The organism is Pseudomonas fluorescens, from assembly GCF_902497855.1.
In the GTDB taxonomy this organism is placed as follows: Bacteria; Pseudomonadota; Gammaproteobacteria; order Pseudomonadales; family Pseudomonadaceae; genus Aquipseudomonas; species Aquipseudomonas fluorescens_BI.
Map to the genome: position 1 here is coordinate 343,546 of NZ_CABVHU010000004.1, position 49,424 is coordinate 392,969.

The following is a 49,424-nucleotide window of genomic DNA, read 5'->3' on the forward strand; positions in this document are numbered from 1 at the left end:
ACCTGAGTGCCGAGCGGCTGGCCCTGGAACAGATTCATCGCGGGCACTGGCTGCTGGCCGAGTGGCTGCACGCACCGACCCAACGCCTGGATATAGAGCTGCGGTTACTGTCCAGTGAAGACAAGCCCTTGGAACACTTCCAACCCGTGCATGTGCATCTGGCTACCCAGGACGTGACGGGACGGGTGGCTTTGCTCGAAGGCACCAGCCTTGTCCCCGGTGAGCGGACGCTCGCGCAACTGCTGCTCAACAACCCGGTGCAGGCCGTGAAGGGCGACCCGTTGATTCTTCGCGACCAGAGCGCCCAACGCACGCTTGGCGGTGGCCGGGTGCTCGACCCGTTCGCACCGAGCCGACACCGCCGCAGTCCCGAGCGCCTGGCGCAGTTGCAGGCACTGGCCGGCAGCCATAGCCTGGAACAGGTGCTGCCAGTGTTGCTGGCCAATAGCGACACAGGCCTAGATCCCCGATGTCTGGAGCGTCAGTTCAACCGCCCGCGTGATAGCTGGGTGTTGCCGGGCGATGTGCGCCTGATCGACACGCGCCAGGGCTCATTGCTGTTCAGCTCGGCCCGCTGGGAGGCCCTGAAAATACCGGTGCTGGAACACCTCGCACGCTTTCATCGACTCGAACCGGATCAAATGGGCCCGGACCGGGATCGCTTGCGCCGATTCACCGGTACGGCACTGGATCGTCCGATCTTCATCAGCCTGCTTGAGGAGTTGCTGGCCAGCGGGGCGATGGCGGCCAGTGGTCCGTGGCTGCATCTGCCCGATCATCAGGTGCGCTTGAGCGAAGACGACGAAGCCCTGTGGCAACAATTGCAGCCGGTGTTCGAGCAGGCCGGCTTCGATCCGCCGTGGGTGCGCGACCTTGGTCATGACCCGGCCGCGGTACGTTTGCTGCTGCGCAAGATGGCGCGGCTGGGGTTGCTGCACCAGGTCGTCCGTGATCTGTTCTACACCGATGCGATGCTGCGTCGATTGGCGGCTATGCTGGTGCAACTGGCGGCCCAGAACCCGCTGATCCAGGTTACGGCGTTTCGGGACAAGGTGGGCCTGGGGCGAAAACGTAGCATCCAGATTCTCGAATACTTCGACCGCATCGGCCTCACCCGACGGTTCGGCGACAAGCGTCATATCCGACTCGACAATGCACTGGCTCATCCGAACGAGCCCTGAGTTCAGGAAGGCAATCGCGCCCGGTGGCGCGGCCGGGCTTCAAACCCGGTTGGGGACGGCATCCGTTCCCGGGCAGGTTCGACTCCCGCTGCCTTCCGCCATTTTCAAATCCCCCAGGCACCCCAGCCCCCTGTAGGAGCTGGCTTGCCAGCGAAGGCGGCGGCACATTCAACATCGCAGTGACAGACCGACCGCCTTCGCGGGCAAGCCCGCACAGGAATCGCTGCCGTACACAAATATTACGTCCAACACAGACCTCTGTAGGAGCTGGCTTGCCAGCGAAGACGGCGGCTCATTCAACATCGCCGTGACTGATCGACCGCTTTCGCGAGCAAGCTTGCTCCTACAGAGCCTGTCATTGCTTCACATAACGCCCGGGTGCCGGTTCCTGCGGCGGGTACTGCGCGTTACCCATGTGCTGCACCGAAGGCTGGCGTTTCCCGGCCTGGTCGGCCAGCCAGGCGAACCAATCGTTCCACCAACTACCTGGCTTCTGTTGGGCATTGTCGAACCAGTTCTGAGGGTCCTGGGTGACCTGGTCGTTGGTCCAGTAGTGGCGTTTTTCCTTGGCCGGTGGATTGATCACGCCCGCGATATGTCCCGAGGCACCCAGCACGAAACGCTTGGTTCCCGACAGCAGTTCGGTGCTGGCGTAAGCGCTCCTCCATGGCACGATGTGGTCGTCATGGGTGGCGAGGATATAGGCCGGGGCGTCGATCGCGCGCAGATCCAGCTTGACCCCGCAGCAATCCAGCTCACCGGATTTCAGGTCGTTCTGCAGATAGGTATGGCGCAGGTACCAGCAGTACATCGGCCCTGGCAGGTTGGTGCTGTCGTTGTTCCAGAACAGCAGATCCAGCGGGATCGGTTTCTGCCCCTTCAGGTATTTGTCGACGTTGTAGTTCCACCACAGGTCGTTGGGGCGTAGCAGCGAGAAGGTATTGCCCATGTCCTCGCCCTTGAACAGGCCGATGGGGCCCTTCACGCCGCCAATGGTGCGCTCGCGTTGGGCTACCAGTTGTTCGTCGACGAAGATATCGATCGCACCGGTATCGCGGTAATCGAGGAACGTGGTCAGCAGGCTGACGCTGGAGATTTCCTTGTCGCCGCGGGCCGCCAATACGGCCAGCGCCGAACTCAGCAGCGTGCCACCGATGCAGAAACCCATGCAATTGGGCCGTGGCTCGCCGCTGATCTCGCGGGTCACCTGCAGGCCTTTGATAATGGCGGTTTCGATCAGGTCATCCCAGGTGGTGCCGGCGAGCGACTCGTCGAAGTTGCGCCAGGACATCAGAAACACCGGGTGGCCTTGCTGCAACAGATGGCGAACCATCGAGTTGTCGGGGCGCAGGTCGAGGATGTAGTACTTGTTGATCGATGGCGGAACGATAAACATCGGGCGCCGGTACTGGGTTTCGCCTTGCGGATAGTACTGGATGAGCTGGAAGAGCTCGTTCTCGAAGACCACTTCGCCAGGGGTGTTGGCCAGGTCGACCCCCACTTTGAAGGCGCCGGCGTCGCACTGGCGCATCTTGCCTTCCTGCAGGTCGCTGGCCAGGTGCATCAGGCCGGTGACGAGGCTGCTGCCTTGGGTCTCGACCACCCGTTGCAGTGCATCGGGGTTGCTGGCCAGGAAGTTGCTCGGCGCACCGGCGGCGATCGCTTGCTCCACCAGATACAGCAGACGCTGGCGTGGTTTCTTCTCATTGATCGGCAGCAGATCGAGCAGCTTCATCAGAAAGCCGGAATTGAGCAGGTAAAACGCCGCGAGGGAACCGAACAACGGCTGGCTCCAGTTACCGCTGGCAAACCGTCGGTCGTCGAAGGTAAAGGCCTGGCCGGTCAACAGACGCTGGCCGAGTTGAGCCCATTGCTGCTGATAATCCGATTGAAGGCTGTCCAGGGTACTGCGTGGCAGATCGAACCAGGCGTCGCAGTCCTGCCCGGTGAACCACGGATTGGTGGCGACCCACAGGCGTAATTGTTGCACTGCAAAGGAAGCAACGAACGGGACCTGGCCTGACCAGAAGGTGTTGAACGTATGTGCGTTATTGTCCATGAATTCCTTGCCCACATGTTAAAAGGCAGAAAAAACCGCGGCGCCGGAATTCGGCGCCGCGTCTGCAGTCAAGCAAGCCGATCGGTAAACCTAGCGCTCGATCGCCAGGCTCACGCCCTGACCGCCACCGATGCACAAGGTGGCCAGGCCTTTTTTGCCGTCGCGACGAATCAGCTCATGCACCAGCGACACCAGGATTCGCGCGCCTGATGCACCGATCGGATGACCGAGGGCAATCGCGCCACCGTTGACGTTGACTTTGTTCATGTCCCAGCCCAGTTCCTTGCCGACGGCCAGTGACTGCGCGGCGAACGCTTCGTTGGCTTCGATCAGGTCCAGGTCGTCCAGGCTCCAGCCGGCCTTGGTCAGGGCCAGGCGGGTGGCAGGCACCGGGCCGATGCCCATGATCGACGGGTCGACACCGGCACTGGCATAGGCCTTGATGCGCGCCAATACCGGCAAGCCCAGGGCCTGGGCCTTGGCGGCGCTGGCCAGCATCAGCACGGCGGCGCCATCGTTGAGGGTCGACGCGTTGCCGGCGGTAACGGTGCCGGTTTTCTGGAACGCCGGCTTGAGGTTGCCCAACGCCTGGAGCGTGCTGCCCGGGCGCGGTTGTTCATCGGTGTCGAAGACCAGCGGATCGCCCTTGCGCTGGGGAATCAGGATCGGGGTGATTTCAGCCTTGAAATAACCGCCTTCGATGGCTGCAGAAGCTTTCTGCTGCGAGGCCGCGGCAAAGGCGTCCTGGTCTTCGCGACTGAGCTCATACTTGCTGGCCAGGTTCTCGGCGGTGATGCCCATGTGGTAGTCGTTGAACGCATCCCACAAGCCATCCTGGATCACGCTGTCCTGCAGTTGCGCATGACCCATGCGCAGGCCGGTGCGTGCCTTGGGCAGCACATAGGGGGCCAGGCTCATGTTTTCCTGGCCGCCGGCGATCACCAGTTCGGCGTCGCCGCAACGGATGGCCTGGACCGCGAGCTGGACTGCCTTGAGGCCAGAGCCGCAGACTTTGTTCAGGGTCAGGGCAGGGACGGTATGGGGCAGGCCGGCCTTGATCGCCGATTGGCGTGCCGGGTTCTGCCCGGAGCCTGCGGTCAGCACTTGGCCGAGGATCACTTCATCGACCTGCGCAGCATCGATGCCGGTCTGTTCGAGCAGGCGACGAATCACTGCTGCGCCCAGTTCGGTGGCGGGAATGGCGGACAGGGAACCTTGAAAACTGCCAATGGCGGTACGCGTAGCGGCAACGATTACGACTTCGTTCATGCAAAACCTCATCAGAATTGTGTCAAGCGGGAGCAGGGCGTCCATGCCCTGATAGGCTTATTGCATGTTCATGCCGCCATTGACCGAGAAGTCGGCGCCGGTGCTGTAGCCCGATTCATCCGATGCCAGCCAGGCGACGATCGAGGCGATTTCTTCGGGTTGGCCGAGGCGACCGACCGGGGTGGCCGCGATCATGGTGTCGAGAATGTCCTGGCGGATGGCCGCGGTCATGCTGGTCTGGATATAGCCAGGGGAGACGGTGTTGACGGTCACGCCCTTGCCTGAAACTTCACGGGCCAGGGCCATGGTGAAGCCGTGGATGCCGGCTTTGGCCGCGCTGTAGTTGGTCTGGCCGAACTGGCCACGTTGACCGTTGATCGAGGAGATGTTGATGATCCGGCCCCAGCCCTTGGACAACATGCCTTCAATCACCTGTTTGGTGGTATTGAACATGCCGTTGAGGTTGGTGTTGATGACGGCGTTCCAGTCTTCCGGAGTGATTTTGCGGAAGGAGGCGTCACGGGTGATGCCGGCGTTGTTGACCAGTACATCCACCGGACCGAATTGTTCACGGGCCATCTCGAAAGCCTTGCGGGTGGACTCCCAATCGGTGATGTCGCCGTAGATGAATTCGAACTGATAACCCGCCGCCAGCTGGCTCGCTGCCCATTCATTCTTGCGGGCGGAATCCGAGCTGCAGCCCACGATGACTTTGAAGCCTTCCTTGTGCAGGCGCTGGCAAATTGCCGTGCCTATCCCACCCATACCGCCAGTAACCAACGCAATACGACCAAGCGATTTCATACAGTATTTCCTTTCTATATTTTGCGTTGCAGGATGGGGGGTGATTGTTCGGTATTGGCGAGGTATGCGGAAGTGTTGGGAGGTGACTGTCTGGTGTCCAACGGCGCCATGCAGGTTTTTTATATCCACTGACAAAAGATGAGCAGTACCTATACTGAGATCAATTCTGCAAATTGAACCGCCGGTTAGTATTTTGTTTTAATGCAGATCAGTATGGCTCCGGACAGGACGTTCGGTTCCACAGGTCAATGAGGACGCCATGTATAGAATGAGTTCCGGTTACGCCAACGTGCTGGTCAATACGCTGTCAGCGGAAGGACTGGATGTCGCCCACCTTTGTCAGGAGGCTGGACTGGACTTGAACATCGCGCACACGCCAGGAGCGTTGTGCGAGCGAAGGGCGATCTATCGGCTTTGGCAACTGGCGGCACAGGCCAGCGGCGATCCCGACATTGGTTTGAAAGCCTATGGCCATTTTCATCCCGGCAGTTTTCAGATTGTCGGCTACACCATGATGTCGAGCCTGAACCTGAAAAGGGCGCTTGAACGCCTGGTGCGATTCAGCCCGTTGATCGGCACCGGGTTCAGCCTGTTTTTTGTCCCGGAGCAGGCGCATTACCGAATGGCCTCGCTCGATCATCAACAGCCCGGCTCGGTCAAGCCTCGGCAATATGCCGATGCCGGGCTGGCTTCCCTGCTGGGCTTCTGCCGCTGGCTGGGCGACGGCACGCTGCCGCAGCCCCTGAGTGTGGAATTCAGCTATCCCGAACCGCGAGACACGTCCGAGCATCAAAGGCTGTTTGGCTGCGACCTGCACTTTGGTTCGGCCTACGACAGCATTCTGTTTGACGGCCAGGAACTGTTGCATCCGTTGAGCATGGCCAACGAGGCGCTGGCGGTACTGCATGACAGTTTTGCCGAGGCGCAGCTGGATTCGCTCTGTGGCTTCTCCATTGTCGGCAAAATCCGCGCGCTGCTCACCGAGCGTTTGAGTCACGGCCAGGGGCAATGCGACATGGAGTCGATCGCCGCTGCGTTGAACCTCAGCAAGCGCACCCTGCAACGCGCCCTGGAAAGGGAAGGGACCCAGTTCAAGGACGTGCAGAACGCCGTGCGCCGGCAACTGGCCGATTTCTACCTGCGCCATTCTCACTTCAACATGAAGCATGTGGCGTATCTCCTTGGTTTTCATGACCACAGCAGCTTCAACAAAGCCTGCAGCCGCTGGTTCGGCAAGACACCCGGTCAGTACCGGACCGAATCGGTCGGGAGCGAAGAGACCGCGTCGATGTGACGCGGCTCTCGTCGGTGATCAAGGCTGTTTGGTCGGAGGTTTTTTCGTCCCTTTTTTGCCCTTGGGGTTGGGGCTCGCCGGGCTCACCTTTTTGGCGACGGGCTTGGGAAGCACTGCCGGGGCTTTTGGCTCGGTCGGCTTGGTCGCTGCAACCGGGACCTCCTGTTTGATCGGCTCAGGTGTTGCCACCGGGTCTTTTGGCTTGACTGGTTGCGACGTGACCACCGGTGCTTTTAGCTCGGCCGGCTGAGGTGTTACCCCTGCAGCTTTTTGCTTGACTGGCTCAGGCGTTGTCACGGGAGCTTGTTGCTTGACTGGCTCAGGCGTTGCCACAGGCGCTTGTTGCTTGACTGGCTCAGGCGTTGCCGCGGGAGCTTGTTGCTTGACTGGCGCAGGTGCTGTCACGGGCGCTTGCTGCTTGACTGGCGCAGGTGCTGCCACGGGCGCTTGCTGCTTGACTGGCTCAGGTGTTGCCACAGGTGCTTGTTGCTTGACTGGCTCAGGTGTTGCCACAGGTGCTTGTTGCTTGATCGGCTCAGGGGTTGCCACCGGTATTGCCTGCTCGACGGCTTCGGCTTTGCCTGGCGCCTGGGTCGCGCTGGAACCTGGCAACGGGACATCGAGCAGTGTGTGCAGCTCACGCCAGAACGGGTGTTCAGCGCCGTTGACGGTCAGCAGTTCCGGCAGCAGATTGGCCGCTGCTGCCAGCACTTGCCGGCGTTCTTCGGCCTCGGGCAGCATCAAGGGCAGGCTTTGCACGCTTTCCTGCGGATAGGTGACGACCAGCAGTCTCTGCAGGCTCAAGGTTTCGCGCAGGTCAATCGTCCCGGCGCCGCGATCCGGCAGCGGCGCCTGCAATTGCCGGATCAGTTTCTCGACGCTTTGCCGGCCGGGCTCGTTGCTGTCGCGGCCCAACAGAAACAGGATGCGGATCAAGGCTTCCATCAGGCCGCCCAGGGGCAGGGCATCCTGCAGGCGTTCGATCACGAGCTTGTCGTGCTGCTCGGCATGTGCCTGCAGATTGCGTCCGGCGACATTACCGGTGAGGCTGTTCAATACGCCATAGATACCGTAGAAACACAGCTCCTGGGTGGCATCGCGCAGATCGCGGTAACTGTCCAGGGCATCCTGGATCTGGTTGGAGAACAACGCCTGCCAGGCCAGAAGCGGGTTGTCCGGGGAGGCAGGGTGGCGAACCTTGCTCACCAGGGAGGCACTGGCGGACAGCCACCACAAGGCCGGGTTCGCGCTGCTCCACATCACTTGTTGCTGATGGAAGGGGTGCGAGCGGCGAATAAGTTCGGCACTCGGTTCGTTGATCCACTGCCGCAGCCACGGGCGTATAAAACCGTCGTAAAGGCTGTTGTTGAGGGCGGAAGCGCGTTCGACGAGGGCGAATTCGCGATCGTCGTCACGGCGTGCCGGCTCGTCGCCATGAATGTCGGCGATCCGCCGCGGTTCGAAACGCACGGCATAGCGAGTTGCCGAGTTTTCTGGCAAGTCTTCGATCAACATTTCATACAGTCCGGCCGGCAAGGCGTTGATGATGTCGACCGCGCCGAGCAGTTCCCGGTGCTCGCGCCGGGCCACTTCACCGGAAACGAAGATGCCCAGGTGCCCGATGCTGGCATGGCGCAGGTAAACGATGGTGCGCCCGGCACGTTGCAGGGCGAGATCGCTGGGGTAGACATCGGTGATCCAGTCCAGCGCCTGTTGCGGCGGCGTGATGTTGTCGCCATAGGAGCAGAACACCACCACCGGCACTTCGATGCGCTTGAGATCCAGCCCGCTGCTCTTGCGCCCCAGGCCGCCGGACAAGCGATTGCCGATGAACAGGTCATCGACAATCATCTCGATTTCTTCGCCGTTGAGCAGCGTCGGGCTGCCCCACCAGCGCTCGAAGTCCAGGAAACGCTCGACCTCGCTGTCGACTTCGCTGAACAGGTGGTAGTACTTGCCCCACCAGCTGTGCGCCGGGTCGAGGCTTTCGAAATTGCTCACCAGCCAGGTGCCGTCGAAACGGTCATTGCCCAGGTCGCTGCCCAGGCGCGCCATCCAGCCGCCACCCAGCAAGCCGCCGGTGTAGCGCATCGGATTTTTTCCATTGACGCCGGCCCAGTAGGACAACGGCGCGCCATTGACGATGATCAGCCCCGGCAACTCCGGCCGGGAGGCTGCCAACCCCATCAAGGCCCAGCCCGCCTGGCAGTTGCCGATCACTACCGGTTTGCTGCTGGCGGGATGCCGGGCGCTGACGGCTTCGATGAACCGGGCCTGGGCGGCGGTAATGTCCGCGAGGGTTTGCCCGGGTCTTGGCGAGTGGCTGAAGGCGATGAAGTAGGTGGGATGACCGGCCCGCAGACTTTCGCCGATGACCGAATCCTGTTTGAAACCGCCGATGCCCGAGCCATGACCGCCCCGTGGATCGATGATGATCACTGGCGGTTTATTGGCGTCGATCGCTTTGCCGGAGCCGCCGAACACCTGCAACAGCGAGTAATTGACCGGGCGGGGCAGGTCTGCACCGTCGACCAGGGTTTCATGATCGAATTTGAGCAGCAGCGGATACCCGGCCCGCTCGTGCGCCAGGGTGTTGTCGCCGCGCTGACGCAAGGTGTCCCAGAACAGCACGCTGCGTTGGCCCAGATCAGTGAAATATTCCTGCCATTCCTTCGCGGTAGGCTGTCTCAGTTGCCCGAGACTTGAGGGTGCGAAGGTTTTTGCCTGGCGTTTCTGTACGGCGTCAAGCACATTGCGGGTATTGAGGCGTTGCAGGTGGTTCAGGTGCTCGAACAACCCTGGGGCTGGTGCAAGTCCTTCATCTTGCAGCGCAATATTTTGTTCCTGGCCCATCGTGACCTCCTGACGCCTTATAGGGGGAGCGGCACATCCAGGCCTTCAATTAACAAGACTGGGTGGGCCGTTGATGGTCAGGAGTTTAGCGCTATTAATGGCACGGCTGACAAGAATTATTTTGCAGCGCACAAAAATTTCGGTTGCCAAAATTTTTTGTGCACTGCAATATCAAGGCTAACGCGATGACTGGCAGGATCGCTATCGCGTCCTCTGGCCTATTAGGGCCTTTCAGTATCAGGAGATTCAAGCATGTCTTTTTTCAACTCGGAAAAACTGCAAGCCACTCAGAAAGCCAACCTCGACCTGATCCAGCAAATCACGGGCAAAGTCTTCGCCAGCGTTGAACAGCTCAGCCAGTTGCAGTTCAAGGCCCTGCGCGAGTCTACCGAAGAGCAGTTCGAAGGTGTTCGCAAGCTGCTGGCAGTACGCGGTCCACAAGATTTCGCCGAGCTGCAGGCTTCTTTCACCCAGCCGAGCAAGCAGACCGAACGCCTGGCCGAGTTCAATCGCCAGGTTCAGGCGCTGATCGTGGACACTCAGTCGGACATCGCCAAGCTGGCCTCCAGCCAGGTAGAAGCCGGCACCCAGCAAGTGCAAGAGTTCGTTGAAGCGATCAGCAAGAACGCACCTGCCGGCTCCGAGCCAGTAGTGGCCGCGTTCAAGTCGGGCCTGGCGAACGCCGGCTCCGCGTTTGCAAATGCACAGCAAGCCGCGAAAACGGCTTCCGAAAACGCACAGCAAGCTGCAAAGCAGGCTTCCGATACGTTCACCGAAGCAACTGCCGCAGCCACCAAAGCAGCTCCGGAAACAAACGCCAAGACCGGTAACAAGTAAGTCTTAGCAAGCCGGCTGTACCGATGGCGATGGGTTTACTCCCCATCGCCATTTTTTTCGGCTGGAACAAACTGATCGGCAGGGCTCAGGCCGACAGCAACCGCTTGATCCACTCGAGCAGTACGCCGGGCAACAGTTCAGGTTGGGGCAGCAAGGCATATTGCCGCGATCCGAATACCGCCGGCAGGTAACTCGCGGCCTGACGGTCGATGGTCAGACAGAACGGATAAATGCCTTGCAGCCTGGCTTCGGTCACGGCCTGGCGCATGTCTTCCACACCATAGCGGCCTTCATACAGGTCGACATCGTTGGGCTTGCCATCGGAAAGCAGCAAGAGCAGCCGGTGGGTCGCCGCCTGTCGCATCAACAATGTACTGGCGTGGCGAATGGCCGCACCTGCCCGGGTATAGCGCTCCGGTTCCAGTGCGGCAATGCGCCGACCCACGGCAGCGCTGTAGCGCTCGTCGAAAGCCTTGAGGGTGCGGATCGCCACCCGCTGCGACCCTTCGCCGGAAAACGCCAGCACGCTATAGGGTTCGCCCAGGCTCTCCAGCGCCAGGCAGACCAGCAGCAACGCCTCGCGCTCGACATCGATGATCCGGCGATGGCGCGACAGCCAGCTGTCGGTGGAACCGCTGACGTCAATCAGCAACATGATCGCCATGTCGCGCCGACTGCGTCGCTGGGACTGATACAGCGCCTGGGGCATGCTCAAGCCGGCGCGGGCCTCGGCACAACCGTCGATGTAGGCTTCCAGGTCGATGTCATCGCCATCCATTTGTTTGCGCAGCCTGATGCGTTGAGCGCGCAGCTTTTCAAAATGCCGGCGGATGGCATCGAGCATCGACCGGTGGCTTTCAAGGGTTTGGTCTACCCACTGCTGCGGACCTTCATTGGCGGGGCACACCTGCAAGGTTGTACCCGGATCACGGTAGACCTGAGTGCGATAGTCCCACTCGGGGTAGCTGATTGCGTTTTCGGCAAGCGCAGGTGCTACCTGTCGAACGCGGGTTTGAGGTGCATCGTCGCTCAGCAACACTTCTTTGGGACGGCCAGCAGCGACCACCAGTCGGGCTTCGTCGAGTTCGGACAATGCGTCGGCAAAATCATCTGCCGGGATGTCCGTATCCCGGTCGACCGGGCGTTGCATCCCCATGGGATCTTCGGCTTTTTCCAGGGGCTCGGCGGATTGCACCATCCACGGGCCTTGTTCCTGATCGTTGTCTTCGTCGGCCAGGGCCTCGCGCACCTTTGGCTGGCGTTCGAGACGGGCGCTGCGTGGTTGCGTGTCAGTGATGTCGATGGCGCCGGGCAGCGTCGGCACCTCTTGTCGGGCCGACGGCACGCGCAGGTCGCCGGTCCAGGCATCGAGCAGCAACAGATGCGCGCAATGCCGGTGAGGTACGTCGGCGCACAAGAGGCGTGCCGCGAGGGTTTGTGCCTGTCGCAGCGAATCGGTGGTGGAGGCGGGTATTGCCAGCCCCTCCACGGATTCGCCGCATTCAGTGGCCAGTATTCGACGAAGCAGGTTTTCCAGGGGCCGTCGATGCTCGGCAAAAGCCTGCAACGGCGGGCGCATGGCCAGCGCTTGCTGGCGCAACCCCCGGATCGGTGCCGCCAGCCCCGGCAGCAATCGCACCAGATCCCGGTCGGCAGCCCAGGCTTCGAGCAGCAGATAGACGCTGCGTTGCATCGGATCGGCAAGGTCCGGCAGATGGGCGGCACTGCCCCTCTGCGCGCGCATCGCCTGTTGCAAGGCCTGGGTCCTGAAACGTTGCGTGGTGAGCAGTCCATCGTCGCAGCCCGAAGACTCCGGCAACCAGATAGACGCACCGTCGGTCGCCGGCACGGCGCGATTGCGACAAGGGTTCTCACCCCGCTGAAAAAGTTTTTTCAGCAGCGTGGGGGGCGAGGGCGGATGTGCGACGCGCAGCGAATAGTGAGTGCCAAACAGAGCCTGGATCAGCAAATCAAGATGTTGCGCGACATCCGCCAGGGTGACGACTTGTGCGCGGGAGGAGGGGGTTTGGTGACGGCGCCACAGCGCCTGGGCGTACACCGTTGCATGGCGTGCGACATCGGTGATGAGGTCCTCGGCTTCGGCCATCTAGATAAAGGTCAGGTCAACCAGGTCGCGCATGGCCGCCACCAGCACCGCGTCGTCGGACAGCGGTGAGATCAGCGCGGCACGGCAGGCGGCCTGAGCGGCAATGCCGCTGGTGATCAAGCGGGCAGTGGCGATCAGCAGGCGCGTGCTGGGAACTTCCGCCAGGCCCCGGTCTTGCAAGGCGCGCAGCCGATGGGCGAGGGTGACCAAGGCATGGGCGGTGGCGTAGTCGGTTGTGCCCTCATGGATAACGATGGCGATCTCGCGCTCGGCCGGCGGGAAGTCGAAATCCAGCGCCACGAAGCGCTGGCGTGTACTGGGCTTGAGATCCTTGAGTATCCGCTGGTAACCCGGGTTGTAAGACACCACCAGTTGAAAATGGGGCGAGGCTTCGAGGATCTCGCCGATCTTGTCCAGTGGCAGGATGCGCCGGTGGTCGGTCAGCGGGTGCAATACGACCACCGTATCCTGCCGCGCTTCGACCACTTCGTCGAGGTAGCAGATCGCGCCTTCGCGTACCGCTCGTGTCAGCGGGCCTTCCGCCCAATGGGTGCCTTGATGACCGATCAGGAAGCGCCCGACCAGGTCGCTGGCACTCAGGTCGTCATGGCAGGAAATGGTGATCAACGGGCGTTTCAGTCGCCAGGCCATGTGCTCGACAAAACGGGTCTTGCCACACCCGGTGGGTCCTTTGAGCATGATCGCCAGTTGCCGGGCATGGCATTGCTCGAAGATCGCCACCTCGTCGCCGCAGGGTTGGTAATAAGGTTCGGTATGCGGCAATGCGGATTCTGCGACCGGCAGGTTCTGCTGCATCAGCGAACGATCCATCACAACGCTGCGCCTGATGCTCGAGGCGCCTCCAGCACCGGATCGGCTTCATCGACATTGAATTGCGGCGCATGGCGGAAAAAATCGAAGATAAACAGTCCTACACCCAGGCTGAACATCGACGCCGTCGCCACCAGCATCAGGAAATGCACCTGGATTTTCAGCTGCACATCCAGGTAGCCCATGCCGAGAATGCGTTCCAGGTACACCTGGGCGATGCCCGCGGTGGCAAATGACAGGGTCATGCCGAACATGCCGCCCAACTGCAACCAGAATGCCCAATAACCAATGCTGCTTTCCTCGACGGGACGACGGGTCATGCCCGGTAGCGCATATGTGATCATTGCCAGGACGATCATGACGTAGGCCCCATAGAAGGCGGCATGGCCATGCATGGCGGTGATCAGGGTGCCGTGGGTCCATTTGTTGACGTCGGGAAAGGTGTGGGCCAGCCCCAGCAGACCGGCACCGAACATCGTGAACACCGCACTGCCCAGGGTCCAGTGCAAGGCCAGTTTGTTGGGGTGGGAGAGACCGGAGCGGCGCATCGCGTTGTAGGCATAGATCGCCATGCCGACCAGCGCCATGGGTTCGAGCGCACTGAAAAAGCCGCCCAGTGGCAGCCAGTAATGGGGCACGCCGATCCAGTAATAATGGTGTGCAGTGCCGAGGATGCCGGCAATGAACACCAGGCCGACAATCACATACAGCCACTTCTCCATGACCTCACGATCAGCGCCGGAAAGCCTGATCAGCAGATAGGCGAGAAAGCCGCCCTGGATCATCTCCCAGACGCCTTCGACCCACAGGTGGATCGTCCACCAGCGGTAGTAGATCGACACCACGTAGTTTTCATAATGCAGCAACGCCGGCAGGTAAAGCACGGCGGCGCTGGCCAGGCCCAGCAGCAGCACGCCTTCGGTGGCGGTGAAGCGTCCGGCTTTCCTGATGGTCATGCCGATGTTGTAGAGAAACATCAGCATGCAGATCACGATAACGATCTTGTGCGGCAGCGGCTGCTCGAGCAGTTTGTTCCCGGTGCCGTATCCGAACAGGTAGCCCAGGACAGCGGTCACGCCCATGGCCGTCCACAACCCGAGCTGGATGTAGGCCAGTCGGGTGCTGTGCAACTCGCCACGGGATTCGTCCGGCACCATCCAGTAGGTCGCCCCCATGAACCCGGTCAGCACCCAGACGATCAACAGATTGGTGTGAATGGCCTTGGTGACATCGAATGGCAACAGGTCCAGCAACGGGTCGGGACCGAGGTATTTGGCCGCCGAGAGCAGGCCGAAGACCAGTTGCAGGCCAAACAGCACCATGGCCACGGCGAAGTACCAGTAGGCGACGGATTGAGATCTGTAGCGCATGGTCATCCCCTTGGGTTACTGGAACGACGCCAGGTAGGCGACCAGTTGATCGACCTGTTCGGGCGTTAGCGATTTGGCGAAGGTGTCCGGCATGAAGGACATGCCGCTGGCGGAATACATGTCGCCTGGATGCAGGTAGGCGCTCGGTGCGACGATCGATTCGCGGATAAAGCTTTCGACGTCCTTGGCCTTGCCCTTGTAGTCAGGCGAGGCGATGACCTGCCTGGCCCGACCCGCCAATCCGGCCAGTGTCGGCCCGGCGAGATTGACCCCCGGTGCGATCGAATGGCAAGCGCTGCACACCGGTGTGGCGGTGGTTCGAAACAGTGCCTCGCCCAGGGCGATCGGGTCGTCCTTGTCGGACACCGGGCGTGCGGCGGGTGGCTGGTTGCCGCCGCCGGTGACGTTCTGCTGCGCCACGGTGAGGTCCATGCCGGGAATCGAGGTACCGGTCACCAGAATCGGCCGCGGCGGCCAGCCTTGATTGTCGACCTTGCTCACCCAGTCCATAAAGGCGATCAGGGCGGCGATTTCTTCATCGGAGAGGTTCAGGTTCGGCATCAATCGCCGGTGGCGTTGCTCGTCATAAAACTTTGAGGGATCTTTGAGAAACGCCGTGAGATAAGGGGCGCCGCGCAGCTGGGTGATTTTTGTCAGGTCCGGGGCGTAATACGCGCCTTCACCAAACAAGGTGTGGCAATTGATGCAGTTGTATTCATGCCAGACATCCTTGCCGCGCGTGACCTGGGGCGTGATCTGCTGGGCGTTGGTCAGAGTCGGGAATTGTCGATGGCTATCGACTGTCATTCCCAGGAATACCACCGTGGCGATGGCAGTCGATATCAGCGCGAACGAGCGTGTCTGACGTTTGTTCATTGCGATCTCTCTATACGCCGATGCCGGTCCAATAGGTGATGCCGATGATTGCGGCATAGACGACCGCGCTGGCCATCAGCACGAGCACTGCATAGCTGACAAGCTTCAAGACTTTTTGCACGACTGCCTCCCAAGGTGAAAGTGCAGTGGAAAGTGGCGTTCCAGTCGCTTTGCGTACTTGAGAATCAACGCGCGCGAAAGAGCGTCAGCCCTCTGTGCCGGGGATGCCGGATATCTGCATTCGAACAGCGACGGACAGGCTGTATAAATTGATGACCTCACCAGGCCTTGCGTTCGAAGTGCCGTGGTTCGGTTGGGGAGGCAGGATGACTGTGAGCCTAGTCGACGTCGCGCTACTGTCAATGACCAGGCCGTGCTTCACTCATCGTCTTTCTTTGGCGGCTTGGCACCAAACAGGCCGAACATGTTCTGGGTGTTGAGATACAGCGCCTTCGACTGATCGACATACTGGCGCATCAGGTCCTGCATCACCGGCGCCTGTTGGTGCATGAACGCGGTCCAGGCTTCTGACGATTGCGCGCCGGTCTGGGACTGCACGTCGATCACGGTCTGAATGCTCTTGTCCAGGTAGCTGCCAAGCACGCCCTGATAAGGACCGTAGAACTGGATGATCCCCATCAGCATTTCGCTGGAGAAGATCGGCTCGCCGCCGCTTTCAGCTTCCAGAATCACTTGCAGCAGAATGCTGCGAGTCAAGTCCTCGCCGCTCTTGGCATCGACCACCTGGAACGGAACCTTATCGACGACCAGCTGGCGGATGTCGGCCAGGGTCAGGTGACTGCTGGTGTGGGTGTCATACAGTCGGCGATTGGGGTATTTCTTGATCAGGCGGGTGGTGGTATCGGTCATGCGGGCGTCTCGCGGCGGGCCTGTTAAGCGAGCATCTTACTCTACTATGACAACTGCCGCGGGTTGGTGTCGGGGAGGGGAACCCGGGGCCGACATCTTTGTTGCCTTCTAAGACGCCTTCGCCGGCAAGCCGGCTCCTACAGTTGACCGAGTTGTTCAGGCAGACACGGTCAACTGTAGGAGCTGGCTTGCCAGCGAAGAGGCCCGCCTTAACACCGCAAATCCATCAGCAAAAAAGGGACTGCGCCACCCAGCGAGTCCCCTCATGCAGCCCGAATCTGCCTACCAGATCGGCAAGCTATAACTGACAATCAACCGATTTTCATCCAGATCACTGCCAAAGTTGCTCGAGCGCACCGTGGCATTACGCCATTTTACCCCGACATTCTTCAACGGCCCGCTCTGCACCACATAGCCGATATCGGTATCGCGCTCCCATTCCTTGCCTTCCGGGCGGTTGTTGCCCAGGTCGATATCGGAACCTGTGAGGTAGCGGGTCATGAAGGTCAGGCCCGGAATGCCAAGGGCCGCGAAGTTGTAATCGTAGCGGGCCTGCCAGGATTGTTCGTCCTTGCTGGCGAAGTCGCCGATCTGTACGAAGTTGACCAGGAACGCATCGGCACCGTTGATATAGGCGTAGCCGGTGTCGCCGCTCATGCCTTGATAGCCCAGGCCGAACGCATGCCCGCCGAGGCTGTAGGTGAACATCGCGCCAATCGCGTTGTTGTCGACATTGCTGCCGCCATCGTCCGTGGAGCGGGCGTAACGCAGGTCAGTCTTGAGCGACTGGCCGCTGGTGACTGGCAGCACGTAGGTCAAATTCACCAGGTGCTGGCTGTAGAGATTGTCGAGGTGGCCGTAGCTGTAGCCGGTGGCCAGGTTGCCGGTCCATTTGTAGTTGACGCTGGCGAAATCGAAGCGGTCGCTGGTCGCATGCCGGGTAATGATGCCCTTGGCCCCGGTGCGGGTGATGCCCATGTCCTCGTAGTCCGAGGAGTCACGCTGGTTGACCTGGGTCAGGCGCCCGGCGTCCAGGGTCAGGCCTTCGAATTCCATCGAGGTCAGCTGACCGCCTTCGAAGGTCTGTGGCAACAGCCGCGAATCGTTGGCCAGCACCGTGGGCAGCTTGGGCAACAGGGTGCCGAGTTTCAGCGTGCTCTTGGAGGCGCGCAGTTTGGCGGTCAGGCCCAATTCGCCGTACTCGTCCTGTGCGCCCTTGCTGGTGTCGCTATGGCGCTTGAGCAGGCCGGAGCCGGCGCGATCGGGGCTGGAGTCGAGTTTGACGCCGAGCAGGCCGATCGCATCGAAACCAACGCCGATCAAGCCTTCGGTGAAGCCTGACTCATAGCGCAGCAGAAAGCCCTGGGCCCATTCCTCTTGCTTGGATTGCGCAGCGTTGTCCTGGCGATAATCACGGTTGAAGTAGAAGTTGCGCAGCTCGAGGCTGGCCTTGCTGTCCTTGATAAAGTCAGCAGCGGCGGGGGCCGAGAGGCTGATGACGCCACCGGCCAGCAGCAGTCGGGTCGTGAGAGTGCGGGTGTTACGGTCCATGGTGAAGCCCCTTTGTTTTTATTATGCAAAGACAGGTCCCGCAGCCCCCGCCAGACGGGCGAGGGCTTACTGATAAAAAACGCAGGCGCCGAAAGAGAGGAGCGTGGCGCCGCGTCGGTTCAATCGTTAAAACTGTTCGGCAGCAAGGCCATAGAGGGAGGCACTGCCGGCGCGAATGGATTGCTCCAGGCTCAAGATGCGCGGCAGCATGCGATGGATATAGAAGTCGGCGGTGGCGATCTTCGCGCCGTAAAACGCCTCGTCTTCGCCGCGTTTCTGCCCGGCGACCTGAGCCATGCGCGCCCACAGCCAGGCGTAGGCGACATAGCCGAACAGGTGCAGGTACTCCACCGAAGCGGCGCCGATTTCGTTGCGGTTGGTCGCGGCCCGGTCCTGCAGCCAGTCGCTCAGGTCTTCCAGGCACTGAACGGCATCGAACAATTGAGCGCCATAGGGCGCGTCGGGCTGCTGGGCGAAACGAAGGATTTGGCCGGTGAACTGGCGCAGGGCGAAACCGTTGTCGGCCAGCACTTTGCGGCCGAGCAGGTCCAGTGCCTGGATGCCGTTGGTGCCTTCGTAGATCTGCGCGATGCGTACGTCGCGGACCAGTTGTTCCTGGCCCCATTCGCGGATGTAGCCATGGCCGCCGAACACCTGTTGGCCGTTGATGCAGCTTTCCAGGCCAGTGTCGGTGAAGAACGCCTTGGCCACCGGCGTCAGCAGCGCAACCAGGGTTTGCGCGGTGTCGCGCTCCTGGGCGTCATTGGAAAATTTCGCCAGGTCCAGTTGCTGTCCGACATAGCTGGCAAACGCACGGCCGCCTTCGGTCATGGCTTTCATGCTTAGCAGCATGCGGCGGACATCGGGGTGGACGATGATCGGGTCGGCCGCTTTATCCGGGGCGATGGCCCCGGTTGGTGCGCGGCTCTGCACCCGCTCACGGGCGTAAGCCACGGCGCTCTGGTAGGACGCTTCGGCGCAACCGATGCCCTGGATGCCAATGGACAGGCGTTCGTAGTTCATCATGGTGAACATCGCGGCCAGGCCTTTGTTGGCCTCGCCGACCAGCCAGCCGCTGGCGCCGTCGAAGTTCATCACGCAGGTGGCCGAGGCCTTGATGCCCATCTTGTGTTCGATCGAGCCGCAACTCACGGCGTTGGGATTGCCGAGGGAACCGTCGGCATTGACCAGCACTTTGGGCACCACGAACAGCGAGATGCCTTTCGGGCCCGCCGGCGCGTCGGGTAGTTTGGCCAGCACCAGGTGCACGATGTTTTCGGTCAGGTCCTGGTCGCCGCCGGTGATGAAGATCTTGCTGCCGGTGATGTTGAAGCTGCCATCGGCCATGGGTTCGGCCCGGGTGCGGATCAGCCCCAGGTCGGTGCCGGCGTGGGCTTCGGTCAGGCACATGGACCCGGCCCAACGGCCTTCATACATCGGCGGCAGGTACAGGCGCTTCAGTTGCTCGCTGGCATGGGCGTCCAGCGCCAGGCAGGCGCCGGAACTCAAGGCCGAATACAGGGCGAAGCTGGAGTTGGCGCCGTAGAGCATTTCCTCGAATTGCACGGCGAGCATCTTGGGCATGCCCATGCCGCCGAAATCGGCGTTGCCGGACAGGCCGACCCAGCCGCCTTCGATGTAAGTGGCGTACGCCTGTTTGAAGCCGATTGGCGTACTGACCTGACCGTCTTGCCACTGGGCGCCTTCCTCGTCGCCGCTGCGATTCAAGGGGGCAATCAGGTGCGAGGTGACTTTGGCGGCCTCCTCGAGAATCGCGTCGGCGGTGGCGGCGTCGACACTGTCGGCCAGGGCCGGCAGGCGCGCCCACAGGGCCGGGGCGTCGAACACTTCATGCAGCACAAAGCGCATGTCGCGCAGCGGGGCGTTGAATTCGGGCATAACGTGAACCTCAATGGAACGGTTGGGCACGGCGCCGCTGTGGCGGGCCGTGCCTTGTCTATCAGTGGCTGGAAGCGCTGGCGGCACCGAGGCCGGTCTGGGCGCGCACGAACTGGTCGGCGTAGGCGTCACGCTCCTTGTCGGCGCGTACGCTGCGGTCAAGCCGGGAGACGACCACGATCACCAGGAACGCCAGCGGCATCGAGAACAGCGCCGGGTGGTCGTAAGGGAAGATCGCGTGAGCATTGCCGAGCACGGTGACCCAGACGGCTGGCGACAGGATCACCAGCACCAGCGCGCAGATCAGGCCGGAAAAACCGCCGATGATCGCGCCCTTGGTGGTCAGGCCTTTCCAGTACATGGCCATGATCAGCACCGGGAAGTTGGTCGAGGCGGCGATGCCGAAGGTCAGGCCCACCAGGAACGCGACGTTCATCTTCTCGAACAGGATGCCCAACAGGATCGCGATGATGCCCAGGCCGACAGTGGCCATGCGGGTCACACGCATTTCCTGCTTCTCGCTGGCCTTGCCTTTCTTGAACACGGTGGCGTAGAGGTCATGGGAAATCGCCGAAGCACCGGCCAGGGCCAGCCCGGAGACCACCGCGAGGATGGTGGCGAAGGCCACGGCCGCGAGGAAACCGAAGAACAGGTTGCCGCCCACCGCTTTGGCCAGGTGCATGGCGACCATGTTGCCGCCGCCTATCAGGGCGCCGCCGACTTCACCGTTGACGTAGTACTGCGGGTCGGTGCCGATGATCACCATCGCGGCAAAACCCAGGGTGCACACCACCAGGAAGAAGAAGCCGATGAAGCCGGTAGCGTAGAACACCGACTTGCGGGCTTCCTTGGCGTTGGGCACGGTGAAGAAGCGCATCAGGATATGCGGCAGGCCGGCGATGCCGAACACCAGGCCCAGGGACATCGACGCAGTGTTGATCGGGTCGGCGAGCATCGAGCCGGGGCCCATGATGTTCCAGCCGCTGGCGTGAGCTTCGACAGCCTTGGTAGCCAGGGCTTCGTAGCTGAAACCGAACTGCGACATCGCCATGACGGCCAGGGTCGTGCCGCCGGCGAGCAGCAGCACGGCCTTGATGATCTGCACCCAGGTGGTGGCGATCATGCCGCCGAAGATCACGTACACCAGCATCAACGCACCGACGATCACGACGGCTACCGGGTAGTCGAGGCCGAACAGCAACTTGATCAACTGGCCGGCACCGACCATCTGCACGATCAGGTAGCAGCACACCACCGTCAGCGAGCCGAAGGCGGCGAAGATCCGCACTTTGTTCTGGTCCAGGCGATAGGACACGATGTCGGCGAAGGTATAGCGCCCCAGGTTGCGCAGGCGCTCGGCCATCAGGAAGGTGATGATCGGCCAGCCGACGAAAAAGCCGATGGTATAGATGAAGCCATCGTAGCCCTTGGCGAACACCAGGCTGGACAGCCCGAGCAGCGTGGCCGCGGACATGTAGTCACCGGCAATCGCCAGACCGTTCTGGAACCCGGTGATACCGCCGCCCGCGGTGTAGAAGTCCGAAGTGGATTTGGTCTTGCTCGCCGCCCACCAGGTAATGGCCAGCGTGCCAAGGACGAACACGAAGAACATGCCGATCGCATGCAGGTTCAACGGTTGTTTTTCCACGACACCCAGGGCAGGTGCCGCGAGTGCCACGGAGGCCGGCAGCAGGCACGCTGCGGCGAGGATGAGTTTACGTAGCCGAGTCATTACTTGCTCTCCTCGAGAATGGCCGCGCCCAGGGCGTCGAAGCGGGTGTTGGCGGTGTAGACGTACCAGCCGGTCAGCAACCAGGAAAAAATGATGATCGCCGCGCCCACCGGCATGCCCAAGGTCAACATCCGATGCTCGGCGAGCGGTGCGTGCAGCCATTGCGGGGCGAACGCAACCACCACCATGAAGGCGTAGTACGTCACCAGCACCGTGGCACTGAGCGACCAGGCCAGGCGCGAACGGCTGCTCACCAGTTGCAGGAATTTCGGGTTGGTCCGGATACGTTCACAGCGTTGGGTATCGGTTGAATGGATGTCGATCATGGTGGCTCCACCTTGTTTTTGTTATCGGTGTTTTTAGGCCGGGCAGGCCGAATTCGGCCTGCACGAGCCCGAGGCGGCAGGTAAAAACACCTGCCGCCTGACGGGTACAACGTTGAGTCGGGTTAGAGCGCCTTGGCCCTGTCGCGCAGGACGTACTTCTGGATCTTGCCGGTGGACGTCTTCGGCAACAGGGTGAAGATCACCGTACGCGGGACCTTGAAACCGGCCAGGTGTTCGCGGCAGAAACCGATGATGTCGGCCTCGCGCACGTCCTGGTGATCGGCCTTCAAGGTGATGAAGGCGCAAGGGGTTTCCCCCCATTTTTCATCGGGACGGGCCACGACGGCCGCTTCCATCACGCCCGGGTGGCGATAGAGCACGCCTTCGAGTTCGATGGTGGAAATGTTCTCGCCGCCGGAAATGATGATGTCCTTGAGCCGGTCCTTGATCTCGACATAACCGTCGGGATGACAGACCGCCAGGTCGCCGGTGTGGAACCAGCCGCCTTCAAACGCTTCGGCGGTGGCGGTCGGGTTTTTCAGGTAACCCTTCATCACGGTATTGCCGCGCATGAAGATCTCACCGATGGTCTGCCCGTCCCGCGGGGTCGGTTCCAGGGTCTTCGAGTCCGCGACCATCACGCCTTCGAGCGTCGGGTAGCGCACGCCCTGGCGGGATTTGACCTGCGCCCGTTCGTCCAGCGGCAGTTTGTCCCATTCGGCATGCCAGGCGCAGAGGGTCACTGGGCCATAGGTTTCGGTCAGGCCATACACATGGGTGACCTTGATGCCCATTTCTTCCACGGCACCGATCACCTTGGCCGGCGGTGCGGCGCCGGCGACCATGGCGTTGACCGGGTGATCGATGGCCGCCTTCGCCGACTCCGGCATGTTGACCAGGGCATTGAGCACGATCGGCGCAGCACAGAGGTGAGTGACCTGGTGCTCACGGATCAGCGTGAGGATTTTCTGCGGATCGACCCGGCGCAGGAACACATGCACACCGGCCAGCGCGGTGATGGTCCAGGGGTAGCACCAGCCGTTGCAGTGAAACATCGGCAGGGTCCAGAGGTACACCGGATGGTTGCCCATGGCCCAGGTCATCTGGTTGCCCAGGGCGTTCAGGTACGCACCGCGATGGTGGTACACCACGCCCTTGGGATTACCGGTGGTGCCGGAGGTGTAGTTCAGCGAAATGGCTTGCCATTCGTTCACCGGCCAGTGCCAGTCGAACGCCGGGTCGCCCTCGGCCAGCAGCGCTTCATAGTCCAGGTCGCTGACGGCCTCGCCTTCACCGTACTCGGGATCATTGACGTCGATGACCAGCGGCGGGTGATCCAGCATGCCGATCGCGGCGTGAATCACGCTATGGAACTCGCGGTCGGTGATCAGCACCTTGGCCTCGCCATGCTGCAGCATGAAGGCAATGGCTTCGGCATCCAGGCGCACGTTCAGCGGGTTGAGCACCGCGCCGATCATCGGCACGCCGAAGTGCACTTCCAGCATCTCGGGAATGTTCGGCAGCATCACTGCCACCGTGTCGTTCTTGCCGATGCCGCGCCCGGCCAGCGCCGAGGCCAGGCGCCGGCAGCGGGTGTAGGTCTGGGCCCAGGTGCGACGGATCGAACCGTGGATCACGGCAGGGTAGTTGGGGTAAACGCTGGCGGTGCGCTCGATGAAGCTGAGCGGAGACAGGGCAATGTGATTGACAGCCGCAGGGCCTAGCCCTTGTTCATAGATCGACATGTACGGGTACTCGGTGGCTGATTGTTAGCTCTATGGTGGTCCTGCAGCGGTCCCGCTGAGGTCACCTTTTATGTCCGGTGTGCTTTATATAACATTCCTCCATAGATATGGAAGTACAACCTATAGCGTATAGTAAATATACTATACCTGATTCTTGGGGTTCTAAATGAATGCGGCCTAACCCCTCAAGGTCGGTATATCCTTGGCTTCCCTGACGAAGGACCCGTGATGACCCTGACCCCCGTTCGATTGCACAGCTGGTTGCGCCTGCAGCGTGAAGGTGTGTCCCTGGCCGCCCGGGCCGATGCCTTGTGCCGTGCGTTGCAGGAGTGCCCCGAGGTGCGCCGGGCGGTTTATCTGAGCTGGCAAGCCAAATCGCGGATCTACAGTCACGAAGGTGCCGCCCAGCATTTTCCACCGGGCCTGGGTGACCCTTCGCAAGCCAGCGATCAACGGCTGTTCGAGCGCCTGGTCGAGGCGGGGCGGCTGGATCTGGCGCAAGTGCGGCAACTCGATTGCTGGATGGCCGGCCGGCTGCGTCGGGCCGCCATCAGCCACGGCCAGGTATTTGACCTGGCCTTGCAGCCGGATCAGCCGGGGTTGTTGCTGGTGGAGGTGTGCGAGGGCGTGAGCCTTGACTGGCTGGGTTGGGTCCAGGATTTGCTGACGACCTTGCTCAGCAGCGTCAGCGGCATGCTGCGCGGCTCGCCGCTGTTGGGCCACGATCCGCAACCGAGTCTGTTGCTCGATGCCCGGGGTCGGCCGCTGGAGTTCAATGCGGCGCTGCTGGCGCTGCTCGCGGAAAAGCCGCTGACCGAGCTGCCGGGCTTCCTGCCGGTGAATCATCGGGTGCTGGTGCGCGCCTGTCTCGACCAGCAACGCGCCATCGAAGGGGTCGAGGCCCAGTTCGAAGCGCAGATCCTGATCTGGACCTTTATCCCCGATCCCCAGGACAACCGCGTACTCGCCCGTTGCCGCGACGCCACTGCGCAAGTGCTGGCCGAGCGCGAAGCGACCAAGGCGCGCCGGCTGTACCGGCTGATCATCGAGAACACCACTGACCTGATTTCCCGGCACACCCCGGACGGGCGCTTTCTCGATGCATCGCCGGCGTCCTGGACCTTGCTCGGCTACTGGCCCGAAGAGTTGCGCGGGCAAATGGCCCAGGGCCTGTTCCATGGCCAGGACCTGGCCAGCCTGGTGCAGCGCGCGCGCGATGCCCTGGAGCAGGACGGTTACCACACCATGACCTATCGCATCCGCCATCGGGACGGGCACTACCTGTGGTTCGAAACCGCCAGCCGGGCGATCCGGGAAACCTACACCGGTGCGGTGGTCGAAGTGGTCAGCGTCTCCCGGGACATCACCGCCCGGGTGCAGGCCGAGGAGAACAAGCGACGCCTGGCCGAAGTGGTCGAGGTCAACACCGATCCGGTGCTGTTCATCGACCCCGAGGGGCAAGTCACTTATCTCAACCCGGCGGCCCGGCGTATCCTCGGGGTCGACGAGCAACAGCCGATGCCGACCCTGGCGCAGTTGTTCGCCAGCAGCGACCTGGCCCGCCTGCAACGCGACGGCTGGAGCGGCGCCGAGCGCAACGGGGTGTGGAGCACCGATGCCCGCTTGCAACCTCCGGGCGGCGGCACGTCGGTGCCGGTCTCGCTGGTACTGCTGGCGCACCGTTCCGCCGGCGGCGAGCGCTATTACTCATTGGTGGCGCGGGACATGACCGAGCGCGAACTGCGCGAAGTGCAACAGCGCCGCCATCAGGACGAACTGGCACACACCGCGCGGCTGGTGACCCTGGGGGAACTGGCCTCGGGCATCGCCCACGAAATCAATCAGCCGCTGGCGGCCGTGGTCAATTATGCCAACGCCAGCCAGCGCTATTTGCAGACGCTGGACTCCAACCCCCAGGCCGCCGCCAGAGTCGCCCAAGGCCTGGAACGCATCACCCACCACGCGACCCATGCCTCGGAAGTCATCCGGCGTCTGCGGGCCTTCCTGCGCAAGGGGCAGCGGCGCATGCAGGCCCTGAATTTCACCGACGTCGCCCGCGAGGCCGTACGCTTGTGCGCCTGGGAAGCGAATAATTGCCAAGTGACAATCGAGGATCGACTGCCGGATAATCTGCCGCCGGTTTACGCCGACCGGGTACTGCTGGAGCAGGTCTTGCTCAATCTGCTGCGCAATGCGATCGACGCCAACCGCGAACAGCATCCGGGGCAGCCTTCGCTGATCGTGATGGCGGCCGGGCAGGGCAGTGGCGCAACGGTGGAAATCAGCGTGCAGGACCAGGGCCCCGGCGTCAGCGAGCCGGAGCTCGAGCAGATCTTTACCCCGTTCTATACCAGCAAGCCCGATGGCCTGGGGCTTGGGCTGTCCATGAGTCGCAGCATCATCGAAGGTTTCGGTGGCGAGTTGCAGGCCCGCCGCCAGCCGGTCGGGCTGCTGATGTGTTGCCGCTTGCCGCTGGCCGGTCCGACAAAACAACAACAGGAATAATGCAATGGCAGGTGCGACTGAGCACGTGGTGTATGTGGTCGACGACGATCAAGGCATGCTCGATTCAACGGTCTGGCTTCTGGAATCGGTGGGGCTCAAGGCGTTGCCGTTTACCAGTGGCGCGGCGTTTCTCAATGCCTGTGATGCGGGTCTCGATGCCTGCGTGCTGCTCGACGTGCGCATGCCCGGCATGGGTGGCCTGAACGTGCAGGAAGAAATGCGCGCACGGGAGCTGAACCTGCCGATCATCTTCGTCAGCGGTCACGCCGATGTGCCGATCGTGGTTCGAGCGTTCAAGGCCGGTGCCCATGACTTCATCGAGAAACCCTACAACGAGCAATTGCTGCTGGACAGCGTGCACCAGGCCCTCGGCAACTGCGCGGCCAACCGCTCGGGCAATCAGGGCCACGACGCCTTGCAGGCGCGCCTGCTCACCCTGACGCCACGGGAGCGCGACGTCTTGTTGCCGCTGGTGCAGGGCTACACCACCCGCGAAATCGCCGAGCAACTGGGGGTGAGCGCCAAAACCGTCGACCTGTATCGCTCGCGGGTGATGAAGCGCATGCAGGCCAGCACCTTGCCGGACCTGGTGGGCATGGCGATCGCCGCGCAGCTGGTCAATCCATTGAAGCTGCGTTGAGACCGCGCATTTTCCATCGAGGGTCTATGCTGGGCTAACCGATCCCCTACCTTGCAGTGATCTGCAATGAGGCATCCATGGAGCCCACGTCCATCTCCGAAAAGACGTTCACCCGCAGTATGCTCGATGTGCTGATTCGATTCGGGCTGATTCTGGTCCTGGTGCTGTTCTGCTTCGAGATATTCAGCCCGTTCCTCGATCTCATCCTGTGGTCGGTGATCCTCGCAATCACCCTTTACCCGCTGCAAGTGCGGCTCAGGGAACCGCTCGGCGATAAAGATGGGGTGATTGCCACGCTGATCGTGCTGGTTGCCATCATGATCCTCGTGGTGCCGATCTACCTGTTGGGGGTCTCGATTGCAGATTCGGTCGAACACGCCATGGCGATCGTCAAGGGGGGCGATTTCCATATTCCGCCACCCGCCGAATCAGTCGCCGGTTGGCCGTTGATCGGCGAGCCGCTATCGGCCCTTTGGCTACAGGCTTCCACCAACCTTCCCGACCTGGCCGCGAAGTACCTGCCGCAGATCAAACACGCCAGCCTGGGCCTGTTGAGCAAGCTGGCCGGCGTCGGCATGGGTTTACTGATGTTTATCTTCGCCTTGATCATCGCGGGGATCGTCATGGCCTATGGCGAGAGCGGGTACCGCAGCTCGGTGCAAATTGCATCGCGCCTCAGCGGGCCGGAAAAGGGTCGGCAAATTGCCGCACTGTGCACCTCCACGATCCGTGCGGTGGCGCTGGGGGTGGTCGGCATCGCCTTCATCCAGATGCTGCTGGTGGGCCTCGGATTTGTCTTCAAGGGTGTCCCGGGTGCCGGGCTGCTGGCGTTGGCCGTGCTGTTGCTGGGCATCATGCAACTGCCGGCGACCCTGATCACGCTGCCGGTGATTGCCTTCGTGTTCGCCACCGAAGGCGCCAGCACGGCGACGATCGTCTTCGCCATCTATGTCTTCGTCGCCGGCCTTGTCGATAACGTGCTCAAGCCATTGCTGCTGGGCCGCGGCGTCGATGTACCGATGCCGGTGATATTGATCGGCGCGCTGGGCGGCATGGTCACCAGCGGCATCATCGGGCTGTTCATCGGTCCGGTGGTGCTGGCGGTCGGGTATCAATTATTCTGGCAATGGGTGCAGGACAAGCCGCAGGCGTGAGGAGGGCAGTCACCATGAGCGAGCCGCATCAGGATCTGCTGGACGAGGTACTGCGCGCCCATGGCGGCCTCGAGCGCTGGAAGGCCTTCAGTCAGGTGCGCGCCACTATCGTGACCGGTGGCTCGCTCTGGCCCATGAAAGGCCTGACCCAGGACAGCGCACCCCGCCAGATGACCGTCTGGCTGCATGAACAGCGCGCCTCGGTGACGCCTTTCGGCGGCCCTGATCAATTGACCGCCTTCTCACCGGACCGAATTGCCATCGAAAAAACCGACGGCACGGTGATTGCCGAGCGATCCGCGCCCAGGGAATCCTTCCGCGATCATGGCGAAAACAGCCCCTGGGATCCGCTGCACCGTGCGTACTTCAACGGTTACGCGCTCTGGTCTTACCTGACCATGCCTTTCCAGTTCACCTGGCCGGGCGTGGCCATCGAAGAAATCGAACCCTGGCAAGAGGGAACCCATCACTGGCGACGCTTGCGGGTGACCTTTCCCGAGCACATCGCCACCCACTGCGCGGTGCAGGATTTCTACTTCGGCGAGGACTTCCTGCTGCGTCGCCACGACTACAAGGTGGACATCAGCGGCGGCTTGCCTGCCGCCCAATATGTAGGTGACTACGTCGAGGCAGACGGGCTGCGCATGCCCGGCAAGCGGCGCGCCTATCGACGCGGGCCCGATGGTCAGGCCGACACCGGGGCCTTGCTGGTGGCGATCGACCTCAGTGACATCGCCTACTCGTAGTGCAACGCGGAGGAATGAATCATGAACCTGCATGCCTGGGAAAAACTCTACCTCGATGACCTGAGACTGGGTCAGGTATTTGACAGCGACCCTGTGCGCGTCGAGCGCGAGGCGATGTTGGCGTTTGCCCGGGCGTTCGATCCGCAACCCTTCCATCTCGATCCTGAAGCGGCCAGCCTGAGCCTGTTCCGCGGCCTGGCGGCCAGTGGCTGGAACACCGCGGCCCTGACCATGAAAATGCTGGTGGACAGCGTGCCGCTGGCGGACGGGATCATTGGCCTGGGGATCGAACTGAGCTGGCCGACGCCGACTTATCCGGACGACGTATTGCGCCTCAAATGCACCGTGCAGGCGATCGAGCCGTCCGCGTCCAAACCGGATCGGGGCGTGGTGACGATGCTGATGGAAACCCTCAATCAGAACGACAAGGTGGTGCAGCGGGCGACGGGCAAGTTGCTGGTGTTCAATACCCCGGCGCCGGATTGAGCAGGCGCTTCACAGGTGTTGCTTGAGGTATTGGGCAAATTCCCGTGCCAGCTGCGAGGGCTCTTCCTGGGTGGGCAGCAATAGCGCGATCTGGTAGTGGATAGCCGGTGAGAATGGCTTCAGGACCAGATCGCGGGTGAAAGGCAGGCTGACCACCGGATCGACGATCCCGACCCCCAGGCCCGAGCGGACCAGCTCGCAGGCCGTCGAAAAGAATTCGGTCTCCGCCACCACGTTCCAGGTTGAACCGTACGCCGAAAAAGCCAATGCCAGCTGCTGGTAGATCGGGTCGCCCTTGAACAGCGAAACAAAGGGCACGCCGTCCAGATCCGCCGGGGTAATCACCTCCCGTTCGGCGAGGGGATGTCCGATCGGCACCATGCACTGGCATTCATAGGAAATCACCTGCATGTTCGAAGTCGGGTAGTCCAGGGGCAGCTCGGCAATGGCCATGTCGAATTGCTGGGTCGTCATCAGTTCACGCACCGACTGCGAGTTACGGGTGATGATCTTCAGCTCAAGCCCCGGACGGTCTTTCGCGAATTCGGCCATCAACCGGGGCAGCAGGCTGATCGAGATGCTGGCGTAGGCGGCGATCGCCAGATGGCCACGTTTGCCGGTTCGAATTTCCTTGGCGATGCGGTTGGTTTTCTCCACCGCCTCGAGCGCCCGTTCCGCCTCGACGAAAAACAGCCGTGCCTCGGGGGTGGGCTGCAGGCGACCGCCCTTGCGCACGAACAGCTTCAAGCCCGTCTCGTGCTCCAGGTTGGCAATGGTGCTGCTGATGGCGGGCTGGGAAATGCTCAACAGCGCCGCTGCACGGGTCATGGTGCCGTGGATCATCAAGGTTCTGAAGCACTCGAGCTGGCGGATTCGCATGGGCCACCCTATAGATTTGGCTTATACCGAGGCCACTTTATATTATTGGTTTGCGCTTTTCCCCTGTGTTTTCCTTGATTGCAGGCACCCAGCCCCTGACAAAGAGGAGAACAAGGCATGACTACAATGACGTCGATTCAACCCGGTACACGGATCCGCCTGCCGGCCCGGCGCGGTGTCGCGATCAGGCTTGAACAGGGGCAAACCCTCACGCTGATCAATACCCATGGCCAGCAGGTCGTGGACACCTGGGCGTTCAACCCGGATGACCTGCGCGAAGCCATGTCGATGGAACACAGTCGGCCTTTCTGGTTGAAGCTCAACCCGCGCCAGGGTGACAGCCTCGTCACCAACCAACGGCGCAAAATCCTCACCCTTACCGAGGACACCACCCCCGGCGTGCACGACACGCTGGTCGCCGCCTGCGACCCGACTCGCTACCGGCAACTGGGAGTGGTCGGCCATCACGACAGCTGCAACGAAAACCTGTTCCTGGCCCTGGATGCCCTTGGCCTGGCGGTTGCCGAGACACCAAGCCCCTTGAACCTGTTCATGAACGTTCCGGTGCATCAGGATGGGCGGATCGAGTTCGCGGCGCCGGTCAGTGAGGCCGGGCAGTACGTCTGCCTCAAAGCGGAAATGGACGCCATCGTCGTGCTCTCCGCCTGTCCCCAGGACATCACGGCCGTCAACGGGATGTCCCCCCAGGATGTTCACTACAGCATCAGCTGATGTTGAATAATGCCTGCAGGCCAGCACCACGTCAGACGTCCGGAGAATGCCATGCGCAAGATACCCCCGTTGAATTCCGTGCGAGCCTTCGAGGCTGTGGCACGTCACCAGAGTTTTTCCGCTGCGGCGAACGAGCTCTCCGTCACGGTCGCCGCGGTCAGCCATCAAGTCCGGCAACTGGAAGACGGATTGGGACAAAAGCTCCTGGAACGGGGCCGCACGGTGACCCTCACCGGCGCAGGCAAAGCCATCTACCCGCTGTTGCGCGACGGCTTCGACCAGATTGCCCAGGCGTTTGCCCAGCTGGGTGCGCCAAAGGCGGGTGATGCCATTCAGGTGTCCACCACGCGTGCGTTCGCCGAGCGCTGGCTGATGCCGCGCCTGGCCAGGTTCAATGCGGTCTATCCGAACATAATGGTGTCGATTCATGCCTCGGAGAAAGTCGTGGACCTGCGCGAGGAGACCGTCGACCTGGCGATTCGCTACGGTCCCAACGATGCCGACGGGCGCGGGCCAGAATTGTTCGAGGACAGGTACGTCGCGGTAGCGGCCAACAGCATCTGTCCGGCCGGGCGCACCCCGACGATCGACGACTTCCACAACCGCTCGCTGCTGGCATTCAAATGGAAGAATCAGGCGCTGCAAGCACCGTCATGGTCAACCTGGCTGGCCCGGGTCGAACACGATAGCTCGCGGGATTTGCGCACCTCCTGGTACAGCGAGGAAACCCTGGCGCTGCATGCCGTCGAGCAGGGGCTGGGGCCGTTGCTGTGCAGCAATGTGCTGATCGACGACGAGCTTCGCAGCGGACGAATGCGTCGAGTGGAAGGGCCGAGCTTGCCCGGGTTCACTTACCATCTGATCGAAGACACAAGGTCGGTTCCACGCCGCAGCCTTGCGCTGTTCAGGGACTGGTTGCTGGACGAGGCCAGGTCATTCCGGGAGAACACCCTGGATGACCTGGCCGGACAGCAGATAGCGCTTACCTCCTGACACCGGCTGCGCGCAGGCTCCTTGTCTCGAGGTTGACGCTGGCAAACAGGGCGGTCAAACCAGCGAAAACCGGGTTTGTCGGGCTTCGATCATTTGCCTGGCCAGGACCGGGACGGCATCGAAAGCGTCGGCGATCGAGGCTTCGTGGCGCGCGTCGCCAAATTCCTGGTAATCGATGGCGATGACATGGGTCTCGTTGACGCCCAGGTAGTGGGCGCAGGTCTGGATGTGGGGGTCCAGGTGGTTCATCTTTTCCCGAGCGCCGCCTGGGCCAAAGCCGAACTCGCCCCGGGAAGATAAAACGACCAGCTTCTTGCCGCTCAGGACCGGTTCCAACGGATAGTCACCCCGGCCCAGATCAAAGGTGAACGTCTTGCCGATGCGAATCACTTTGTCGAACCAGGATTTGAGCGCGGCCGGCATGCCGTAGTTGTACATCGGGGTACCGATCACGATGACGTCGGCGCGCTCGATCTCATCGATCAGTTGATCCGAGAGCCGCAGCTCCTCGCGTTTTTCGGCGGTCATGTGTTCTTCGGGGGTAAAGACCGCGGCGATCCACTCCTGGGTCACGAAGGGCGGAGGGTTGAGCCCGACGTCGCGAACAATGACGTGTGTCCGGTGATCGCGCTCAACCCAGGCCTCGACGAATGCCCGGGACAATTTACGGCTCAGGGAACGATCGGTTCGTGCGCTGGCATCGATATGAAGAAGGGTGGTCATGTGCAGATTCCTGTTAGGCCCGAGGCCCGGTTGCCTCGGTGACTGCAACAAGTTGGCCACGACCCTGGAGGGTCCGGCTATTGACATTTATTTGAGCGGCGTCAAATAAAACTCAACGAGCGAGTTTGATTTGCCGAGTCGGGTTCAATCCTCTGTGCCCCCTGTAGGAGCTGGCTTGTCGGATCGCCGCACCGCAGCGAAAGCGGCAGATCAGTCAATATATTTATGTCTGAACGATCGCTTTCGCTGGCGAGCCAGCTCCTACAGATGCTGCATGTTCGGGGTGAACTGCGCAATTAAGTAATACTTGAAGTGACAACTTTTCTAAAGAGCGGTTTAGTTATTATCAATTACCTAAACCGACCGTTCTCGCTTTAATGACTCGGGGCGATTCACGGGGTCGCCGGTCAGCGAGGAAAACAATAATGTCTATGCGTCGCAAGTCTGAAAAAAGTTTAATCAACGAGGCCAACTATGATGCCCTGGGCATTGAGCCGGTGCCCGATAGCCAACGCACTTCAACGCCGCTGGACCAGTTCTGGATCTGGGCCGGCGCGAATGTGGCGCCGATCAACTGGGTGCTGGGAGCAATCGGTATCCAATTGGGTTTGAGCCTGATTGAAACCCTGCTGGTGATCGTGGTCGGCAACCTGCTGGGCGCCGCCTTGTTCGGCGCCGTCTGCATCATGGGGCACCGTACGGGCGTGCCGCAGATGGTGCTGTCCCGGCTGGCGTTCGGCCGCCGCGGTGCCTACCTGCCGACGATCATGCAGGTGCTGATGCCCATGGGCTGGGTGGCCACCAACACCTGGATCGTCCTGGACCTTGCGGTCGCCGCCCTGGACAGAATCGGCATCAGCGGCGGCATGGAGCTCAAGTACGGCATCGCGTTGATCGTCATGCTGCTCCAGGTCGGCATCGCCGCCTGGGGCTTCAACGCCATCAAGTGCTTCGAGCGCTACACCATGCCGGTGATCCTGCTGATCATGGTGGTGATGACCGTGCTGGCGTTTACCCACGTCGATATCCAGTGGCAGGCCTCGACCACCGCCGGCCTCGGCAAGCTGTCGGCCATGAGCAGCCTGATGACGGCTATCGGCATTGGCTGGGGCATTTCCTGGCTGGTGTACGCCTCGGACTACACCCGGTTCACCCAAAGCAAACTGTCTGACGGCCAGGTGTTCCGCTCGACCTTTCTCGGCATGTTCTTGCCCACCGTCTGGCTGGCCTTTCTCGGTGCGGCGATCGCCTCGGCCGGCGCGGGCTCGGACCCTGCGCAACTGATCGTTGCGGTGTTTGGCACGATGGCGCTACCGGTGCTGCTGGTGCTGTTACATGGCCCGGTCGCCACTAACATCGTGGTCATCTATTCGGCGGCACTGGCCACATTGTCGCTGGACCTGCGAGTGCCACGCTGGATGGTGTCGACGGTCTCGGGGGTGGTGGCGCTGTTCATGCTCTATCTGTTCCTGCAATCGGGCGAGTTCGTGCACGCCTTTGAAAACCTGATGGTGTTTTTCGTGGTGTGGATCAGCCCCTGGGCCGGCATCACCCTGGTGGACTTTTTCCTGATTCGCCGTGGCCAGGTCGATCTGCAGTCGCTGTATTGCCATCACACGGACAGTGCCTGCACGGATATTAACTGGAGAGGAGTATTTGCCCTTGCAACAGGCGTACTGGCGGCATGGTTATTTCAAGTGGGCACCATTAAATCGCTACAAGGCCCCTTTGCAATGGCACTTGGCGGGATTGACTTGTCCTGGCTGGCCGGGTTTGGTGTGGGCGGTGGGATTTACTACTGCTTGCACCGTTCACGGCGAACGGAAGTTGTTCGCTCATCACTTGTAGCCAAGTAATTGTCAGCGTTGTGTAACCATTAAATGATTGAAGAGGTAAGTACCCCATGTTTCATCTTGAACAAACCAATGTACTGACGGCGTTGAATGCCGGAGCCGAAGTCGATGCGTTCCTTGGTAACGTCGTGGAGATCGCGATCGTGACCCGTGATCACCAGCGCACCATGGACGGATTGCTCAAGCTGGGGATCGGCCCATGGCGGGTCTACACCTTCAGTCCGCACAACACCGACAACCAGACTTACCATGGCGAACCCGCCGAATTCGTCCTGAAAGTCTGCTTCGCCCAGTCCGGCAACATGGTCTGGGAGTTGATGGAGCCGGTTTCCGGGCCGACGATTTTCGCCGATTTCCTTGAGCGACACGGCGAAGGCATCCAGCACGTCGCCTACGACTGCAACAACATCCCGTTCGAAGATCGCATCGCTGAACTGACCCGTCGCGGCTTCAAGTGCGTGCAGTCGGGTTCCTGGATGGGCGTGAATCATTTCGCGTTCTTCGGCACCGAGGCGGATACCACCACCGTCTTTGAAACCTATGCGTTTCCTGCCGATTGGGATTACCCGGAACCCGAGTCCTGGTATCCGCCGCGAGCCTAGTCAACGCGGCCTCGTCTCGGCGCTGATGGCGCTGAGACGCTGGACGTCTGGAACCGAGATCGGGAGTACTGCCTCATGAATACTGTACGGATGGATAATCTCAGCTGGGTCGACTACGAGCGCCAAGTGCAAGCAGGCGCCGTGGTCTTTCTGCCCATCGGAGCGACTGAACAGCACGGCCCGCATTTGCCTCTGGGTACGGATGCCTTGCTGGCCAGCGCCATCAGTGAAGATGTGGCCAGGGTCATCGACGGCGTCGTCGCCCCGGCGTTGGCCTATGGCTACAAGTCCCAGCCCAGATGCGGAGGAGGGCAGCACTTCTGCGGCACCACCAGCGTGGATGGCGCCACCCTGATCGCCATGGTCCGCGACGCCGTACGCGAATTCCATCGCCATGGCGTGAAGCGCCTGGTGCTGGTGATCGGTCATTATGAAAACCAATGGTTCGTCACCGAGGGCATCGACCTGGCCCTGCGCGATATCGGCCCGGATGCCAGACTGCAAGTCATGCGCCTCGAGCACTGGGAGTTTGTCCGATCACAGACCCTCGACAGGATCTTCCCGGACGGCTTTCCCGGCATCGCGCTGGAACATGCCGCCGTCATCGAGACCTCGATGATGCTGCACTACCATCCGCATCTGGTGGCGCTGGACCAGATCCCGGACCACGGGCCAGCGCAATTTCCGGTTTACGATATGTACCCGACGCGAACCGAATGGGTGCCGGAAAGCGGCGTGCTGTCATCGGCCCGGGGCTCCAGCGCCGACAAGGGCAAATGGCTGGTGGAGGATGTCATCGGCGGGATCGTCCAGGCGGTACGGTTTGAGTTCGGACTCGAGCCGTAGGGAGATATCGGGTATTGGCACAAGCCTGGTGGCGATGACTGCCTCCAGGCATCGGTGCAGCAATTCCATCGCCGCCGAGCGGCCGTATCGCCGAGCATCGAGACAGCCTATACTTCATTTGACTGAAAAAATAATTCATTTGAATGGAGTGCTCATGAACGCTTCGACCGCTACTCGGCGTCCGGCAGCAAAGAAGGATGAATCCAGTGAAATCGGGATCGCTGCGTTTTGGCGTTTCAGTTTCAATCGAGAACTGCTCAAGGACTCGGAGCGCTTGCAGCAGATCAAGATGGGTTTTCCAGCGTCTCTGGTCCAGGCTCTGCGCCAGACCTTCGACCTGCAGGAGCGCAGTGTTGAAACGCTGCTCAATGCCTCGATCTCTACGCTCGAAAGGCGTCGGCGTGAGCAAAAAAACCTGGATTCTGTCGCTTCCGAGCGTATTGATCGCATTGCCACGGTCTCTCATCTGGCCGAAGAGGTGTTCGAGGATAAAGCCAACGCTGCGCACTGGATGTCGATGCCGAACAAAGCGCTCGGCGGCACTGCCCCGATCATGCTCTGCGAAACCGAGATCGGTGCCAGGCAGGTTCGGCGTGTGCTTCATGCCCTGGAGTGGGGCGGCGCGGCCTGATGCGGGCCTGGCGCATCGCGAAGGCGAAACGTGCGACCGATCTTTCGGGTATGGGGGCCGCTATCGAGGGAGGGCGCTGGAATGATCAGGATGTACCCGCCGTCTACATGGGACTGACGCCGGCAATCTGCTGTCTGGAAACCTTCGTCCACGCCGGGGGTGAACCGACATTCCCGATGAAGATCACCTGCTTCGAACTGCCCGACGATCCCGCGCTGTTTTTGCAGCCGGATCCGACGACGTTGCCGGAGGGTTGGGCGAGCCTTCCCGCCGACCGCCCAAGCATGGATTTCGGTACCGCCTGGCTGAGGGCGAACACGCACTTGGGCCTGTTCGTTCCTTCTGCCGTGCTGGCTCTGGAACGCAATGTGGTGATCAACCCCCATCACCCGGCGGTGAATGAGATCAAAGTGGTCGAGGTGTACGATTTCATGTACGACCCCCGCATGTTCACTTGAGCCGCTCAAGTATCGCCTTGCCCACGTCCAACGCCGAGGCAGGGTTTTGCCCGGTCACCAGTTCGCGGTCGACGACCACGTGTGAGGTCCAGGGTGAGGTGTTGCTGCTGTAGATGCCTCCGGCTTGTTCCAGGGCGGTTTGCGGATAGAACTTCATCGCGCCGCCATTCAATAACCCCTTGGCCAGTTCTTCTTCCTGATTGCTGATGACCGTGAATGTATAGCCGGCGTAAGTCCAGCCGCGGGGCGAGGCCTTGTCACCGGTTTCCAGTCTGATCGACTTCCTTGTCCGAGAGGTGGTGGACCAGGCCTGAGCTCGGACGCCATGCGCTTCCGCTTGTTCCCAGTATGGAATTGGTTTCACAAGTTAAATGAACGTTTGCCTGCTTATTGCCGCCTTTCACCATGGAGCGCTTGTGATATTTTTTCACTAATCAATGAGTGGGAGTCAGACGTGGATAACAGAGCAGGCGAGATGCAGGTATTTGTACGGGTCGTTGACGCCGGCAGCTTTTCGCAAGCAGCGCGGCAGATGCTGATGACACCTTCAACGGTCAGCAAACTGATCGTTCGACTGGAACTGCGCCTGGGTGTTCGTCTGCTTGAGCGCTCGACACGCAAGCTGTCGCTGACTGATGAAGGACGCATCTACTACGAACGCAGTAATGCCTTGCTGACTGAACTCGACGATGTCGAAAGGGTGTTGGCCCAAGGCGCTCAGAAAGCACGCGGAACCGTACGCATCAATGCCTCGGTCGCCTTTGGCACCCTGGCGATCGAACCTAATTTGCCGGCCTTTTGGGAAGCCCACCCGAACATTCAGATCAACCTGTCCTTATGCGATGACATCGTTGACATGTAGAGTGGCCGCATCGTTGATCGCATCGTGCAAGGCAACCTGCAGGCGAACAATGGCGAGACGGTGCGGCGCATGGCGATTGCCGGCGTCGGCATTGCCCGATTGGCGGACTTTCACATTGATGAGGATCTGGCCACGGGGCGCCTGGTCGAAGTGCTTGCGCAAACCGGGCATGACTGCGAGGAAGTCCATGCGCTGTATCAGGGAGGGCAGCATGTGCCCCAGCGTATCCGGACATTCCTCGACTTTATGGTGCCGCGTTTGCAGGCTTTCATGAACCGCGGGTGAATCCGCGGCTGTCGTCAGTCCACCTAATTGGGAGGAGGGTTTCTCAGGGCAGACGCGCCAGCACCACGGCATGAATAAACAACAGAACTCCTGCAACCGAGAGGATGGCCGTACTAATCGGCATTAACCATGAGGTTGCCGTTTGATCTTTCGCTCAAACGATCCCGGTCAGGTAATACACCCCGATCACGAAAAACGCCGCCAGCACCTTGAAGATGGTCATGCCGAAAATATCCTTATAGGCCTGACGGTGGGTCAAGCCGGTGACCGCCAGCAAGGTGATGACAGCGCCGTTGTGGGGCAGGGTATCCATGCCGCCTGCGGCCATTGACGCCACGCGATGCATGACTTCCAGGGGGATGTGCGCGGCGTTGGCCGAGGCGATGAAGGTCTCGGACATGGCGGCGAGCGCAATGCTCATGCCGCCCGAGGACGACCCGGTGATACCGGCGAGCAAGTTGATGGTGATGGCCTGGTTGACCAGGGGATTGGGAATGACCTTGAGCGCCTCGACGACTGCAACGAAACCCGGCAACGCTGCGATCACCGCACCGAAGCCATATTCGGACGCGGTGTTGAGGGTCGCGAGCATCGCACCGCTGACAGCGCTACGGCTGCCTTCGGCCAGTTTGCGAGCGATGGTGCGGTAGCTGAAGATGAAGACCGTGACGATCCCGACCAGCAACGCCGCCTGCACCGACCAGATCGCAATCATCTTCGACACCTGGGTCTGGATGGGCGCCTTCAGCCCTGGCAGGTCGATCTCATAAACACTGCCATACCATTGGGGAATCCAGTGGGTGAAGGCCAGGTTCATCACACCCACCAGCAGCAAAGGTAGCAACGCTATCAGCGGGTGGGGCAGGGCGATGTCTTGCGCAGTTTCCGGTTCATTGCGCAGATCGCTGCCGTAGCCTTCACCCGTACGCAGGGCCTTGCGTCGTTGACGCTCGAGATAGAGCATGCCGCCGATCAGTATGAACAGCGAACCCAACACGCCCAGCCAGGGCGCGGCCCAGGACGTGGTGCCGAAAAACGTAGTGGGGATGATGTTCTGGATCTGCGGCGACCCGGGCATCGCATCCATCGTGAAGGTGAATGCCCCCAGCGCAATGGTCGCGGGCATCAGTCGCTTGGGAATGTCGCTTTGACGGAACATTTCCGCCGCGAACGGGTAAACCGCAAACACCACCACAAACAGCGAGACGCCGCCATAGGTGAGCAGCGCGCAGACCAGCACGATGACCAGCATGGCCTGGCTGCTGCCCAGCAGGTGAATGACCGACTTGACGATAGAGCGGGAAAAACCGGACAGCTCGATCAATTTGCCAAACACCGCTCCCAGCAAAAACACCGGAAAGTAGAGCTTGATGAAACCGACCATCTTGTCCATGAAAATATCACTGAACGCCGGGGCTACCGCGCTGGGGTCAGTGAGCAGAACGGCAGCGAGTGCAGCGAGTGGCGCGAAGATAATGACGCTGTATCCCCGGTAAGCGGCGAGCATTAACGCGAACAACGCCATCAAGGCGATGATGACACTCATGGGATGTCCTTCGAGGCTGGGCCTGCAGCGCAGAGAGGCGAATGACAGGCTGCGCAGTGGCTGTGATTTTTTGTTGTCGGGCCGCGCACCTGTCGCGGCCCTTTTTAGCCAAGCTGTTTTTACTCTGCGATACCGGCGTACGGCACATCCTTGTGACCGTAGCGACGGACCCGGATGTTGGCCTGCTCGCCGTGTCCGGAGAAGCCTTCCAGGGCGCACAGGCGTGAGCAATACTCGCCGATGAGCGCCGAGGCTTCGTCGGTCATGACCTTCTGATAGGTGCAGGTCTTGATGAACTTGCCGACCCACAGGCCGCCGGTGTATCGCGCGGCTTTCTTGGTCGGCAGGGTGTGGTTGGTGCCGATGGTCTTGTCGCCGTAGGAGACGTTGGTACGCGGGCCGAGGAACAGCGCGCCGTAGTTGCGCATGTTGTTCAGGAAGAAGTCCGGATCGTGGGTCATGACCTGCACATGCTCGAACGCCAGGTCGTTGGCGATGGTCAGCATTTCCTGTTCGTCTTCGGCCACGATCACTTCGCCAAAATTCTCCCAGGCCTGGCGGGCAATGCCGGCAGTCGGCAGGATCTGCAGCAGACGTTCGATTTCAGCCATGGTCTCGCGGGCCAGTTTTTCCGAAGTGGTCAGCAGGATCGCCGGCGAGTCCGGGCCGTGTTCGGCCTGACCGAGCAAGTCCGTGGCGCAAATTTCGCCGTCGACCGTTTCATCGGCGATCACCAGCGTTTCGGTAGGACCGGCGAACAAGTCGATACCGACCCGGCCGAACAATTGGCGCTTGGCCTCGGCGACAAACGCGTTGCCCGGGCCGACCAGCATATCGACCGGCGCAATCGACTTGGTCCCCAGGGCCATGGCTCCGATCGCCTGGATCCCGCCCAGGCAGTAGATCTCATCGGCGCCCGCCATGTGCTGCGCGGCAACAATCGCCGGCGCCGGCTTGCCATGGAACGGTGGGGCGCAGGTGATGATGCGCGGTACGCCGGCCACCTTGGCGGTGATCACCGACATATGCGCCGAAGCCAGCAGCGGGTATTTGCCGCCCGGCACGTAGCAGCCGGCCGCGTTGACCGGGATGTTTTTGTGGCCCAGGACTACGCCTGGCAGGGTTTCGACTTCCAGGTCGCGCAGACTGTTGCGTTGGTGCTGAGCGAAATTGCGCACCTGGGTCTGGGCAAACTCGATGTCGGAAATGTCGCGCTTGGTCAGCTGCGCCATGCAGGCATCGATCTCGGCGCTGGAGAGGCGGTAGTCCTCGCGATCAAGGTTATCGAAGCGAATGGAGAGCTCGCGGACCGCGGCATCGCCACGCTCCTCGATGTCGGCCAGGGTCTTTTCGACGGTGTCACGCACTTCACGGGCGGCGGATTTGATGACGGACGCTTCCGCGCCTTTTTTGAGCCAAGTTGCCATGGGATAGATTCCTGAGCGTTGTTGTTTTTGAATTTGCATACGTATGCAATGACGCTAATCCTAAGTCATTCCCAAGGCCGATGAAAAGGGGGGAGGCGAAAAAAGACCTGGAGGGTTAGTCGTGGGAGGCAGGTGTTGTGTGGCAAAACGGGCAGGCTGCACACGTCGCGCGCAAGGGCAGGTATGATCGCCATTTGAACCTTCGGCGCAGACGAAAAAATGGCAGTTTCCAACGACCCACTCCGGCATCCGGTCACGGCCCACGACGTGGCCAGGATGGCGGGTGTCTCCCAGTCGGCGGTCTCGCGAACCTTCACCAAGGGCGCCAGTGTTTCACCCAAGACCCGGCAGAAGGTCGAGGCAGCGGCAGCGACCCTGGGTTATCGACCCAACCAGTGGGCGCGCTCGCTGATCAAGCGCCGCTCCAATCTGATCGGCGTCGTCGCGCCCAGCATGGAGAACCCCTTTTATTCGGCGGTGCTGGAGGCCTTGTCGGCGGCCTTCGAAGACTTGGGTTATCGGGTACTGCTGTTCTCCACCGCCAACCACGAAGACTCCGATCCGGTGCTCGAAGAAGTCCTCGGCTACCGCGTTGAAGCACTGGTCCTGGTCTCCGCCAGCCTGTCTTCGCGTTTTGCCCAGGAGTGCAAGCAGACCGGTTTGCCCGTGGTGCTGCTCAATCGTCGAAATGACAGCAGCAGCATCTCCAGCGTGACCAGCGACAATGCCCAGGGCAGCCTGGAAATTGCGCAGTTTCTGGTTGCCGGTGGCCATCGTCACTTGGCCTATATCGCCGGCAAGGACAGCTCCTCGACCAGTCGCGATCGGGAGCGAAGTTTTGTCGACGCGCTGCAACATCTGGGGCATCCGGCGCCGCAACGCGAAGAGGGGCACTACACCTTTGACGGGGCAATGGACGCCACACGCCGCCTGCTGTCGAGCGCCACGCCACCGGACGCGATTTTTTGCGCGAACGACATCATGGCGCTGGGCGCGATAAACGTCGCTCGCGAGGAGTTCGGCCTCAAGCCGGGCACTGACATTTCAATCGTCGGTTTCGATGACATTGCACTGGCGTCCTGGCCAGTCTTTGCGCTGACCACTTACGTTCAACCGGTGGGCGCCATGGTCAGTCGTGCGGTCGGCATCATTTGCGCGCAATTGGAGAACCCGGATACCCCGGCGATTCAAGAGGTCGTTCGAGGGCAGTTGATCGTGCGCAACAGCTCGAAGATACCCGAGTCCGGGGTAAGGCAGGGGCCTGATTGCCTGGTCTGGCAAGCGCAGGACTAGTCATCAGTCGACAGTCGTACCCTGGCCAGGCCGCGATCGGGGAGCGACTATTGGTCGCCAACCCGTGCGTCAGTCGCGGAGGACCTCAACCCATCAATGCAGAATCTGGCTCAAAAACAACTTGGTCCGGTCATTCTGCGGGTTGTCGAAGAAGTCGTTCGGCGCAGCCTGTTCGACGATCTCGCCCTTGTCCATGAAGATCACCCGGTTGGCCACGGTGCGGGCGAAGCCCATTTCGTGGGTTACGCAGAGCATGGTCATGCCGTCTTCGGCCAGGCCGATCATGGTGTCGAGCACTTCCTTGACCATTTCCGGATCGAGCGCCGAGGTCGGTTCGTCGAACAACATGATTTTCGGTTGCATGCACAACGCGCGGGCAATCGCCACGCGCTGCTGCTGGCCGCCGGACAGTTGCCCCGGGTATTTATGCGCCTGCTCCGGGATGCGCACGCGCTCCAGGTAATGCATGGCGATTTCCTCGGCCTTGCGCCTGGGTATCTTGCGCACCCACATCGGCGCCAGGGTGCAGTTCTGCAGGATGGTCAGGTGCGGGAACAGGTTGAAGTGCTGGAACACCATGCCGACTTCACGGCGGATCGTTTCAATCTGCTTCAGGTCGGTGGTCAACCGGGTGCCGTCGACCACAATGCGACCTTGCTGATGTTCTTCCAGACGGTTGAGGCAGCGGATGGTGGTGGATTTTCCGGAACCCGACGGGCCGCACAGGACGATACGCTCGCCCTGATGCACGTTTAAATTGATGTCCTTGAGCACATGGAACTGGCCGTACCATTTATGAACGCCTTCCATCCGTATCATGCCTTCGGCACCCAGCGGCTTACTCATCACTTTACTCATGGCAAAACTCCTGGCCGCTTGCGGGCCTGTGTCCGACTTGACACTCAAGCGGGCTCTAATGAAGAACGCTCTGCAAGAACTGCCGGGTCCGGGCTTCCTTCGGTGCGGAAAAGATCTGCGAAGGCGGCCCCATTTCGACAATCCGCCCGCCGTCGAAAAACACCACCCGATCCGCCACTTCCCGAGCGAAACCCATTTCATGGGTCACCACGATCATGGTCATGCCTTCACCGGCCAGGTCTTTCATCACGTTCAGCACGTCGCCAACGGTTTCCGGGTCCAGCGCCGAGGTGGGTTCATCGAACAGCATCAGCTTGGGCTTCATGGCCAGCGCTCGGACAATCGCCACCCGCTGTTGCTGTCCCCCCGACAGTTCGGACGGATAGCCATCGGCTTTGTGCCGTAGCCCGACTCGATCCAGGAGCGCGAGTGCATTGCTCTGCGCTTGCGCCCTGGATGCGCGCTTGAGCTTGACCGGTGCCAGGATCATGTTGGCCATCACCGACAGGTGCGGGAACAAGGTGTAATCCTGAAAAACCATGCCCACTTCCTCTCGCAGCCTGGCCAGCGACTTGTGATCCCCGGCTTTGATCGACTCACCGCCGCCGACCACCACGCTGCCCGCTGAAGGCGCTTCGAGGCTGTTCAGGCAGCGAATGAAGGTGGACTTTCCCGAACCGCTGGGGCCGATGATCACCACCACTTCGCCTTCGATGACGTCCAGATCAACGCCCTTGACCACTTCGTGATCACCGAATCTTTTGTGCAGCCCGCGTACCGTCAACATGCTGCTCATAGGCCCGCCTGCGTCCGAATCGCTTCTTGCAGGCGAGCATGGGCGGCCGCCAGGCGATCACGCCGGGTCTGATTGGCCTGCCGCTCCTTGGCGATACGCGCGTCGGCACGCAGCAGGCTGGGTTTGAGCGATGACAGCGACGGGCCGCCAGCCGATATCCGCGCCTGCACATTGGCCGTCGGATCGAGACAATCACGCACCTTGTTCGCCGCAAGGTTGAGCGCGTAGCCCAACTGCTCCACAGCGCAGACGTCGACCATAGCGGTGTCGATCCGATGCGCCGGCAAACCCGCATCCATCGCCATGCGCACCACCGCGCCGACCACGTGATGAGCTTCGCGGAACGACAGATCCGCCTCACGCACGATCAGGTCGGCGAGCCCTGTGGCGGTGGAGAAATCCTCACCGGCTCGCTTGACCGCCAGCTCGACATTCGGTGTGGCAGTGCGCAGCACCAGGTCCAGCAACTTCAGGCAGCGCAGGCTTTCTTCGGCCGCCTCCCAGAATCCGCGAGTGCCTTCGCGATTGGCGTCGCCGGTGTGGGAGAAGTTGCTGCCCTTGATCGTGATGCTCGCGCCCATCAGTAGGCCGACGATGTGTCCGCTGCGGCCCTTCAGGTATTCCAGCACGGTCGGGTTCTTCTTCTGCGGCATGATGCTCGACGTCGCGGCAACGCTGTCCGGGAAGTCGATCAGGCTGAATTCGTGAGTGCTCCAGACGAAGTAGTCCTGGGCCACGCGACTCCAGAACACCGACAGAAGGCTCAGGTGCGACAGGCTTTCCAGGATGAAATCCCGCGAGCCCACGGCGTCCAGTGCATTGTCCAGATAACCATCGAAGCCCAGGAGCTGGGCCGTGCGGGCACGGTCAATGTCGAACGGTGTGCCGGCAAAGGCCGCAGCACCCAATGGGCATTGGTTCATCGACTCCAGGGTCTGGGTAAGACGATTGCAGTCACGCGCCAGCGCCTGCTCGACCGCGGACAGGTAGTAACCGTAGGTGATCGGCTGCGCCGGTTGCAGATGGGTGTAGCCGGGCATCACCACTTCGGCGAATACCCCGGCATTGTCGATGGCGGTCTGGCGCACCTGGATCAGTGCGTCGATCACATCCATCAGCACTTCCCGACAACGCAGGCGGTCGAGGGTCGCGAGGATATCGTTGCGGCTGCGTCCGGTGTGCAGACGGCCGCCGGCGTCGGTGCCGATCTGCTCGATCAAATGCGCTTCGTAGTTGAAGTAAGCGTCTTCGCGGGATGGATCGAGCGTCACAACACCCGGCCCGGCAGCTTCCATGTCCAGCACGCCCCTGGCCAGCACCGCCGCGTGTTCACCGCGAATCAGGCCCTGCTCGGCGAGCATGACGATGTGCGCCTTGTTGACGTTGCCCAGGTTGTCGAAGGCATCGGCAAACCCCTCCAGGCGCGGACGGTAGATGTACTCGTTGACTTCCGGTGCAGTGGTTTCCTTCAGGCGCCGACTGACTTTGGATTCTTGCATCATGAAACTCCTTGATGATTGTCACGCGTCACCGGGCGACCCAGGCGACGTTCGAGATAGCGGCTGAGCCAGCTCAGCAATGAACACATGACGAAGTACACCAGCAGCACAGCGCCATAGACGATGAACGCGGGGCTCACGCCGGTCATGACCGTGGCGCGTTCGATGATGATCTGACCGACCTTGAGAAACTCGCCGACACCCACCAGCGCCCCGAGGGAGGTGGCCTGGACCAGCATCGTCAACAACCCGGTGTAGGCCGGAAGAATCGCGCGCATCGACTGCGGCACGATCACGTACAGGTAGATCTGCCAAGGTCGCAGGCCCAGCGCCCAGGCGCTTTTCCATTGATGGCGCGCCACCGATTCGAGACCGCCACGCACGATCTCGATGCCATTGGCGCTGCCCCACAAGGTCAGGCCGGTGGCCACGGCGGCAAACGGACTCAAGTCCAGGCCGAGCATCGGTACACCGAAGTAGATGAAGTACACGTTGACGATCAGCGGGATCGAGCGAAACAGCTCCACGTAGCCATGAATGGTCCAGCTCAGCAGAGGTTTTTTCAGCGTCGCCAGCACGCCGAACAGGGTTGAAATCAAGGTGGTGAACAGCAGGACCACCAGTGCAAGGCGCAGGGTCATCCACAAACCTTTGGAGACGAAACCCCAGTTTTCCACTAAGAAATTCATCGAGGCCTCACTGCCGGAAAGGACGTTGCAAGTGCGCCGACAAGCGTCCGGTCAACAATGCCAGAATCGCCACCAACACCAGGTAAATCACGCAGATCGCACTGAACATCTCGATGGCGCGAAAATCCGTGGCAATCCGGTCCACCGCCACAAACGTCAGCTCGGCCAAGCCGATGGCCTGCAGGTACGATGAGTTCTTCAGCAGCGAGATCGCCGTGTTGAGCATCGCCGGCAAGCTGGTCCGGAAGGCAATCGGCAGTGCCACCAGGCAGAAGTAGTGCGAACGCTTGAGGCTCAGGGCCACGCTCGCCTCGCGCATCCCGTTCTCGACAGTCGCCAGGCCGCCGCGCACGTTTTCCACCTGATACGCCCCGGCCCAAAGGGACAGGCACACCACACCGGACCAAAACAACGACAGCTCCATACCGATGGCAGGCAAGCCGTAGAAGATGAAAAACAACTGCACCAGAATCGGCGTATTGCGGATCAGCTCGACGTACAACACGACAATCTGCGCCAGTACCGGCACCTTGATCACCCGCGCCGCACCGCCCAGCACACCGATCAGCAGCGAGAAGGTGATCGCCAGCAACGACACCCGCAAGGTCATCAAGACGCCGTCCAGCAGCGCAGGCCATTGCGCCAGCAGGTAATTGAGATCGAAATCCATGACAGGCGACCTGTCAGAGGGCTTCGGCAGGTTTAGCCTGCTCGAAGACGCTCAGGTAGTAGCTCTGGATGTTCTGGGGCACGTACTGCTGCACCCAGTCGCGAAACAGTTTTTCCTCATGCATCCGCTGCACGGCGGCGCTCAGGTAATCGCGCCATTGTTCGTCGTGCTTGCGTACGCCGATGGCGGCATCGGAGATCAGGAAGGGCTCGTTCAGCAGGCGCGCGTCCTGGTCGTTTTCGGCCACCACCACCAACGTCGCGGCGTCATGGGTGTAAGCCTCGGCACGGCCCTGGCGGAAGGTCTGCAGCGCATCGGCCGCACTGTTCAGGCGCAGCGTCTTGACCTCGGGCATGTGATCCTCGAACCACTTGGCCTGGACCGAGCCCTTGAGGGTGGCCAGGGTCTTGCCTTTGAGATCGGCGATGGTCTTGACCGGGCTGTCTTTTTTAACCACCACGTCACTGGCGCCCCAACGATAGGGTGTGGTGAAGTCGATGACCCGCAAGCGTTCCGGCGTAACCCCCAGGGTGGCGATCAGGAAGTCCACTTTGCGGCCCAGCAGTTGCGGAACGCGGTTTTCAGCGGTGACGCAGGTGAAGGTCACCTTGTCTTTCGAGCCCAGTGCCCACAGTGCGATCTGCCGGGACATTTCCACTTCGACGCCGGCGTATTCGCCGCTGCCGTCCTGAAAACCGTAGGGCGGCTGGTCGCAACGCACCCCTGCACGCAGCTGACCGGCTTGCTTGATCTGATCGGGAACGGCGGGGAGTTCGCTGGCGTGAACTGGCGTCAGGCCTGTCAACGACAAACACGAGAATGCCAATGCACTGCCAAGGATTTTCAAGGAAAACGCCATGATGCACTCCTGGTATCAGCGCCGACCGGCCTGAGGCGCAGCGACGCAATGAGTTTTTGTTATGGGGTGTCGTGTACTCGCTTCGCACTGCCACCTTCAAGGTGGCTACGTCGATGGCGTAAACATTTATAAAGCCTCTGGTTCATATCAACAAATGACAATACAGTAGCCATCCATACCGAATTGATATGGTCTCTATGAACTTCAAACAAGTCGAAGCGTTTCGTGCAGTGATGTTGAGCGGTTCAATGACCGCGGCCGCCGAATCCCTGCACACCTCACAGCCCAACATCAGCCGATTGATTGCGCAGCTGGAACGCAACAGCGGGTTCAAGCTGTTCGAACGGGTCGGCGGACGCCTGTTGCCCACTGATGAAGGTGCAGCGTTGTTCGCCGATGTCGAACGGGCATTCATCGGGCTGCATAGCCTGGAACAATCTGCGCAGAACATTCGTCGAGGCGGTACGGGGCGGTTACGTATCGCTGCCGTGCCTTCGTTGTCATTGACGGTGTTGCCGCGGGTAGTCCAGCGCTTTCGTCAGGAGAACCCGGACGTAGCGATTTCGCTGCATACCAACGATTCGCCGATGGTCGCCCATTGGGCCGCCTCGCAGTTCTGCGACCTGGGGCTGGTGTCCTATGTCGGTGAAGACATGCCGGGGGTGAAATCCCAGGCGATTTGCGATGTGCCGGGCGTGTGCGTATTTCCCAAAGGGCATCGGCTGAGTGCATTTACGTCGGTCGGACCTGAAGACCTGAGAGGGGAGGAGTTCATTTCACTGTCGCAGAACGATGGCTCGCGTGCTCGGGTCGATCGAGCGTTTTCCGACGACAGGGAGCATCGAAAGCTGAATCTGGAAACGCCCTATGCGGCTACCGTTTGCTCGCTGGTGGCGCTGGGTCTGGGGGTGAGCATCGTCAGCCCGATCGTGGCGCAGGAATACCTGCACACCGGTATCGAAACCCGGCCGTTTCGTCCACAAATACGCTTCTCGACCTATCTGCTGCTACCGGCCGATCGGCCGATCGGCTTGCTTACCCAGCGCTTCAGCCAACTGATCGATGAAATGCTCAGCACTGCCGCAAAAGACTGGCAGTGAATACAGAGGTGAAAAGCAATCTGTAGGAGCCGGCTTGCTGGCGAAGGCGGTGGATCAGTCGACATAATTGTCACTGAACGGACGCTTTCGCTGGCAAGCCAGCTCCTACAGGGGGGTGTGTTTAGCGGTTAGAGGGCGTCGCGGGAGGGTTGGCCGTCGACCAGGCGCTGGATGCCCAGCGGATTGCCATTCTTCAACGCTTCAGGCAGCAGGCTGTCGGGGTAGTTCTGGAAACACACCGGCCGCAGGAAACGGTCGATCGCCAAGGTACCCACCGACGTCCCGCGCGCATCCGATGTCGCCGGATACGGCCCGCCATGGACCATCGAATCGCAGACTTCCACGCCGGTCGGATAACCGTTGAGCAGGATCCGCCCGACCTTCTGTTCCAGCAACGCTGTCAATTCGCCGAACTGTTCGAAATCCGCCGGCTCGCCGATGATGGTCGCCGTCAACTGCCCATGCAGGCCGTTCAGCGCGGCACTCAGTTGCGCCTGGTCCGCGACTTCGACGAACACCGTGGTCGGGCCGAACACTTCTTCCTGCAGCACTTCGTCGCCCTCGAGCAACAGGCTGACATCCGCCTTGAACAATTGCGGCTGGGCCTGATTCCCTGCCTGCGGGCTACCGGCCAGGTGTTCGATGCCCGAATGAGAAAGCAACTTCTGCAGACCTTGGCCATAGCTGC

43 protein-coding genes, 1 tRNA gene and 2 pseudogenes (1 of these 46 running past the window's edge) are annotated in these 49,424 nt (G+C 61.1%); 20 read left to right on the forward strand and 26 right to left on the reverse strand.

Features of this window, described 5'->3' with window-relative positions:
- Together selB and F8N96_RS11435 are read left to right on the forward strand one after the other, a co-directional pair.
- A protein-coding gene (gene selB / locus F8N96_RS11430; RefSeq protein ID WP_150797892.1) for a selenocysteine-specific translation elongation factor crosses the window boundary here: on the forward strand, window positions 1-1,181 show its 3' portion. 727 nt of this gene lie to the left of the window's left edge; the window shows 1,181 of its 1,908 coding nt (coding positions 728-1,908); the start codon falls outside the window, past its left edge; the stop codon is at window positions 1,179-1,181.
- Window positions 1,182-1,186: 5 nt separating this feature from the next.
- A tRNA-Sec gene (locus tag F8N96_RS11435) sits at window positions 1,187-1,282 on the forward strand.
- 254 nt (window positions 1,283-1,536) lie between these two features.
- Here the strand turns inward: F8N96_RS11435 and phaC are convergent.
- From phaC to phbB, 3 genes are all read right to left on the reverse strand, one after another.
- The gene (gene phaC / locus F8N96_RS11440; RefSeq protein ID WP_150797893.1) at window positions 1,537-3,240 is read right to left on the reverse strand and encodes a class I poly(R)-hydroxyalkanoic acid synthase; all 1,704 of its coding nucleotides are present in this window, start codon (window positions 3,238-3,240) and stop codon (window positions 1,537-1,539) included.
- A gap of 90 nt (window positions 3,241-3,330) precedes the next feature.
- Window positions 3,331-4,509 carry an acetyl-CoA C-acetyltransferase gene (locus tag F8N96_RS11445; protein ID WP_150767758.1) on the reverse strand — a complete coding sequence of 393 codons (1,179 nt, stop codon included), beginning with the start codon at window positions 4,507-4,509 and terminating at the stop codon, window positions 3,331-3,333.
- Between the two features lie 57 nt (window positions 4,510-4,566).
- On the reverse strand, window positions 4,567-5,313 hold the full coding sequence (gene phbB / locus F8N96_RS11450; protein WP_150797894.1) for an acetoacetyl-CoA reductase: 747 nt from the start codon (window positions 5,311-5,313) through the stop codon (window positions 4,567-4,569).
- A gap of 259 nt (window positions 5,314-5,572) precedes the next feature.
- On the opposite strand from phbB, the gene F8N96_RS11455 reads away from it, so the two are divergent.
- Window positions 5,573-6,607 carry an AraC family transcriptional regulator gene (locus tag F8N96_RS11455; protein ID WP_150797895.1) on the forward strand — a complete coding sequence of 345 codons (1,035 nt, stop codon included), beginning with the start codon at window positions 5,573-5,575 and terminating at the stop codon, window positions 6,605-6,607.
- A gap of 18 nt (window positions 6,608-6,625) precedes the next feature.
- On the opposite strand, the gene F8N96_RS11460 is transcribed toward F8N96_RS11455, so the two are convergent.
- A complete protein-coding gene (locus tag F8N96_RS11460; protein WP_224794087.1) occupies window positions 6,626-9,460 on the reverse strand; it encodes a DUF3141 domain-containing protein in 2,835 nt (944 codons plus the stop codon).
- 252 nt (window positions 9,461-9,712) lie between these two features.
- On the opposite strand from F8N96_RS11460, the gene phaP reads away from it, so the two are divergent.
- On the forward strand, window positions 9,713-10,297 hold the full coding sequence (gene phaP / locus F8N96_RS11465) for a TIGR01841 family phasin (RefSeq protein WP_150767809.1): 585 nt from the start codon (window positions 9,713-9,715) through the stop codon (window positions 10,295-10,297).
- Window positions 10,298-10,382: 85 nt separating this feature from the next.
- Here phaP and F8N96_RS11470 read toward each other — a convergent pair whose 3' ends face one another.
- The 10 genes from F8N96_RS11470 to F8N96_RS11515 form a co-directional block, all read right to left on the reverse strand.
- Entirely contained in the window at window positions 10,383-12,404 is a 2,022-nt protein-coding gene (locus F8N96_RS11470) for a nitric oxide reductase activation protein NorD (RefSeq protein ID WP_150797896.1), read from the reverse strand.
- Window positions 12,405-13,220: a CbbQ/NirQ/NorQ/GpvN family protein gene (locus tag F8N96_RS11475; protein WP_150797938.1), complete on the reverse strand. Its 816-nt coding sequence runs from the start codon at window positions 13,218-13,220 to the stop codon at window positions 12,405-12,407.
- Window positions 13,221-13,234: 14 nt separating this feature from the next.
- The gene (locus F8N96_RS11480) at window positions 13,235-14,605 is read right to left on the reverse strand and encodes a cbb3-type cytochrome c oxidase subunit I (RefSeq protein ID WP_150797897.1); all 1,371 of its coding nucleotides are present in this window, start codon (window positions 14,603-14,605) and stop codon (window positions 13,235-13,237) included.
- Window positions 14,606-14,620: 15 nt separating this feature from the next.
- Complete coding sequence (locus tag F8N96_RS11485; protein WP_150797898.1) at window positions 14,621-15,481, reverse strand: c-type cytochrome; 861 nt, start codon at window positions 15,479-15,481, stop codon at window positions 14,621-14,623.
- A gap of 378 nt (window positions 15,482-15,859) precedes the next feature.
- Window positions 15,860-16,351, reverse strand: coding sequence for a polyhydroxyalkanoate synthesis repressor PhaR (gene phaR / locus F8N96_RS11490; RefSeq protein WP_150797899.1), 492 nt, complete (start codon window positions 16,349-16,351; stop codon window positions 15,860-15,862).
- 282 nt (window positions 16,352-16,633) lie between these two features.
- On the reverse strand, window positions 16,634-17,902 hold the full coding sequence (locus F8N96_RS11495; protein ID WP_150797900.1) for an OprD family porin: 1,269 nt from the start codon (window positions 17,900-17,902) through the stop codon (window positions 16,634-16,636).
- Between the two features lie 126 nt (window positions 17,903-18,028).
- Window positions 18,029-19,801: an acyl-CoA dehydrogenase C-terminal domain-containing protein gene (locus tag F8N96_RS11500; RefSeq protein ID WP_150797901.1), complete on the reverse strand. Its 1,773-nt coding sequence runs from the start codon at window positions 19,799-19,801 to the stop codon at window positions 18,029-18,031.
- Window positions 19,802-19,862: 61 nt separating this feature from the next.
- A complete protein-coding gene (locus tag F8N96_RS11505; protein ID WP_150797902.1) occupies window positions 19,863-21,533 on the reverse strand; it encodes a cation acetate symporter in 1,671 nt (556 codons plus the stop codon).
- Window positions 21,533-21,859, reverse strand: a complete 327-nt coding sequence (locus F8N96_RS11510; protein ID WP_150797903.1) for a DUF485 domain-containing protein — start codon at window positions 21,857-21,859, stop codon at window positions 21,533-21,535. Before F8N96_RS11510 ends, F8N96_RS11505 begins: the two co-directional genes overlap by 1 nt.
- Window positions 21,860-21,981: 122 nt before the next feature.
- Window positions 21,982-23,604, reverse strand: coding sequence for an acyl-CoA synthetase (locus F8N96_RS11515; protein WP_150767801.1), 1,623 nt, complete (start codon window positions 23,602-23,604; stop codon window positions 21,982-21,984).
- Window positions 23,605-23,832: 228 nt separating this feature from the next.
- Here F8N96_RS11515 and F8N96_RS11520 point away from each other — a divergent pair, with 228 nt between their 5' ends.
- The 5 genes from F8N96_RS11520 to F8N96_RS11540 all read left to right on the forward strand — a co-directional run bounded on the left by F8N96_RS11520 (window position 23,833) and on the right by F8N96_RS11540 (window position 29,135).
- Entirely contained in the window at window positions 23,833-26,109 is a 2,277-nt protein-coding gene (locus F8N96_RS11520; RefSeq protein WP_150797904.1) for a PAS domain S-box protein, read from the forward strand.
- A gap of 4 nt (window positions 26,110-26,113) precedes the next feature.
- Entirely contained in the window at window positions 26,114-26,749 is a 636-nt protein-coding gene (locus F8N96_RS11525; RefSeq protein ID WP_150797905.1) for a response regulator transcription factor, read from the forward strand.
- Between the two features lie 77 nt (window positions 26,750-26,826).
- Window positions 26,827-27,903, forward strand: a complete 1,077-nt coding sequence (locus F8N96_RS11530) for an AI-2E family transporter (RefSeq protein WP_150797906.1) — start codon at window positions 26,827-26,829, stop codon at window positions 27,901-27,903.
- 14 nt (window positions 27,904-27,917) lie between these two features.
- Window positions 27,918-28,649: a hypothetical protein gene (locus F8N96_RS11535; RefSeq protein ID WP_150797907.1), complete on the forward strand. Its 732-nt coding sequence runs from the start codon at window positions 27,918-27,920 to the stop codon at window positions 28,647-28,649.
- Between the two features lie 21 nt (window positions 28,650-28,670).
- Window positions 28,671-29,135, forward strand: coding sequence for a MaoC family dehydratase (locus F8N96_RS11540; protein ID WP_150797908.1), 465 nt, complete (start codon window positions 28,671-28,673; stop codon window positions 29,133-29,135).
- A gap of 9 nt (window positions 29,136-29,144) precedes the next feature.
- Here F8N96_RS11540 and F8N96_RS11545 read toward each other — a convergent pair whose 3' ends face one another.
- Complete coding sequence (locus tag F8N96_RS11545) at window positions 29,145-30,014, reverse strand: LysR substrate-binding domain-containing protein (RefSeq protein ID WP_150797909.1); 870 nt, start codon at window positions 30,012-30,014, stop codon at window positions 29,145-29,147.
- A 117-nt stretch (window positions 30,015-30,131) separates the two neighbouring features.
- Between F8N96_RS11545 and F8N96_RS11550 the strand changes: the two genes are divergently transcribed.
- Both F8N96_RS11550 and F8N96_RS11555 read left to right on the forward strand, forming a co-directional pair.
- A complete protein-coding gene (locus F8N96_RS11550) occupies window positions 30,132-30,746 on the forward strand; it encodes a DUF1989 domain-containing protein (RefSeq protein ID WP_150797910.1) in 615 nt (204 codons plus the stop codon).
- A gap of 51 nt (window positions 30,747-30,797) precedes the next feature.
- Window positions 30,798-31,739, forward strand: coding sequence for a LysR substrate-binding domain-containing protein (locus tag F8N96_RS11555; RefSeq protein ID WP_150797911.1), 942 nt, complete (start codon window positions 30,798-30,800; stop codon window positions 31,737-31,739).
- Between the two features lie 54 nt (window positions 31,740-31,793).
- Here the strand turns inward: F8N96_RS11555 and F8N96_RS11560 are convergent, their stop codons facing one another.
- Window positions 31,794-32,462 (reverse strand): FMN-dependent NADH-azoreductase, encoded by a 669-nt coding sequence (locus F8N96_RS11560; protein ID WP_150797912.1) that lies wholly within the window; start codon window positions 32,460-32,462, stop codon window positions 31,794-31,796.
- A 425-nt stretch (window positions 32,463-32,887) separates the two neighbouring features.
- On the opposite strand from F8N96_RS11560, the gene F8N96_RS11565 reads away from it, so the two are divergent.
- From F8N96_RS11565 to F8N96_RS11585, 5 genes are all read left to right on the forward strand, one after another.
- Window positions 32,888-34,318: a purine-cytosine permease family protein gene (locus F8N96_RS11565; protein WP_150797913.1), complete on the forward strand. Its 1,431-nt coding sequence runs from the start codon at window positions 32,888-32,890 to the stop codon at window positions 34,316-34,318.
- A 47-nt stretch (window positions 34,319-34,365) separates the two neighbouring features.
- A complete protein-coding gene (locus tag F8N96_RS11570; RefSeq protein ID WP_150797914.1) occupies window positions 34,366-34,917 on the forward strand; it encodes a VOC family protein in 552 nt (183 codons plus the stop codon).
- A 75-nt stretch (window positions 34,918-34,992) separates the two neighbouring features.
- Window positions 34,993-35,763, forward strand: coding sequence for a creatininase (locus tag F8N96_RS11575; protein ID WP_150797915.1), 771 nt, complete (start codon window positions 34,993-34,995; stop codon window positions 35,761-35,763).
- A 154-nt stretch (window positions 35,764-35,917) separates the two neighbouring features.
- Window positions 35,918-36,394 carry an antitoxin Xre/MbcA/ParS toxin-binding domain-containing protein gene (locus F8N96_RS11580; protein WP_150797916.1) on the forward strand — a complete coding sequence of 159 codons (477 nt, stop codon included), beginning with the start codon at window positions 35,918-35,920 and terminating at the stop codon, window positions 36,392-36,394.
- Entirely contained in the window at window positions 36,394-36,852 is a 459-nt protein-coding gene (locus tag F8N96_RS11585; protein WP_150797917.1) for an RES family NAD+ phosphorylase, read from the forward strand. Before F8N96_RS11580 ends, F8N96_RS11585 begins: the two co-directional genes overlap by 1 nt.
- Here F8N96_RS11585 and F8N96_RS11590 read toward each other — a convergent pair.
- Window positions 36,845-37,099: pseudogene (locus F8N96_RS11590) on the reverse strand (type 1 glutamine amidotransferase domain-containing protein); the annotation flags it as partial. The gene F8N96_RS11585 and the pseudogene F8N96_RS11590 overlap by 8 nt on opposite strands.
- Window positions 37,100-37,306: 207 nt before the next feature.
- Here F8N96_RS11590 and F8N96_RS35340 point away from each other — a divergent pair.
- Together F8N96_RS35340 and F8N96_RS35345 are read left to right on the forward strand one after the other, a co-directional pair.
- Entirely contained in the window at window positions 37,307-37,714 is a 408-nt protein-coding gene (locus tag F8N96_RS35340; RefSeq protein WP_224789513.1) for a LysR family transcriptional regulator, read from the forward strand.
- Between the two features lie 24 nt (window positions 37,715-37,738).
- Window positions 37,739-37,999, forward strand: a complete 261-nt coding sequence (locus F8N96_RS35345) for a LysR substrate-binding domain-containing protein (protein WP_224789514.1) — start codon at window positions 37,739-37,741, stop codon at window positions 37,997-37,999.
- A 154-nt stretch (window positions 38,000-38,153) separates the two neighbouring features.
- On the opposite strand, the gene F8N96_RS11600 is transcribed toward F8N96_RS35345, so the two are convergent.
- Window positions 38,154-39,545 (reverse strand): GntP family permease, encoded by a 1,392-nt coding sequence (locus F8N96_RS11600; RefSeq protein ID WP_150797918.1) that lies wholly within the window; start codon window positions 39,543-39,545, stop codon window positions 38,154-38,156.
- A 119-nt stretch (window positions 39,546-39,664) separates the two neighbouring features.
- Window positions 39,665-40,972, reverse strand: a complete 1,308-nt coding sequence (gene hisD / locus F8N96_RS11605) for a histidinol dehydrogenase (RefSeq protein ID WP_150797919.1) — start codon at window positions 40,970-40,972, stop codon at window positions 39,665-39,667.
- A 219-nt stretch (window positions 40,973-41,191) separates the two neighbouring features.
- On the opposite strand from hisD, the gene F8N96_RS11610 reads away from it, so the two are divergent.
- On the forward strand, window positions 41,192-42,265 hold the full coding sequence (locus tag F8N96_RS11610; protein ID WP_150797920.1) for a LacI family DNA-binding transcriptional regulator: 1,074 nt from the start codon (window positions 41,192-41,194) through the stop codon (window positions 42,263-42,265).
- Between the two features lie 93 nt (window positions 42,266-42,358).
- On the opposite strand, the gene F8N96_RS11615 is transcribed toward F8N96_RS11610, so the two are convergent.
- Genes F8N96_RS11615 through F8N96_RS11640 form a run of 6 tightly spaced genes read right to left on the reverse strand, consistent with a single transcriptional unit; the run spans window position 42,359 to window position 47,636 of the window.
- A complete protein-coding gene (locus F8N96_RS11615; protein WP_150797921.1) occupies window positions 42,359-43,123 on the reverse strand; it encodes an amino acid ABC transporter ATP-binding protein in 765 nt (254 codons plus the stop codon).
- 55 nt (window positions 43,124-43,178) lie between these two features.
- Entirely contained in the window at window positions 43,179-43,919 is a 741-nt protein-coding gene (locus tag F8N96_RS11620; RefSeq protein ID WP_150797922.1) for an amino acid ABC transporter ATP-binding protein, read from the reverse strand.
- On the reverse strand, window positions 43,916-45,418 hold the full coding sequence (gene argH / locus F8N96_RS11625) for an argininosuccinate lyase (protein ID WP_150797923.1): 1,503 nt from the start codon (window positions 45,416-45,418) through the stop codon (window positions 43,916-43,918). The genes F8N96_RS11620 and argH overlap by 4 nt, the downstream gene beginning before the upstream one ends.
- A complete protein-coding gene (locus F8N96_RS11630; protein ID WP_150797924.1) occupies window positions 45,418-46,107 on the reverse strand; it encodes an amino acid ABC transporter permease in 690 nt (229 codons plus the stop codon). Before F8N96_RS11630 ends, argH begins: the two co-directional genes overlap by 1 nt.
- A 7-nt stretch (window positions 46,108-46,114) precedes the next feature.
- Window positions 46,115-46,777, reverse strand: coding sequence for an amino acid ABC transporter permease (locus F8N96_RS11635; protein ID WP_150797925.1), 663 nt, complete (start codon window positions 46,775-46,777; stop codon window positions 46,115-46,117).
- 13 nt (window positions 46,778-46,790) lie between these two features.
- A complete protein-coding gene (locus F8N96_RS11640) occupies window positions 46,791-47,636 on the reverse strand; it encodes a transporter substrate-binding domain-containing protein (RefSeq protein ID WP_150797926.1) in 846 nt (281 codons plus the stop codon).
- A gap of 197 nt (window positions 47,637-47,833) precedes the next feature.
- Here F8N96_RS11640 and F8N96_RS11645 point away from each other — a divergent pair, with 197 nt between their 5' ends.
- Window positions 47,834-48,736 (forward strand): LysR substrate-binding domain-containing protein, encoded by a 903-nt coding sequence (locus F8N96_RS11645; RefSeq protein WP_150797927.1) that lies wholly within the window; start codon window positions 47,834-47,836, stop codon window positions 48,734-48,736.
- Between the two features lie 128 nt (window positions 48,737-48,864).
- Here the strand turns inward: F8N96_RS11645 and F8N96_RS11650 are convergent.
- Window positions 48,865-49,424: pseudogene (locus F8N96_RS11650) on the reverse strand (aldehyde dehydrogenase (NADP(+))); the annotation flags it as partial.

Coding starts and splice junctions, on each gene's coding strand:
- F8N96_RS11475 (WP_150797938.1), bottom strand. CDS start 13,220: ATGCAGCAGAACCTGCCGGTCGCAGAATCCGCATTGCCGCATACCGAA.
- phbB (WP_150797894.1), bottom strand. CDS start 5,313: ATGAAATCGCTTGGTCGTATTGCGTTGGTTACTGGCGGTATGGGTGGG.
- F8N96_RS11520 (WP_150797904.1), top strand. CDS start 23,833: ATGACCCTGACCCCCGTTCGATTGCACAGCTGGTTGCGCCTGCAGCGT.
- F8N96_RS11635 (WP_150797925.1), bottom strand. CDS start 46,777: ATGGATTTCGATCTCAATTACCTGCTGGCGCAATGGCCTGCGCTGCTG.
- F8N96_RS11640 (WP_150797926.1), bottom strand. CDS start 47,636: ATGGCGTTTTCCTTGAAAATCCTTGGCAGTGCATTGGCATTCTCGTGT.
- F8N96_RS11505 (WP_150797902.1), bottom strand. CDS start 21,533: ATGACTCGGCTACGTAAACTCATCCTCGCCGCAGCGTGCCTGCTGCCG.
- hisD (WP_150797919.1), bottom strand. CDS start 40,972: ATGGCAACTTGGCTCAAAAAAGGCGCGGAAGCGTCCGTCATCAAATCC.
- F8N96_RS11565 (WP_150797913.1), top strand. CDS start 32,888: ATGTCTATGCGTCGCAAGTCTGAAAAAAGTTTAATCAACGAGGCCAAC.
- F8N96_RS11495 (WP_150797900.1), bottom strand. CDS start 17,902: ATGGACCGTAACACCCGCACTCTCACGACCCGACTGCTGCTGGCCGGT.
- F8N96_RS11555 (WP_150797911.1), top strand. CDS start 30,798: ATGCGCAAGATACCCCCGTTGAATTCCGTGCGAGCCTTCGAGGCTGTG.
- F8N96_RS11615 (WP_150797921.1), bottom strand. CDS start 43,123: ATGAGTAAAGTGATGAGTAAGCCGCTGGGTGCCGAAGGCATGATACGG.
- phaP (WP_150767809.1), top strand. CDS start 9,713: ATGTCTTTTTTCAACTCGGAAAAACTGCAAGCCACTCAGAAAGCCAAC.
- F8N96_RS11510 (WP_150797903.1), bottom strand. CDS start 21,859: ATGATCGACATCCATTCAACCGATACCCAACGCTGTGAACGTATCCGG.
- F8N96_RS11570 (WP_150797914.1), top strand. CDS start 34,366: ATGTTTCATCTTGAACAAACCAATGTACTGACGGCGTTGAATGCCGGA.
- F8N96_RS11480 (WP_150797897.1), bottom strand. CDS start 14,605: ATGCGCTACAGATCTCAATCCGTCGCCTACTGGTACTTCGCCGTGGCC.
- F8N96_RS11460 (WP_224794087.1), bottom strand. CDS start 9,460: ATGGGCCAGGAACAAAATATTGCGCTGCAAGATGAAGGACTTGCACCA.
- F8N96_RS11525 (WP_150797905.1), top strand. CDS start 26,114: ATGGCAGGTGCGACTGAGCACGTGGTGTATGTGGTCGACGACGATCAA.
- F8N96_RS11550 (WP_150797910.1), top strand. CDS start 30,132: ATGACTACAATGACGTCGATTCAACCCGGTACACGGATCCGCCTGCCG.
- F8N96_RS11515 (WP_150767801.1), bottom strand. CDS start 23,604: ATGTCGATCTATGAACAAGGGCTAGGCCCTGCGGCTGTCAATCACATT.
- F8N96_RS11540 (WP_150797908.1), top strand. CDS start 28,671: ATGAACCTGCATGCCTGGGAAAAACTCTACCTCGATGACCTGAGACTG.
- F8N96_RS11575 (WP_150797915.1), top strand. CDS start 34,993: ATGAATACTGTACGGATGGATAATCTCAGCTGGGTCGACTACGAGCGC.
- F8N96_RS11585 (WP_150797917.1), top strand. CDS start 36,394: ATGCGGGCCTGGCGCATCGCGAAGGCGAAACGTGCGACCGATCTTTCG.
- F8N96_RS11600 (WP_150797918.1), bottom strand. CDS start 39,545: ATGAGTGTCATCATCGCCTTGATGGCGTTGTTCGCGTTAATGCTCGCC.
- F8N96_RS11645 (WP_150797927.1), top strand. CDS start 47,834: ATGAACTTCAAACAAGTCGAAGCGTTTCGTGCAGTGATGTTGAGCGGT.
- F8N96_RS11445 (WP_150767758.1), bottom strand. CDS start 4,509: ATGAACGAAGTCGTAATCGTTGCCGCTACGCGTACCGCCATTGGCAGT.
- F8N96_RS11560 (WP_150797912.1), bottom strand. CDS start 32,462: ATGACCACCCTTCTTCATATCGATGCCAGCGCACGAACCGATCGTTCC.
- F8N96_RS11455 (WP_150797895.1), top strand. CDS start 5,573: ATGTATAGAATGAGTTCCGGTTACGCCAACGTGCTGGTCAATACGCTG.
- F8N96_RS11485 (WP_150797898.1), bottom strand. CDS start 15,481: ATGAACAAACGTCAGACACGCTCGTTCGCGCTGATATCGACTGCCATC.
- F8N96_RS11630 (WP_150797924.1), bottom strand. CDS start 46,107: ATGAATTTCTTAGTGGAAAACTGGGGTTTCGTCTCCAAAGGTTTGTGG.
- phaR (WP_150797899.1), bottom strand. CDS start 16,351: ATGACCGATACCACCACCCGCCTGATCAAGAAATACCCCAATCGCCGA.
- F8N96_RS11545 (WP_150797909.1), bottom strand. CDS start 30,014: ATGCGAATCCGCCAGCTCGAGTGCTTCAGAACCTTGATGATCCACGGC.
- F8N96_RS11530 (WP_150797906.1), top strand. CDS start 26,827: ATGGAGCCCACGTCCATCTCCGAAAAGACGTTCACCCGCAGTATGCTC.
- F8N96_RS11535 (WP_150797907.1), top strand. CDS start 27,918: ATGAGCGAGCCGCATCAGGATCTGCTGGACGAGGTACTGCGCGCCCAT.
- F8N96_RS11580 (WP_150797916.1), top strand. CDS start 35,918: ATGAACGCTTCGACCGCTACTCGGCGTCCGGCAGCAAAGAAGGATGAA.
- F8N96_RS11470 (WP_150797896.1), bottom strand. CDS start 12,404: ATGGCCGAAGCCGAGGACCTCATCACCGATGTCGCACGCCATGCAACG.
- F8N96_RS11610 (WP_150797920.1), top strand. CDS start 41,192: ATGGCAGTTTCCAACGACCCACTCCGGCATCCGGTCACGGCCCACGAC.
- argH (WP_150797923.1), bottom strand. CDS start 45,418: ATGCAAGAATCCAAAGTCAGTCGGCGCCTGAAGGAAACCACTGCACCG.
- F8N96_RS11620 (WP_150797922.1), bottom strand. CDS start 43,919: ATGAGCAGCATGTTGACGGTACGCGGGCTGCACAAAAGATTCGGTGAT.
- phaC (WP_150797893.1), bottom strand. CDS start 3,240: ATGGACAATAACGCACATACGTTCAACACCTTCTGGTCAGGCCAGGTC.
- F8N96_RS11500 (WP_150797901.1), bottom strand. CDS start 19,801: ATGCCCGAATTCAACGCCCCGCTGCGCGACATGCGCTTTGTGCTGCAT.